This window comes from Microvirga flocculans ATCC BAA-817, assembly GCF_000518665.1.
GTDB lineage: Bacteria > Pseudomonadota > Alphaproteobacteria > Rhizobiales > Beijerinckiaceae > Microvirga > Microvirga flocculans.
This window is the reverse complement of record NZ_JAEA01000018.1, coordinates 1-57,671: the sequence shown is the minus strand read 5'-3', so window position 1 is coordinate 57,671 and position 57,671 is coordinate 1. Positions and strand designations below refer to the sequence as shown.

The window sequence follows — 57,671 nt, the reverse complement described above, 5'->3', positions numbered from 1 at the left end:
ACCGCGAACAGCCCCTCGTTCTGCCCGCCTCCCAGAAGCGGGCCGAAAAGCGGCACCTGGGCGAAGACGTTGTTGAGCCCATAGGCCGGCACGAAGGTGCCCGTGATGTCGAGGCGGTCGCGGGCATAGTCGATGAAGCCGCCGAGCGTGAAGCCGATCGAGCTGCCCCAAATGGCGGCGTCCTTGAAATCGAGCCGTCCCGCGGCGCGCGTAAACTCGAAGCGCGCCTTGGTGAACTGCACCTCGTTCACATCCACGCGAACCATCTGCGGATTGCCGGACCGGTCCTGTCCGGCCACCATCTGGGTCTGGGTGGGAATGATCCGGCGCAGGGCCGGCTCGTTGACCAGGGCGAAGGAATGCAGGATCACGTGCCCCGCCTGCGGTCCGTCACCGGTTCCCAGCTGAAGGATGAGATCGCCGCGCGACATCCGCCTGTAGAGATCGGTGAAGCGCAGGAGCGCGCCGGCATCCTCGACCTGGACGATCACCACCTGCCCGCCGCCGTCCGAGTCGGCCATGGTCCGCCCGATGATGTTGGACGCGCCGAGGCGGCCCTTCATGTCGAGCTGGCGGAGATTGTCCTTGCGGACCGAGGCCTTGACCGTCGCATTGGTGATCGCCTCGTCATTATAGCCCGTCAGGATGTTGAGGCTCAGGTCGAGGTCGAAATCCTTGCTGTCCTTCTGTGAGGCCCCGTTGCGCGCCGCCTGGGCGGTGCCCCCTCCTCCGCCTTTCACGAAGGGGCGCGCATCGCCCACATTGCCCCGGATCGTGACCTTGTAGACGCCGTTCACACGCTCGAGCTGGGCGCGCATATCGTCGCCAGGCGAGAGCTTGAAGGTCGCAAGATCCGCCTTCTCGAGGCTGCCCTCGCTCGTCAGGACCGCGCTGCCCTTGAGCTGGACGGATCCGCTGTCGAGCTGCAGGTCCCGGATCTCGATGGCGGGACCTTCCGCCATGCTGAAGCTGAGCTTGCCGGGCTTGCCTGCCGGCTTAACCCATCCGGGAATGAGCTGATCCACGCCTGCCTTGGCAAGATCCGCCTCGACGAGGATGAGAGAAGGGGCATTCTCGCCGAGCGGAAGGCTCGCCTTGAGGCCGACGGTGCCCGTCAGCTGCGACCCGAAGGACAATCCGCGACGGCTGCGCGCCGCCTCGTCGAGGGAGAACGCCACGCTGGCCTGCCCGCCCTGCCGATTCTTCTGCAGGTCGATGACGGCCTGACTTCCGGCGAGCTTGCCCTCACCTTTGACGGAAAGATCGCCGCGATCGTAGGAAATGCTGAGGTTGGCGCCTTCCAGGCGATCCTTGCCAAAGAACCGGTCGACCCCGAAATCCGTCACGGTCCCGGTGACCTTCAGGGGCAGATCGGCGAATTTGGGAATGTTGTTGACCGGTAGGCCGATGCCGACGCGCAGGTCCGTCTTTCCCTTCATGGTGGCGGGGTCGATGTTGAAGCCCGCGATCTCCTTGATGCGCGGTTCCAGCAGCAGGGCGCCGAGGCCATCGGCGCCTCCCGTCAGGCGAAAATCGATGCGGGCCGACGCTGTCGCATCCCAGTAATTGTCCAGGCCGAACGTGCCGTCGGAGGCTGTGAGCGAGCGGTTGTCCGCCATCTGGACGAGCCCTGCGGGAGCGCGGAGAAACACCTTCGTTCCCGTCACCCGGCCGGTCACATCCATGCCGGAAATGGGCGGAATGCCCGGATCGACCTGCAGAACGCCCTGGGAGATCGCGAAGTCGATCTTGAGGGACGAATCCGGTGTCGGACCGCCCGTGAGCGCCTTCTCGACATCCGCGCCGCTCATCGCCACCTTGAGGTCGATGGCGTCCAGAGTGCCCGCCTTCAGGCTGGACACGAGGTAGCGCCGGACCGGCGGCGCCACAGCCTCAGGCCAGATACGCAGAGCTGAACGGAGGCCGGTCTTTTCCGCGTGCACGTCGAGATGGAGCCCTTTCGGATCCGCATGCGCGGCGAGCAAGCCGGAGATCCGGGCGGACAGCTCCGGGCCCTTGAGCGTGAGGCTGTTGATGCGGACCCCGTCCTGACCCGAAAGATCGGCTGCGAACTCGCTCACCTGCAGGGGCCGGTCGCCCGAGGCCGCTCCGGACCAGGTGATATCGCGGCCTCCCAGGCTCAGGCGCCACGGATTGCCGGCGCTCGGCGTCAGAAGGCGTCCCTGAAGGCGGAATTGCGTATCGCCCCCCTTCACGTCGAGCGAATGGAGCTCAAGCGCCTTGCCGGCTTCGTGCCAACTGGCCTCGATGGAAGCCCGGTCGACAGGGAACGGTGACGTGTCCTTGTCCTCGATCTGGAACGTGCCCGCGTTGCTGTCGAGCCGCGTCTTCAGCTCGGTGACCCGGCCATCCGCATAGGCAATGTCGAAACGTCCCGAGAATTGAAGGTCCGTCGAGGCGGGCAGTTCGGAAAAACCGGTCAGCAGGAGGATGTCCTTGATCGGCGCCCCATCCGCCACGATGCTCGCCCGGTAGGCGTCCGGGCCCTCCACCGTGGCGTCCCCATTGAGCTGCCAGCTCCCCTGCGGCCCCTCGACCATCACGGCGAACTGACGGCCGCCGTTCTCAGACCAGTCGAAGGCGGCGTCCATGCGCTGGAACCGGGCACGCTCGCGCCCGTCGGCATCGATGAAGACTAGGCGCGCATTCGTCAGTTGGGCCTGGCCGAGGGAACTGAGAACGCTTCCAGGGCCGACGATCACGTCGAGCAGCGATCCCACCACTCCGGAGACGGGAGACGGCCCATCGGCATCCAGGGCCAGCGCGGCCGCGGCCTCCTTGGACGGGGCCGGAGGCACCGGGGGCGGCGGAGCGGGATCCCCCGCCTCGGTGCCCTGCACGGGCGAGAAGGCGAGCGAGCCATCCCGGTTGACGAGAACCCTCAACTGCAGGTCCCGGACCTCGACGGCCCTGGGCTGGAGGTTGGCCGTCAGCAGGGACGTGAAATCCACGCTTAGAATGGCATAGGGAGCCCGGAGCACGAGATCGCCGTCGGGAGCGCGGATATCGAGCCCGTTCGCCCGCAGAGCGGGAGAACCGTCATGGAGCTCGATGGCCGTATTGCGCATCGTCACGCTCCAGCCGGGTCCGATCCGGGCGGCCAGCGCTTCCGCAACCTTCTCCGGTAGGCGTCCCAAGCTCATCGGAGCCGCCGACAGGCGCAGGTACAGAAGCCCGGTGGCGACGGCCAGGAAGACGAGAAGCCCGAGCTTCACATAAAGAGTACCACGCAGAACACGCTTGAGCATGCTCCGCTTGGCCGGGACTCGCCGGGGCGACGTGGTACGCAATCGAAGCTTCATTCTTGTGACGTCAGGCAATCCGGTTCTTGCGCATGTGCGACAATCGGGGAATCAAAGAGAGACCTTAACCGTCTCGGGAGCCTCCCGCGACTGTCCCTCAGCAGTCGTGCACATGGGAGGCTTCCAATCAGGACAATCCGCCAAAAGGAAGGCGACCGACCATGCCTCTTACCAATGGAACCAAGGCCCCCGCTTTTTCCCTGCCCGCGACGGGTGGCCGGGAGATCAGTCTCGACAGCCTGAAAGGGCGCAAAGTCGTCCTGTATTTCTATCCCAAGGACGATACGAGCGGCTGCACCCTGGAGGCGCAAAGCTTCCAGGCTCTCAAAAAGGATTTCGACGCGGCCGACACGGAGATCGTGGGCGTGTCTCCCGACAGCCTGAAGAGTCACGACAAGTTCCGCGCCAAATACGGCCTGGACTTCCCCCTCGCGTCCGACGAGACCCAGTCCATGCTGGAAGCCTATGGCGTCTGGGTCGAGAAGAGCATGTATGGCCGCAAGTACATGGGCGTCGAGCGCACCACCGTTCTGATCGACCGCGACGGCACCGTTGCCCGGGTCTGGCCAAAGGTGAAGGTGCCGGGCCACGCGGAGGAAGTGCTCGCGGCGGCGAAAGCTCTTTAAGCCCTGAAACGAAAAGGCCGCTCACAAGGAGCGGCCTTTTTATTCTCAGTCGATATCCTCGACTTCTCCGCTGCCGCCATAGACGCGCTGGGCGAGCGAGGCTTCCATGAAGGGATCGAGGTCGCCGTCGAGAACGTCCTGCGGGCTGGTCGACTGGGCGCCCGTGCGCAGGTCCTTCACCATCTGGTAGGGCTGCAGCACGTAGGAGCGGATCTGGTGGCCCCAGGCGATGTCCGTCTTGGCAGCGGCCTCGGCGTTGGCCTTCTCCTCGCGTTTCTTCAGCTCCAGCTCATAGAGGCGGGCGCGCAGCATGTTCCAGGCCGTGGCCCGGTTCTTGTGCTGGGACCGCTCCTGCTGGCAGGCGACCACGATACCCGTCGGGATATGGGTGATGCGCACGGCCGAGTCGGTGGTGTTCACGTGCTGGCCGCCCGCTCCCGACGAGCGGAACGTATCGATCCGGCAGTCGGACTCCTTGATCTCGATGTTGATGCGGTCGTCCACCACCGGATAGACCCACACCGAGGCAAAGCTTGTATGGCGGCGGGCGTTCGAATCGTAAGGCGAGATGCGCACCAGACGGTGCACGCCGGACTCGGTCTTGAGCCAGCCATAGGCGTTGTGGCCCTTGATCAGGAGCGTGGCGCTCTTGATTCCGGCCTCTTCGCCGTCGGTGATTTCGAGAAGCTCGACCTTGTACTTCCGGCGTTCGGCCCAGCGGGCATACATGCGCTGGAGCATGTTGGCCCAGTCCTGGCTTTCCGTGCCGCCGGCGCCCGAATGCACTTCGACATAGGTGTCGTTGGCATCGGCCTCGCCCGAGAGCAGGGTCTCGACCTGGCGGCGGGCGGCCTCGGCCTGGAGGGTGCGGATCGTCTCTTCGCCTTCCTTGATCGTGGCCTCGTCGTCCTCGGCCTCGCCGAGTTCGATCAGCGTGATCGCATCCTCGAGCTCCTGCTCGAGGCGCTTCACGGCCGAGATCTGGTCCTCCAGGGAGGTCCGCTCGCGCATGATCTTCTGCGCGGCCTCAGCGTCGTTCCAGAGGTTTGGATCCTCGGCCTGGGCGTTCAGTTCGGCGAGGCGTCTCTGGGCAGTATCCCAGTCAAAGATGCCTCCTCAGCAGCCCGACTGACTGCTTGGTCTCTTCTACGAGGTGTTGAATTTCGGCGCGCATTGTTCCGATCGTTTCATGCCTAGGGATCGCGGCGTCTTAGAGCATCGGACCCCAAAGTGGAATGCACTTTCGGGTTCGTCCGATGCTCAGCGTGTCGAAGACTTGCGCCGCGGGGTGTCGAAGGGGTTTCTCCGCACTGTCGAAGACCGGCCCTGTGGCCCGGATCGGCCCCAAGGATCATCCGATTCTCGCGGTACGGAGGATGGTTCTTATATGATGGGCAGGACTATTTAATACAATCCGCCGGTGCCCACGCCCACGGCCTGCCGGGGAGCCCCGGGCGCACCCTGGTACTCGACCTGAGGCGCCTCCTCAGGCTCCGGGGCCACGTATTCCGGCGGCGCGGTGCCCGGCTTGAAGGCTTCGAGGATCGTGCCCCCGCCCTCGCCGCTCGCGCGGGTGCCGGTGGCGGCGTTGACGCGGATCAGCTTGATGCCCGGCGGCACGCGGAAGGGCGTCGCGGGCTTGTCCTTGAGCGCCATCTGCATGAAGTCGCGGAAAACCGGTGCGGCGTACTGGCCGGCCGTCGCGGCGTTTCCGAGCGATTTCGGCTGGTCGTAGCCCAGGAACACGCCGACCGCGAGGTCGGGCGAGAAGCCGACGAACCACACATCCTTCGCGTCGTTGGTGGTACCGGTCTTGCCGGCGAGCGGCTTTCCGACGGCCTTGACCGACTGAGCGGTGCCGCGCTGGACCACCCCTTCCAGGATCGAGGTCATCTGATAGGCGGTGAGCGGATCGAGCACCTGCTCCCTGCTGTCGGTGAGCTTGGGCGCGGGACCGCCGTCCCATTTCTGCGCATCGCAGCCGACGCACTTGCGGTCGTCGTGGCGGTAGAGCGTGCGGCCGTTGCGGTCCTGGATCTGGTCGATCAGGGTCGGCCTGATGCGGCGTCCGCCATTGACGAACATCGAATAGGCGGCCGTCATGCGCATCACCGTGGTCTCGCCCGCGCCGAGCGACATGGACAGCAGCGGCAGCATGTCGTCATAGACGCCGAAGCGGCGGGCATATTCGGCGATCGCCGGCATGCCGACCTCATTGGCGAGGCGCACGGTCATGAGGTTCTTGGAATGCTCGATGCCGTAGCGGAGCGTCCGGACGCCCGCCGACTTGCCGTCATAGTTCGACGGTGCCCAGGCGGCCTGGCCGGGTCCCATATCGAGCACGAAAGGGGCGTCCAGGATCTGCGACGAGGGCGTATAGCCGTTGTCGATCGCCGTCGCATAGACGATGGGCTTGAACGACGAGCCGGGCTGGCGCATGGCCTGGATGGCCCGGTTGAATTCACTCTGGTCGTAGGAGAAGCCTCCCACCATGGCGTGGACGCGGCCCGTGTTCGGATCCATGGCAACGATGGCCCCGGAGATTTCCGGGATCTGGCGAAGACGGAACTGCCCCGGCTTGTCGGCCAGCGGCTCCACATAGACCACGTCGCCGACGGAAAGAGCCTTTTCGACCGCCCGGCGGGTCCATTTCACGCCGTCGGCAGTGACGAGACCTGTCTCGCGATCCTTCGACACCTGGCCGGAGGCTTCGCGCTTGGGCTGCAGGCCGACCTTGGCGCGACCGGCCGCCACCTCCAGCACGACGGCGAGACGCCAGGGCTGAACGTCGCCCAGAACCGGAACCTCGGAGAGGGCCTGGCCCCACTCACGGCCCGCCAGCTCGATCTTCTGATGGGCGCCGCGCCAGCCGCGCGCCTCGTCGAAGCGCACGAGGCCGTCGACGAGCGCCTTGCGGGCCATGGCCTGCATCTTCGGATCGAGGGTCGAACGGATGAGCAGGCCGCCCTCGTAGAGCGTCTCCTCGCCGTAGCGCTCGGCGATGTCGCGGCGCACGCCCTCGGCGAAATAGCCCGAAGCGATGCTGTTCGGAGAAACGACGCGCGGCTTGACGTTGAGCGGCTCCTTCTTGGCCGCTTCCGCCGCCTCCTGCGAGATGTAGCCGTTGGCCGCCATGCGGTCGATCACCCAGTTCCGGCGCTCAATGGCGGCCTTGCGCTGACGGAAGGGGTGATAATTGTTGGGTCCCTTCGGCAGGGCGGCGATATAGGCGGCCTCGGCAATGGTCAGCTCGTGGATCGACTTGCCGAAGTAATCGAGGGCGGCGGCGGCGATGCCGTGCAGGTTGCGGCCCGGCGTCAGGGTGCCGAGGAAGATCTCGTTGAGGTAAAGCTCAAGAATCTTGTCCTTGGAGAAGGTCGATTCCATGCGCAGTGCGATCAGCGCCTCGCGGATCTTGCGCTCGTAGCTGCGCTCGTTGCCGACGAGGAAGTTCTTCGCGACCTGCTGCGTGATCGTGGACGCGCCCTGCTCGCGCGCGCCGCCCGAGCGAAGGTTGATCACGATGGCGCGCATGAGCCCTTCCGGGTCGATGCCCACATGCTTGTAGAAATTCTTGTCCTCCGCGGAGAGGAAAGCCCCGATCACGAGCTTGGGAACGGCCTGGATCGGCACGTAGAGACGGCGCTCGCGGGCGTATTCGGCGATTAGGCTGCCGTCCGCGGCGTGGATGCGCGTCATCACCGGGGGCTCGTAATTGGCGAGCTGGGCGTGATCCGGCAGATCCTTCGAGTAGAACCAGAACCCATAAGCCAGCCCCACGGCGCCGATCAGGAAGAAGATCGCCCCGACGCTGAAGAGGAAGCCGAAGAATCGTAGGACAAAGCGCATCCGAAGGTATTCCATGGCGGCGCCTTGGCGCCTGTTTATGCAGATCTTGAAACGCTGACCCTCGTTACCCGATGAATCGCGCCCCCGCTACGGGTATCCACACTCTCTCTATGGTAAAACTGCGGCAGCGCCCCGCCGGGCGAGCCGCGCGGCGAAGAATCGGTCCACGGCAACGGACATGGCGGAGACCATTTTCCCCCGCCAATCCTCGGACATCAACAGGTCCAAGTCCTTCTGGCTCGACAGATAGCCGAGCTCGACCAGGACCGAAGGCACGTCATGCGCCCGCAGCACCTGGAACCGCGCCTGGCGGTGCGGATTCTTGTTGAGGCGGGCGACCGAGTCGAACTCGCCCACCAGGCGGGTGGCGAAGTGATGGGAAAATCCCCGCGTTTCCCGAAGCGTCAGCTCCATCAGGATATCGGACACGTCGTCCGGCATGTCGGCCGAATCGATGCCGGCCACGGCGTCCGCCTTGTTTTCGCGGTCGGCGAGCCGGGCGGAATCGGCGTCGGAGGCCCGCTCGGCCCCGGTATAGACGGTCAGGCCGCGCACATCCTGCCCGCCGGCAATGGAATCCGCGTGAATGGAAATGAAAAGGTCGGCCTGGGCCGTCCGCGCGGCACGGACCCTGTCGCCCAGGGAGATGAACACGTCGTGATCGCGCGTCATCAGAACCTTGTAGCGTCCGCTCTCCTCGAGCTTCTGCCGCAGGCGCTGGGCGAAGGCCAGGACCAGGTCCTTCTCGACCACATTGCCTGATGAGGCGGCTCCCGGATCGATTCCGCCATGGCCGGGATCGATCATGATGATGGGGCGGGAATCCCTGGCCTCCTGCACCGGGAGCGGCGCCGGAACCTCCTTCGTCGCTCCGGAGCTTTCCGCCGCCGCACGGCGGAACTCCTCCCGCTCGGCGCGGGAAAGCTCGATGGTCAGGATCGTGGCCGCGCCCGTGGAGTCGAGAGCCGTGGTCATGCCGGACACGACGGCCGGCTGGGTCAGCTCCATCACCACCCGCGAGCGGCCCGGGGCGAAGAGACCGTAGCGGTAGGAGGCGATCAGTCCTTCCTTGCCGCGCCCGGCCTCCGGCGGAAGGTGGAAAGCCACTTCCGGCAGGTCGACGATAACCCGGTCCGGGCGCTCCATCACGGAAACCTGGGCCGCGACCGCCTTCGACAGCGTGACCTTGAAGCGGGTCTTGGCGCCCTCCGCCTCCACCGACACGGCAGCGGCGATGGCGGGCCCCGCGGCCTTCCCGCCTTCCCCGGCCGCCCATGCCCGCCCCGCCCCGAAGGCGACGGCGAGCGTCACGAGGCAGAGGCTGAAAAGGCGGTAAATCAGGGAAAAGGGCATCGCTGATCGCTGAGGGTTCGAGCGTCCTTCCTATACTGATAGACGGCGTTTGGTTAATGGAACCTCACGCCACAGGGCTCTTTGCTGAGACAGTGTTGCACCAAGGGCACAGTGATACAGCATCTTGCCAAATGCCCCATTCGATCTGTAATGATCATGGTCCCGTCCGGCATGGCCGAATCTGACGGCGGATCCGAGGAGACGGTTGTCTTGACCGATCCTCACGGAACCCGTCACCCTCGACAGGCTCTCGGACTGGACCATATGGCGATGCTTGTCGCCACTCGCCGATGGCCGGTTCCACCCGTCCCATCGATATCTACGAAAGGGCCGTGTCGAATGGTTGCACGCACGAAGTCAGTTCTGACCTTCGTTTCGGCACCGTTTGCCTCGCGCGTTCTGAATCGCGCACGCCCCTCATCAACCCTTTCCGGCTCCATGCCGGCCCAATTCAACCCAGAATGCGCCCCTTCGCGGCGCACGATGGCGATCGACAGCAATCCGAACGCAACTTCAGCCCGTCGCCTCCGTTTGCGGCGTGCCCCACCGCCCTCAATGCGGCCCCTGCCTCAGGTCTTGCCCTCGATCGCCATGTCGAGAGTTCAACATGGCAAACAAGATGCTCATCGATGCCTCCCACCCGGAAGAAACCCGGGTCGTGGTGGTGCGCGGCCAGAAGGTCGAAGAGTTCGACTTCGAATCCGCTAACCGTAAGCAGCTGCGCGGGAATATCTATCTCGCCAAGGTCACCCGGGTCGAACCGTCCCTCCAGGCGGCCTTCGTGGAATATGGCGGAAACCGTCACGGGTTCCTCGCCTTCAGCGAAATTCATCCCGATTACTACCAGATCCCGGTCGCCGACCGGCAGGCCCTGCTCGAAGCCGAGGCCGAAGCCCAGCGGGAGGAAGAGCATGAGGAGGAGCGCCGCCGCCATCGCCGCCGCCGTTCCTCGCCGCGCCGCGCCGAAAAGGACGAGACCGTCGTCTCGACCGAGGCCGAAGCCGGGCCCGAGGAGGGTGTAGAGGCAACGGCCGAGGGTGAGCCCGAAGCCGCAGTCCCTGCCGAAGGCGCGGAGGAAGCCGCCATCGCCGCCACCGAGGCGTCCGCCCATGTCGAGACGGCGCCTGCTGGGGAAGCTTCGGAAGAGGTGGAGGCCCGCTCCGCTGACAAGGAGACGGAATCGGGCGACGAGGAAGACGACGAAGGCGAGGACGAGGAATCCGAGGAGGAGCACGAGATCGTCGAGCAACTCGGCGGCGGCGATGCCCTGGAGGATGTCCCCCAGCGTCCGCGCGTGCAGCGTAAGCAGTACAAGATTCAGGAAGTCATCAAGCGCCGCCAGATCCTCCTGGTCCAGGTCGTCAAGGAGGAGCGCGGCAACAAGGGCGCTGCGCTGACCACCTATCTGTCGCTCGCCGGGCGCTACTCGGTGCTCATGCCCAACACGGGCCGGGGCGGCGGCATCTCGCGCAAGATCACCAATGCAGCCGACCGCAAGCGCCTGAAGGAAATCGCCCAGGAGCTGGAGGTGCCCGAGGGAATGGGCATCATCTTGCGCACCGCCGGCGCCTCGCGCACGAAGCCCGAGATCAAGCGCGACTATGAATACCTGATGCGCCTTTGGGAGAGCGTGCGCGAGTTGACGCTCAAATCCGCGGCCCCTGCCCTGGTCTATGAGGAAGGCTCCCTGATCAAGCGCGCCATCCGCGACCTCTACAACAAGGACATCGACGACATTCTCGTGTCGGGCGACGAAGGCTACCGGGAGGCCAAGGACTTCATGCGCATGCTCATGCCGAGCCATGCCAAGCTGGTCCAGCCCTATCGCGAGCCGCAGCCCCTCTTCGCGAAATACGGGGTCGAGGCCCAGCTCGACGCCATGTTCTCGAACGTGGTCACCCTGAAATCGGGCGGCTATCTCGTCATCAATCCGACGGAAGCCCTCGTTTCCATCGATGTGAACTCGGGGCGCTCGACCCGTGAGCACAACATCGAGGACACCGCGCTGCGCACGAACCTGGAAGCGGCGGAGGAAATCGCCCGCCAGCTGCGCCTGCGCGATCTTGCCGGCCTCATCGTGATCGACTTCATCGACATGGAGGAGAAGCGGAACAACCGCGCCGTCGAGAAGAAGCTGAACGAGTGCCTGAAGAACGACCGTGCGCGCATCCAGGTGGGCCGCATCTCGCCCTTCGGCCTGCTGGAGATGTCGCGCCAGCGCATCCGCACCGGCGTGCTGGAATCTTCCTCGATCCCCTGCCCGCACTGCGCCGGCACCGGCTTCGTCCGCTCGACGCCGTCGGTCGCGCTGCAAGTGCTGCGCTCGATCGAGGAAACGCTCATCAAGAACGCGGGCTACAACCTCATCGTCCGGACGCGGATGGAGGCGGCGTTCTACATCCTGAACCAGAAGCGCGTGCACCTGCAGGAGCTCGAAAGCCGCTTCGGCGTCTCGATCTCCATCGTCGCGGACGATACCCTGCACGGCACCACCACCTACGCCATCGACCGGGGCGAGCCCGCCCTCCGTCTGGAGCATAAGGCCGCCGCGACCGGCATCCAGATCGACGCCATTGCTCCCATGGACGAGACCGTCGAGGAGATCGAGGACGAGACCGAGGAGGAAGGCGGCGAGGAAGCCGCGGCTGCCGGAGAAGAGCGCGGCGAGCAGGGTGAAGGCGGCCGTCGCCGTCGTCGCCGTCGTCGCCGTCGTGGCCGCGACCGTGAAGCTCCGGCCGGAGCAGAAGCGGGAGAGGAAGGCATCGAGTCCGGTGAAGCCGAGGAGACGGCCGGGACCGAGGAGGAAGAGGCCGCGGCCGAGACTTCCGGCGAAGAGATCTCCGCCGAATCCGCCGAAGGCGAAGAAGCCCGTGGGCGCCGCCGCCGTCGCGGCCGCCGCGGCGGACGTGGGCGCGGACGCGACGAGACGGCCGAAGAATTCGCCATGGAGGAAGGCTTTGTCGCCCCTCAGGAGGCCGAGGCCGCCCCGGTGGAGGAGGCTAAGCCAGAGGCGGAAGCCCCGAAGCCCGCGGCTGAGGAAGAGCACATTGTCGCTCCTGCCCAGCCCGTGGCCCAGGAAGAGCCTGCCGCTACTGCCCCCGTCGTTCCCGAGCCGGAGCCGGTCGCCGTCGTGCTGACCCCGCCGGACCCGGAGCGCCCGAAGCGCGCGGGCTGGTGGTCAAAGGCCAAGTCGGTCCTGAGCGGATCGTAAAATTAAAAGCAAAAGCCCGGCGTAAAAGCCGGGCTTTTTGTTTGTCGTCCGTCATTCCGGGGCGAGCATAGCGAGAGTCCGGAATCCATAAGCGACAGCGCCCCGCAGAAGAAAAGCGGGATGGTTCCGCCCGTCCCCTACCTCAAGCCGTCGTGGTTCTGGATCCCCGCCTGCGCGGGTATGACATCAGGGTGACCGGACGTCCTATCTCAACCAGCCCTTCAGCCGCGCTACCGTCTCCCGGCAATCGTTCTCCGAACCGGCGAAGGACAGGCGCAGGTAGTGCGAGCCCTCGATGGGGTCGAAATCGAGCCCTGGCGTCGCCGCCACGCCCGCCTCTTCCAGCATGCGTTTGGAGAAACCGATGGAATCGTTCGTGAAGCGGGCGATGTCGGCATAGATGTAGAAGGCCCCGTCCACCGGATGCATCTCCGCGATCCCGATCTTCGGGAGCTCTTCCAGCAGATAGGCCCGGTTGCGCGCGTAGGCGGCTTTCACTGCCTCGAGCTCCTCCGTGGCGTCGAAAGCGGCAAGGGCAGCCACCTGGGAGAGATAGGGCGGCGAGATGTAGAGGTTCTGCGCCAGCCGCTCGATGGGCCGCACGAGCCGCTCCGGCACCACGATCCAGCCGATGCGCCAGCCGGTCATGCAATAATATTTCGAAAACGAATTGATCACCACCGCATCGTCATCCGAGGCGAGCGCCGTGGAGGCCGCCTCGCCATAGGTGAGCCCGTGATAGATCTCGTCCGAGACGAACCACAGCCCCAGGCGGCGGCAGGTCTCCCCCAGCTCGCCGAGCGCCTTACGGCCGATCATCGTGCCGGACGGGTTGGCCGGGCTCATGGCGAGGATGCCGTGCAGGGGCTTTTCCGCATGGGCCTTCTCGATGGCCCGGGCGGTCATGATCCAGCCATCGGCCTTGGTGAGCGGGATCGTCACAGGCTCGATGCCGAGCGCCTCCAGGATGTTGCGGTAGGCCGGATAGCCCGGCGCCGTGATCGCCACCCGCTGGCCCGGATCGAAGAGGCTCAGGAAGGCCAGGACGAAACCGGCCGAGGAGCCCGTCGTCACCACGACCCTCTCCGGCGCGATGCTCACGCCGTAGGTATCCTTGTAATGCCGCGCGATCCGCTCGCGCAGGGCCGACATCCCCAAGGCTTCCGTGTAGCCGATGCGCCCAAGGTCGAGGGCGGCCTTGGCGGCCTCCCGGGCGGCGCGCGGCGCGGGGGCGGAGGGCTGCCCCACCTCCATGTGAATGACGCTGTCGCCCCGCCTTTCCTTGGCGGCGGCCGCGCTCAGCACGTCCATGGCCAGGAAGGAAGCGACGCGCTCCATGCGGCGCGCAACGAGGGGCTGGTGCAGGTCGGCGGATGATTTGGTCATGGAGAAGGCTCGTATCCCGTTGCGGGTGCGCCCTCAAGACGGTTCTTGAAGACGGTTGTTGGCCCGGCAGCGTCATTGCCTACAAATCCGTGATTTGACGCCGTGCGTCCTAAGCCGCTAACTCGCACGGACGGACGAGTCTCAACTCCGCCTCGAACCGCTGTTATGGGCCTGACTCGTCTCAAGGTTTTCCGCAAAGGACCGGATATGCGCTCTTCGTTTCTCAAGTTCGGCCAGGCTGTGGCTCTCCTCGGCACCTTGGCCATCGCTCCCGCCGCGATGGCGCAGGGCGCAGTCTTCACCGAGCAGCAGAAACAGGCCATCGGCGAGATCGTGAAGGACTACCTGCTGAAGAACCCGGAGGTTCTGACCGAAGTCATCGCCGAGCTCGAGAAGCGGCAGGCGGAGGCGCAGCAGGTGGCGCAGGCGAGCGCCGTGAAGGAAACCCAGCAGTCCCTCCTGAACGCCTCGCATTCCTACGTGGTCGGCAACCCCTCGGGCGACGTCACGCTCGTGGAGTTCTTCGACTACAATTGCGGCTACTGCAAAAAGGCCCTGTCGGACGTTCAGACGCTCCTGAAGAACGATCCCAAGCTGCGTGTCGTCCTGAAGGACTTTCCCGTGCTCGGACCCGATTCCGTCGAGGCGAGCCGCGTGGCCCTCGCCGTCAAGAACCAGCTCCAGGGCCCGAAGCTCTTCGATTACCACGTGAAGGTCATGGACACCCGCGGCCGCGTGAACGGCGAGCGGGCCATGGCGGTGGCCAAGGACATGGGCCTCGACATGGCCCGCCTCCAGAAGGACCTGGAGAGCCCCGAAATCCGCAATGCACTCCAGGAGAACATGGCGCTCGGCGACCGGCTGAACCTTTCGGGAACGCCCGCCTTCATCGTCGGCGAGACCGTCATTCCCGGAGCCGTGGGCCTCGAGCCCCTGAAGCAGCTCGTGGACAATGTCCGCGCCTGCGGCAAGGCGAACTGCGGTTAGAACGGGGGCGCTTTCCGCCTCGGGAAGCCGGCCGGGTCCCGATCCAAGGGGAAGCTATTGTTAAGCCTCCCGCATAAGGAAAACCGGCCTTCCTGACGCTACGAAATGCCAGCCAAGCTTGGGAAAGCTTGGTTTTCCCCTTTCCCCGTGCTCGCCTTTTGGCTAAGAGGGCCTTTCGGCTCCGCCTTCGGAGCTTCAAGGAACGCTCCTTTCGCCAATGACCACCGTCTTCGTCCTCAACGGACCCAACCTCAACCTGCTCGGCCGCAGAGAGCCTCAGATCTATGGCAGCGCCACGCTGCAGGATATCGAGAAGCTCGTGCGCGAGAAGGCGGAGACCCTGGGGACGGCGGTCACGTTCCGCCAGTCGAACCATGAGGGACATCTGGTCGACTGGATCCAGGAAGCGGGAGTCCAGGGCGCGGGCATCGTCATCAATGCCGGCGCCTATACGCACACCTCGATCGCGCTCCGCGACGCCATCTCCGGCAGCGGCGCCCCGACGGTCGAGATTCATCTTTCGAATGTTCATGCTCGCGAGGGCTTTCGCCATCGCTCGCTCATTGCGCCCGTCTCCGTCGGCGTGATCTGCGGTTTCGGGCCCATGAGCTATCTGCTCGGCCTGGAAGCGGTTCACCGGGTGATGGTCGAGCGGGCCCGTCAGGCGAAGCCGTCCCAGCACTAGTTCCTCAGACAATAGAGGTAAGCCCCATGGCCAAGGAAAACCCTTTCGATCCCGATCTCGTCCGGGAGCTGGCGAACCTGATCGCCGATACGAATCTCAGCGAGATCGAAGTGGAGAAGGGCGACCTGCGCATCCGCGTGGCGCGCACGCTCCAGGCGGCAGCCGTGACGGTGGCGGCTCCTGCGGCCCTCGCCCCGGCTCCTGTCGTCGCGCCTCCTCCGTCCGTGTCCGAGGCCCCCGCGGCTGCCAAGGCAGGCCCGCATCCGGGCGCCGTGCTCTCGCCCATGGTCGGAACCGCCTATCGCAAGCCCTCGCCTGACGCGAAGCCCTTCGTCGAGGTCGGTTCCAAAGTCCAAGCCGGCGACAAGGTCCTTCTGGTCGAGGCCATGAAGACCTTCAACGAGATCGTCGCCCCGCGCGCCGGCACCGTGACCGCCATCTATGTCGAAGACGGAACTCCCGTTGAATACGGTGAACCCCTCCTCGTCATCGAGTAAGGCGCTTTCATGTTCGATAAGATCCTCATTGCCAACCGAGGCGAGATCGCCCTGCGCATCCTGCGCGCGGCGAAGGAGCTCGGGATCGCCACCGTCGCGGTGCATTCCACCGCCGACGCGGACGCCATGCATGTGCGCCTCGCCGACGAGAGCGTCTGCATCGGCCCGCCCGCGGCCCGCGACAGCTATCTCAACATCCCCGCCCTGATCGCGGCCTGCGAGATCACCGGCGCGGACGCCATCCATCCCGGCTACGGCTTCCTCTCCGAGAACGCCCGTTTCGCCGAAGTGCTGGAGCATCACCGCATCGCCTTCATCGGTCCCAAGGCGGAACACATCCGCATCATGGGCGACAAGATCGAGGCCAAGCGCACCGCCAAGCGCCTCGGCATCCCCTGCGTGCCCGGCTCCGAGGGCGGCATCAGCGATGAGACCGAGGCGAAGAAGGTCGCCAAGAGCATCGGCTACCCCGTCATCATCAAGGCGGCGGCCGGCGGCGGCGGGCGCGGCATGAAGGTGGCACGCAACGAGGACGATCTCGTCCATGCGCTCCAGACCGCCAAGACCGAGGCAAAGGCCGCCTTCGGCGACGATGCGGTCTACATCGAGAAGTATCTGGAGAAGCCGCGCCACATCGAGATCCAGGTTCTCGGCGACGGCAAGGGCAACGCTATCCATCTGGGCGAGCGCGACTGCTCTCTCCAGCGCCGCCACCAGAAGGTGTGGGAGGAAGGCCCCTCGCCCGCTCTTAATGTCGAGATGCGCGAGCGCATCGGCGGGATCGTGGCGAAGGCCATGCAGGAGCTGCAATATGCGGGCGCCGGCACCGTCGAATTCCTCTACGAGGATGGCGAGTTCTACTTCATCGAGATGAACACCCGTATCCAGGTGGAGCACCCGGTGACCGAGATGATCACCGGCATCGACCTGGTGAACGAGCAGATCCGGATCGCGGCGGGCCATCCGCTCTCGGTGAAGCAGGAAGACGTCAAGATCGAAGGCCATGCCATCGAATGCCGCGTGAATGCCGAGCATCCCTCGACCTTCCGTCCCTCGCCCGGCACGATCAGCTACTTCCATCCGCCGGGCGGACTCGGCGTACGCGTCGATTCGGCGGCCTATCAGGGCTACCGCATCCCACCGCATTACGATTCCCTGGTGGGCAAGCTCATCGTCCATGGCCGCACCCGCAACGAGTGCCTCATGCGCCTGCGCCGCGCGCTGGACGAGTTCGTGGTCGACGGCATCGACACGACGCTCCCGCTCTTCCGCACCCTTGTTCGCAACCCGGACATTCAGAACGGACAGTACGACATCCACTGGCTGGAGAACTTCCTGAAAACCGGCGGCCTGGGCGAAGAGCAGGCTTAAGGACCAGCGGTCCGGGCAGTGTTTTCACAGGCACTGCCCGCGCCTTCCCAGAAGTAGCGCGCCGCGTAAAGTTATGTAACATCATGTACGGCACATTTCGATGAAGCCGTGGTGATGATGACAGCCGAGAAGCAAGCCTCTTCGAACGAAGGTCTTCGAGCCTTCCTGATGAAACACGGCCTGGATCTTGGCGGCACGATCGGCGGTAGCCTGATCTGGGAGGCGCCGATCAGGATCTTCCACTCGTCCCACGTGGTCGAAGCGGAAATCGGGTCTTACTCCTATGTCTCGCCCCGAACGGAGATCCACCACGCCACGATCGGGCGCTATTGCTCCATCGGCGACAATGTGAGCCTGCGCGGGAGCGCGCATCCCAAGGAATGGCTCTCCTCCCATCCGTTTCCCTATACCAATCTCTATCCCGACACCCGCAAATACGAGCCGCCCCTCACCTTTGAGGGCTACGGCAGGAGAACCCATGTCGGCCACGATGTGTGGATCGGCTCCCGAGCCATCGTCCTTCCCGGGGTCACGATCGGGACCGGTGCGATCATCGGTGCCGGCGCGGTCGTGACAAAGGACGTGCCGGCCTATGCCGTCGCCGCGGGCAATCCCGCACGGGTGGTCAAGCACCGTTTCGATGCGCCCCTGATCGAGCGGCTCCTGCAAAGCGAATGGTGGAACTACGACCTGCCCCGCTATCTCGAGCAGCATCAAGACGTTCCACTCGACAATCCCGAGCGGATGCTCGATTTTCTGGCCCGGAACGGCTCCGACATTCCGCGCATCGAAGCCAAGCGGAAGAGCTATCTGCGGGAGAAGAACAAGATCGTCATCCGCACCATCCAGGCGCCTGGGACCTGAGCCGTCATCGCTGCGTTGTTTCGTCAAGGGCAAGCCTGCCGTTGGACGGCCCACTCGTTCCTTGGTACAAATCCGCATGAGCCATGCGTCTGATGAGGCGATCGACATCACGCCGGAAATCCTGCTGAAAGCCTATGCGGCAGGCATCTTTCCCATGGCGGAGGATGCGGACGATCCGTCGCTGTTCTGGGTCGAGCCGCGCGAGAGGGGAATCATCCCCCTCGACGGTTTCCATATTTCCAAGCGCCTCGCCCGCACCGTCCGCTCGGATCTCTTCGAGGTGCGCGTGGATCGGGATTTCGATGGCGTGATCGCAGGCTGCGCCGCGCCGGGCGTAGACCGGGAGAAAACCTGGATCAGCCGACGGATCCGGGAACTCTACGGCGAGCTGTTCGATGCCGGGTACTGCCATACGGTGGAGGTCTACCGGGACAACCGCCTCGTCGGCGGTCTCTACGGCGTGCGGCTCAACGGCGCCTTCTTCGGCGAGAGCATGTTTCACACCGAGCGCGACGCCTCGAAGGTGGCACTGGTCCATCTCGTGGCGCGCCTGCGCCGGGGCGGTTTCTCCCTGCTCGATACGCAGTTCGTGACCTCGCATCTGGCCCAGTTCGGCGCCATCGAGGTTCCCCGGCGGACCTACAAGCAGATGCTGCGTAAAGCCATGGACCACTCCGCCGATTGGGACGCGTGGCCGCGGGGCAGGATCGTCAGCGGCGAGGAGGCCCTCGCCGCCCTTGGATAGCGCAACGCGGGCAATCGGCCCCCTCGTCCGGGACCGCTCTCGGATCAACGGTCCGTATTGATGATCGGCGGAGACGCCGGCCGCCGGCCCGCCGGCTGGCGCTGCGGCTGGCGTAAAGGCGCGGTCTCGACCTCCGGCGGTCGCGGCGCGGTCTCACCGGTGGGAGCCATGATGCCTCCCGGCTGGGCGGCATCGCCCGGCGCACGGGCCGTATCCTCGATCGGCGGCAGCTCTTCCGGCATTTCCTTCGGTTCGGCGATCACCTCCGTGCCGCCTTTGCAGTCGACGAGCCAGATATCGTAGACCGGGTGTTCGAGGCCATGCAGGCCCGGGCTCGCGGCGAAGAGCCAGCCCGAGAAGACCCGCTTGCTCTTTCCGTCCTGGCCGGGCTCATCCACCTCGATGAAGGCAGTGGTGTTCGGCGTTTCCGTCGGCGGCTTGGTGAAGCACACCCGCGGCGTCATCTGCAGCGCGCCGAACTGCACGGTCTCGTCGATGCCGACCTCGAAGGACACGATTCGCCCGGTGATCTTGTCCAGCCCGGAGAAGACGGCCGTCGGATTCTTGATCCGGTCCGCCTGGGCTGTGCCCGTTGCACCGACGATCGATGCGAGCACCCATGCCGCCCGTGCCCATCCACTCTTCATGATACCTGATCCACGCCTTCACGCCCGGCCGATCACGGCCGTTATCTTGGTGGGACACGCGTTAACATGCCAACCGTGTTGGAAAAAGGGCGATGAGCAGGAAAGCTTGGCGAATGACCCTACGATAGGATAAAATTACATTTTCTAATCGGGGATTCCTGCATGCATTTGCTTCGTCGCTCTCTTCTGGTAATCCTGTTGCTTGCCTTGCCGCTGCAAGCCCAGTGCGGTGAGTTGGCACGGCGTGCCTTCGTTGGAATCAGCATGGCTTCCGTGCCCGAAACCATGCGTGCAGGCGGCCTCGTTCCCTCAGGAGAAGGCCTGCTCATCGAGCGCGTGATTCCCGGCTCCACGGCCCAGAAGGCCGGGTTACAGGCCAGGGACATTCTGCTCAAGCTCGATCAGGCTCCGGTTCGCTCGTCATCCGATGTGGTGGGCGCCGTCCGCAAGAAACGCGCCGGCGACAGCGTGAACCTCTCGCTCGTTCGCGATGGCAAGGTATTCGAACAGCAGGTTTCCCTCATCGGCTTCCCGCCCGAATCGTCCCAGGATTTCGAAACGCTCTACGAGGCCGTTGAATCCGAGGGAGCCCTGCGCCGCACGATCATCACCAAGCCGAAGGGTGCCGAGCGCCGCCCCGCCATTCTCTTCGTCGGCGGCATCGGCTGCTACAGCATGGATTATCCCTTCAACGAGAAGACGCCCTATCGCCAGATCCTCGCCGACCTTACCCGCCAGGGCTTTGCCACCATGCGCGTGGAAAAGACCGGCATGGGCGACAGCATGGGCGAGCCGTGCATGATGGCGAATCTCGACACGGAAGTGGCCGGCTACGTGGCAGGCCTCAAGGACCTGAAAGCCAAGCCTTACGTGGATCCGGATAAGGTATTCATCGTCGGCCACAGCATCGGCGGCATCGTCGGTCCGCTGGTTGCGGAGAAGATTCCGGTGCGCGGTCTCGCCGTGGCGGAAACCGTCGGCAGCACCTGGTTCGAATATGAGCTGATCAATCGCCGCCGCCAGCTCAAACTGGAAGGCATGCCGCTTGCGAAGATCGGCGCGCAGATGCAGCTCAAGCAATGGTGCATGCACCATCTTCTCATCGAGAAGACGCCGCGCGCGCAAGTTCTGGAGAAGCGGCCGGCCTGCGCAGAGGAAATGAAGATCCCGTCCTCCGATGCCTATCTGCAGCAGATCGCCGCCATCGATTACGCGGATCTCTGGACGCGCCTGAAGCCCGAGACTCTCTTGATCTACGGCCGCGCGGATTTCATCACGAGCGCCGAAGAGCATCAGGAGATCCTTGCGGCGATCAACGCTGTCCGTCCAGGCGCCGCAACTTACGTGGAAATTCCCGACATGGATCACGCGTTCTACCGCATGAAGAATCAGGCCGAGAGCTTCCACATGCGCAGGGATGACCAGGAGGGAGAGACACATCCCGATGTTTCGCGCATCATCGGCGAGTGGCTGAAGGCGAAGGCCGGTTGAGTCATATCTTCCAATGACCTGTTTTCGGAGACTGCGCGATGAATATCCCTCCTCACGTTTCATCCGATATGATCCGGGAACGGTTTGGATTCTTGGGCGTGGCCGAGACGGTCGCTTTGGCCGGTCGCGGCATCCTGATTCTCGACCCCTCCTCGACCTTGATTTCCGGGGACGCGCATCTGGATGAAGGCATCGTTCTCTGGCCCAGCATCATCATCCAGAACCTGGGCGGGCGGATCGACATCGGGCGCGGAACGGAATTGTTTTCCGGTACGCGCATCGTCGCGGCAGGCGGCGCCGTGACCATCGGGGCGGAAACCGACATCGGCGAGGAAGGCGGCTTCACCATCAAGGCGGGAAGCGGGGACACGATCGACATCGGGGACGGCGCCCGCCTTCTGGGCGGCGGATCGCTCAGCCTGACGAATCGAATCGGTCGCGGCGCGCAGATCCTCGGCCCCATCCGGTGCCAGAACTGCACCTTGGGCGACGGCGGCACCTACCGCGATCCGGTGCCGGACCAGCGCGGCGGCGTTCTCAAGGGATCAGGGGCGGCGCGCCATGTGGAGGTGCCCCAAGGCCACGTCATCCAGGCCTTCGGCCTGTTCACCGACGCCGTGATGCGCCGGCAATCGTATTTTCACCCGAAGGGTTGAGGCCCTCTCAGGACCAGCCGTTCTCGAGGGGATTGGGCGCAGGCTCCTCCATGGGATCGCCCTCTTTCACGCGGCGCTCGAAATGAGCGGAGGAGCAGGCATGGGATCAGAGGAGTCCCCGGTCCGACCAATAGGCTGGGCCGTTCTCGATACGGCCGGAATAATAGCCGAAATCGGGGTGGCCGTAGGGCAGGCCACATTCGACGCAGTCGCGCGCTTGGGCTTTCTTGAGCATGGAGGGTCAGGAGGCCGCTTCAGGCCTCATTCCCCCGGAGTCCACGGCACGTAATCGCCCGTTGCGGCGGGACGCTGGCCGGTCGCGAGCTGCGAGCCCTGCGGACGATAGGCCATCGCCGTGCCGGTCATGTTCGGCACATGGGGCTTTTCCCAGGAGCGCGGCTGATAGGCTTCCTCGCTCGGGGGCACATCGCCGTTATGACTCATCCAGGCGCGCCAGCCGGGCGGAACGCGGGAGGCGTCGGCCTCGCCGTTATAGATGACCCAGCGGCGCTCGGCGCCCACGTTGGAGTCGATCGGGGTCGGCTGCGTATAGCGGTAATAGCGGTTGCCGAACTCGTCCTGCCCCACGAACTGCCCCTTGCGCCAGGTGAAGAATCGCGTGCCGAGGGTCTGTCCGTTCCACCAGGTGAAGAACTGGGTCCAAAACTGTTTCATCGCTGCTGCCGCCGCCGAAGGGGTTTGAAATCGCGCGGAATATGGCTTTTGCCGGCCTCGAAGTCCAGCCTTCCGAGCAGCGAAAAGCCTCGCCTGATTCTCAGGCCCCCTACCCTAACGTCATTGACGGAATTTCCCGCATTCGGGCCATTTCGGCTTTCGGGGAGCCTTCGAACCCCTGTTCAGGCCTCTACGAAAGGTTGATGCGCCGGCACCACAGCGACGAAGCGTTAAGCATGTCCGGCACTGCGTTCCTGAGCCGGCGAAGCTTGGCCGCAACAGAATCCCGGAACGGATTCTCAGAGGAGTCTCCGAGGGTTAGCCGGGCGGGTCGCCGTTATCCACAATTCACACAGCTACACACAAGATGTAGTTTGGAACCCTGAGCCGCGACACAAGTTCTTGACGTGAGGCTCGCAACGCGACTAGCTTGAAGAGGTACCGACCAGAGACCGGCGGCCGACCTGAAAAGGCCGGTTGGACCTCCCCAGAGTAAGCGTTCAGAGTCCCGTGGCAACGCCGTTGCCGCGCGACCTGTGACGCCTGGAGCATCGGATTGACCCCAGGGATGGTTTCCGTTCTTGGGCGCGATGCTCCGGAGGCAGCCGTAACTCGGGCGTGTTGCGTGGCGATCCCGCAAGAGGATCGTTGGGGCGTCGAACAATAAATATGGGCTGATGAGCTGCGGGGCAAATCGCGGCCATGGGGACTTTTTGTCCCTTTACTTAGGAATGTGACTATGCGGATCGAGCGGCGTTATACCAAATCAGGCCAATCGCCTTATTCCTCCCTCGCCTTCCGGCTCGCCACGAGCGAGATCCGCAATCCGGATGGCTCTATCGTCTTCAAGCTCGAGAATATCGAAGTGCCTGAGACATGGAGCCAGGTGGCCTCCGACGTCCTGGCCCAGAAGTATTTCCGCAAGGCCGGCGTTCCGGCCCGCCTGAAGAAGGTGGAGGAGAACGACGTTCCCTCCTGGCTGTGGCGCTCCGTGCCCGACGAGGCGGCGCTGGCCAAGCTGCCGGAAGAGAGCCGCTACGGCTCCGAGATTTCCTCCAAGCAGGTCTTCGACCGGCTCGCCGGCTGCTGGACCTACTGGGGCTGGAAGGGCGGCTATTTCTCCTCCGAGGAGGACGCCCAGGCCTTCTATGACGAGCTGCGCTACATGCTCGCCAACCAGATGGTCGCGCCGAACTCCCCGCAATGGTTCAACACCGGCCTGCACTGGGCTTACGGCATCGACGGTCCCGGCCAGGGCCACTATTACGTGGACTACAAGACCGGCAAGCTGACCAAGTCCAAGTCGTCCTACGAGCATCCGCAGCCGCATGCCTGCTTCATCCAGGGCGTCGAGGACGACCTGGTGAACGAGGGCGGCATCATGGACCTCTGGGTCCGCGAGGCGCGCCTGTTCAAGTACGGCTCGGGCACCGGCTCGAACTTCTCCAACCTGCGCGGCGAGGGCGAGAAGCTCTCCGGCGGCGGCCGCTCGTCCGGCCTCATGAGCTTCCTCAAGATCGGCGACCGCGCCGCGGGCGCGATCAAGTCGGGCGGCACCACCCGCCGCGCCGCGAAGATGGTCGTGGTCGATGTCGATCACCCGGATATCGAGGCCTATATCGACTGGAAGGTGAAGGAGGAGCAGAAGGTCGCGGCGCTCGTCGCCGGCTCCAAGCTCGCCTCCAAGCACCTCAAGGCGATCATGAAGGCCTGCGTGAACTGCGAGGCCCCCGGCGACGCCTGCTTCGACCCGGAGAAGAACCCGGCTCTGAAGAAAGAGATCAAGATGGCCCGCCGGGTCCAGATCCCGGACAACTACATCAAGCGCGTCATCCAGTTCGCGCGCCAGGGCTACACGGAGATCGACTTCCCCGTCTACGACACGGACTGGGATTCGGAAGCCTATCTCACGGTCTCCGGCCAGAACTCCAACAACTCCGTCTCGCTCACCGACGACTTCCTGCGCGCCGTCGAGAACGATGCCGACTGGCACCTCACGGCCCGCAAGGACGGCAAGGTGCTGAAGACCCTGAAGGCCCGCGACCTGTGGGAGCAGATCGGCTACGCCGCTTGGGCCTCGGCCGATCCGGGCCTGCACTTCAACACCACCATGAACGACTGGCACACCAGCCCCGCCGGTGGCCGCATCCGGGCGTCGAACCCCTGCTCGGAATACATGTTCCTGGACGACACGGCCTGCAACCTGGCCTCGGCCAACCTGCTGCAGTTCTACGACCGCGAGACGAAGGCCTTCGACGCTGAGTCCTTCGAGCATGCCTGCCGCCTCTGGACCGTGGTGCTCGAAATCTCGGTGCTGATGGCGCAGTTCCCGTCCAAGGAGATCGCGCAGCTCTCCTACGAGTACCGCACGCTGGGCCTGGGCTTCGCCAATATCGGCGGCCTGCTCATGACCATGGGCCTCCCCTACGATTCCGCGGAAGGCCGCGCGCTCTGCGGCGCGATCACCGCGATCATGACCGGCGTGTCCTATGCCACCTCCGCCGAGATGGCGGGTGAGCTCGGGCCGTTCCCGAACTACAAGGCCAACGCGAAGTCCATGCTGCGCGTGATCCGCAACCATCGCCGCGCGGCGCATGGCGAGGCCACGGGCTATGAGGGCCTCTCCGTCAACCCGGTGCCGCTCGATCACGCCTCCTGCCCCGACGCGAACCTGATCGCCCATGCGAAATCCGCCTGGGACAAGGCGCTCCAGCTCGGCGAGAAGAACGGCTACCGCAACGCGCAGGCCACCGTGATCGCGCCCACCGGCACGATCGGCCTCGTGATGGATTGCGACACCACCGGCATCGAGCCCGACTTCGCCCTGGTGAAGTTCAAGAAGCTCGCCGGCGGCGGCTACTTCAAGATCATCAACCGGGCCGTGCCCGACGCGCTGCGGGCCTTGGGGTATCGCGAGTCGGAGATCGCCGAGATCGAGGCCTACGCGGTCGGCCACGGCTCCATGAAGCAGGCTCCGGCCATCAATCCTTCGACGCTCGCGGCGAAGGGCTTCACGGAGGAGAAGATCGAGGCCGTCGAGAAGGGCCTCAAGTCCGCCTTCGACATCAAGTTCGTCTTCAACCGCTGGACGCTGGGCGAGGACTTCCTCACCGGCACGCTGAAAGTGCCGACCGAGAAGCTCAACGACCCGTCCTTCGACCTGCTCTCTTTCCTGGGCTTCTCGAAGGCCGATATCGAGGCCGCGAACATCCATATCTGCGGCGCGATGACCCTCGAAGGCGCGCCGCACCTGAAGGTCGAGCACTACGCGGTGTTCGATTGCGCCAATCCGTGCGGCAAGATCGGCAAGCGCTACCTCTCGGTCGAGAGCCACATCCGCATGATGGCGGCGTCGCAGCCCTTCATCTCGGGCGCGATCTCCAAGACCATCAACATGCCCAACGACGCCACCGTCGAGGATTGCAAGAACGCCTACATGCTCTCCTGGAAGCTGGCGCTGAAGGCGAACGCCCTCTACCGCGACGGCTCCAAGCTCTCGCAGCCGCTCAACTCCGCCCTCATCGCCGATGAGGAGGAGGACGCGGAAGAGGCTGCGGAGCACGTGGCCGCCCTCCCCGCCGCGGCGAAGGCCGCGCATGTGTCGGAGAAGATCGTCGAGAAGATCGTCGAGCGCGTGGTCGCCATGCGCGAGCGCGAGAAGATGCCCGACCGCCGCAAGGGCTACACCCAGAAGGCCGTCGTCGGCGGACACAAGGTGTATCTGCGCACGGGCGAATACGACGACGGCCGCCTCGGCGAGATCTTCATCGACATGCACAAGGAAGGCGCCGCCTTCCGTGCGATGATGAACAACTTCGCCATCGCGATCTCGCTCGGCCTGCAATACGGCGTGCCGCTGGAGGAATACGTGGAGGCCTTCACCTTCACGCGCTTCGAGCCCGCGGGCTTCGTCCAGGGCAACGAGCGCATCAAGAGCGCGACCTCGATCCTCGACTACGTGTTCCGCGAGCTCGCCATCTCCTATCTCGGACGCAACGACCTCGCCCATGTGGACCCGTCGGAGCTCGGCCCCACCACCATCGGCCAGGGCGAAGCCCAGTCGAAGGCCCCGGAAGCCGCGCCCGCCACGGCCATCGTCTCCCGCGGCTTCACCCGCGGTAACGTGGACCGGCTCATGCTGATCCCCGGCGGCGGCGCCGGCAGCGCCGGAGGCGTGACCCAGCGCACCGGCACGGCGACCGTGGGCGCGAACGCCCTCAAGAGCGAACTCGCCCATCCCGCCCCGCAGGATGTCGTCGTCGGCGAAGCCGAAATGGCAAAACTCGCCTTTTCAGCCCCCGCCGCCCCGTCCCTCGCCGACAAGCGCGCCGAGGCCAAGATGAAGGGCTATGTGGGCGAAGCCTGCCCCGAATGCGCGAACTTCACTCTGGTGCGGAACGGGACGTGCTTGAAGTGCGATACGTGTGGAAGCACGACGGGGTGCTCGTAAGCCACAACTTGTGAATCTATAAAGTTGCCAAACGAACCACTTGTAGTTCAAATCCAGATAAAACGGTCGGGCTTGTGCCCGGCCTTTCTCTGGGATGGCAATGAATAACTTTCAGAATCATCGTTCAGAACAGGAAGTTTTTGAAGAGCTTGGGCAAGTATGTACTGGTCCAGGCTTCGCCCATGCAGTCGCCTTCTTTTGCTTCAGGGACAATACGATCCCTATGGGAGACGAGCTAACGACCGAGGATGTCTTAGCTAGTTACACTCCAGACCGCCTAATTCGAACCGAAATAAATACCCTGATCGGTTTGATGCTTAAAGAGCCTCTCAACCTACAACTAAAAGATCCTCAGACTATTCAAAATCAACTAGAAAGAGCTGATGCTCTTTTAAAAGAACTACATAGTTGCTTAAATGCACCCCTATTTAACAGTCTAAAAACGCTCTCTGAAGCCTCTGAAAGAGGAAGTGAAGACCCATTCGCAAATGCTGCGGCCTTACGGGAACCTATCTTCTATGGAGGTGAGTCAGCATATGATTTTCAATACCGCGATCTTGCACCAATAAAGTACAAGAACGATGAGGAATGGCTTAAAAGAAACAAGGGCTTCACAATCGAAGAAGCCACCTCTGTGTTTAGAGCCATAGCGGATTTACAAAGTGAAAAACTCTTAAATCGCCTCAACTCAATAAGAAGCGAGCAGCCAGAAAAGTGGTCTATGCTCCCCGCGTATAGCTACGACATAGCTGAAATATGTAGATCATGCCAACACGATACAAAGACAGTTGCAGCTGTCCTTGATGCCTTCGCATTTCCGTCAGAAACACGAAATGCAACATTTAAGAGCCTTAGCGACTTCAATGCAGCCAACGCATATCCTGTAATCAAGCATGACAACCTCTATTACGTCTTTCAGACCTACACCCTCTTCGAAGCCTTATACGAAACACCTTTCTTTTGGATGTTAAAAGACAAGGACTATAAAGCTATTGCTGTAAAAAATAGAGGCCTATTTACAGAAACCTTCTGCTATGACCGCCTAAAAGATGTATTCGGTTCTAATAACGTTTTTCAAAATGTTATTCTGCGAAGCTCAAAGGGCAAGGACATCACTGATATCGATGTGCTTGTGAGGTTTGCGCATATCGGCATAATAGTACAAGCTAAGTCGAAACGTCTGAGCATAGAAGCCAGAAAGGGAAACGACGGCATACTCAGGGATGACTTCAAGAAAGGAATTCAAGCGGCCTACAACCAAGGCATGATCTGTGCGCAAGAGATCATGTATGGAAAATGCCATTTCTACGATCAAAACAACCAGAAAATAGAAATAGCTGACACCTTCGATAAGATTTTCTTGATAGGCGTACTTTGCGATCATTACCCCGCGCTCACCTTCCAGTGCAACAAACTACTCGAATATTCATCAAGCGATGCAATACCAGCGCCATTTATTACTGATATATTCAATTTAGAATTAGCAACTGAGTTTCTAAATACGCCACTATACTTCATTGATTACATCAATAAACGAACAAAATACTACGAAAAAATAAGTATATCTCATGAATTTACAGCGCTTTCTTATCATCTTAAGCACAATCTTTGGCTGGAAGATGGATTTGATCATATATATCTTGCAGATGACATCACAAGCGATTTGGACGTAGCAGTCTTTTCGCGCAGATTAGGGATAGGAGGCGCACGCACTCCGGACGGAATCCTCACAAAATTTGCAGATAAAACTATTGGTAAGCTTATAAAAAGCATTGAGACTCTCAAAAATCGCGCTCCAATCAACCTAGGGCTACTTCTACTATCATTAAATGAGGAATGTCTTAGCGACATCAATACAGCTATCGAGCAGCTTGCATCTCTGAGCCGAAAAGATGGCAGAGTTCACGATGCAACATTCTGGTTTGAGAACCCTTCGCTCGGACTGACAGTTCATATCAATGATGACGAAATAAATGATGCTGCTGCACGTCTTAACGCACATTGTGAAATGAGGAAGTATCTCCAAAAAGCTTCAGGCTGGTACGGTTTATGTCTCTCCTCTCATGACTACGCTGTGCGTATGGGCGTCGAGCTGAATTATCCATGGACTTTAGATCCAGAGGTAGAAGAGCGGTATAAGAATGTTCCTAAGGCAGCACCAGGACGCTCGTTACGGGAAGCCATGAAAGCAAAGCATAAGAAGATCGGACGCAATGCCCCATGCATATGCGGTAGCGGATTGAAGTACAAAAAATGCTGTCTCCCTAAACGCTAGTTGAGTGCGGTCAAGCATAGTTTACGCGCTGCTGCATCTAGACTGCATCGCTATCGTGTCGCCTTTTTGAAGTTTTCCTTTGAAACTTATTATAACAAAAGCGACATCACTCATTTACCCAGGCAAAACAGCCTTGAACGAAGAACCCTCCCCCTCCCAACAGATCGACGCGCATATCCAGCATCTGAACGACTGGCGCGGCGCGACACTGGCGCGGGTTCGGGCGCTCATCCGGCAGGCATTGCCTGATGTCGTCGAGGCGGTGAAGTGGCGTGGGGTTCCGGTGTGGGAGCATGCGGGGATCATCTGCACGGGCGAGACCTACAAGGCCGTCGTGAAGCTGACCTTCGTCAAGGGCGCTTCGCTGGAGGATCCGGCGGGGCTCTTCAATGCCAGCCTGGAGGGCAACACGCGCCGCGCCATCGATCTCCATGAGGGCGCGGCGCTCGACGAGGAGGCGTTCAAGGCGCTCGTCCGCGCCGCCGCGGCCCTGAATGCGGTCTCGTCCGCCGGGCGGAAGAAACCTGTTTCGGCCCGCCCCGGCGCGTGAGCGCCCGCGTCTCCTGCCGGAACAATCCCGGCTGCTCCGTCAGGCGATGGCGCGGGCCGGGGCCTGGTCGTCGCGCATGCCCTGCTGCGCGTTTTGGGCCTCCGCAATGAAGGCCGCGATGGCGTCCCGGGGCATGGGCTTGGCGATGAGATAGCCTTGAGCCTGGGAGGCCCCCGCCTGGCGCAGGGCGGCAAGCTGCTCTTCCGTTTCGACGCCCTCGGCCGTCGTGCTCATCTTCAGGTCGTTCGCGAGGCTGATCGTCGCCTTGATGATGGCGCGGCTGTCGGGCGAATCCATCATGGCGCGCACGAAGGACTGGTCGATCTTGATCTTGTCGAAGGGAAAGCTGCTCAAGTAGCTCATGGAGGCATAGCCGGTGCCGAAATCGTCGAGCGCGATCGAGACCCCGAGCGCCTTGAGCCGCCGGAGCGTCGCGGTGGCCTCCTCCGTGAGCCTGACGGATTCCGTGATCTCCAGGATCAGGCGGCGGGCCGGCAGGCCGGAGGCGTCCAGGGCCTGCCGGACGCTGGCGAAGACGTCCCGGCTCCTGAACTGCACGGGCGAGAGGTTGACCGCGACCGCCAGCGGCAGCGGCCAGGTCATGGCGGTCCTGCAGGCCTCCTCGAGGATCCAGTCGCCGATGGGGCCGATGAGGCCGGATTCCTCCGCCGCCGTGATGAACTGCAGGGGCAGGATCATCCCCTTCGTGGGATGCTTCCAGCGCACCAGGGCCTCGCAGCCCCACATCCGGTTCGTCGCGATATCGAGGATCGGCTGGTAGAACAGCTCGAGCTCCCTGTTTTCATGGGCGCTGCGCAAGGCCCCTTCGAGGGCGCGGCGCTCCGCGCGGGGATCCTTGAGGTTCGCGTCGTAGAGCCGGTAGCCGCTGTCGGAATCCGACTTCGCCGCATAGAGGGCGATGTCGGCGGCCTTCATGAGGTCGGCCGAGGTCCTGCCGTCCGAGGACGCAATCGCGACGCCCATGGACGGCAGGACGTCGATCTCCGTGTTTCCGGCCGTGCAGGGTCTCTTCATGGCGGCCTGGATGGCCCCGACGAGGTCCAGCACCTGCTGCCGCCCCCGCACCGGCCGTTGAATGATGGCGAATTCGTCGCCGCCGATGCGGGCGATGAAGTCGCTCTTCCTGAGTCGCTCGCGCAGCCGCCGCGCCACGGCCTGAAGGACTTCGTCCCCCACGCCGTGCCCGTGGTTGTCGTTGATGTCCTTGAAGCGGTTGAGGTCGATGAAATGCAGGGCGAAGTCGGTGCCGGACCGCTGGGAGGCCAGGAAGGTCCGCTTCAGCTCCTCGACGAAGAACAGCCTGTTGGGAAGCTTCGTCAGGATGTCGTGGCGCGACAGGTAGCTCTCGCTGGCGGCCCTGAGAATGCCCGTCCGGACATGCCGCAGGCCGAGCAGGCTCGCCGTGTTGATGGCGATGTCCATGATATAGGCGACGAAGCCGATCAGCCGCGCCTCGAGGCGCCGCCCGGCCATGAGTTCCGCAACGGTCCGGCTGGCGGCGACGCCGCAGGGATAATTGGCGAGAGGATGAAGGGCGACCAGCCGCTCGGCCCTGTCGATCCAGCTGACATCCCGGATGAGCGTCGGGATGTTCCTGGCGATCATCCGCTGCAGAGGGGTATTGGGCCGCCAGAGCCGCCGCCCCAGCACCCGCTCGGCGGCGGGAGCGTGCGCCAGGATCATGCCGTCGCGCCGGTAGAGCGCGATCGCCAGCGAGCCTGGCTTGAGGTGCTCCTTGTAGGTGGTCTCGATGTGGCCGAGATCGACGGTCGCCACGATGATGCCGAGGAAGTTGCCGTCGGTGTCCTTGATCTTCCGCGCGAGCGAGAGAACCTTCTTGCCCGTCGCCCGGATCTTCACCGGCTCGCCGACATACAAGATGAGCGCCGCATCCGTCGCGAGCGCCCGGTAATAGGTCGTGTCCGTCAGGTAGATCGGATGGGACACCGGATGCGGGTTGGACGATCCGACGATCCGCCCCCGGGTATTGATGAGATCGATGCGGGCGATGTGGGACAGGGAATGGGTCGCGCCGACAAGGACGGCCTTCGTCGTCTGCGACGCGGCATAACTGTCGAACTCCTCCGCCCGGAGGCAGTTTTGCGGGATCCGGCCGACCACGTCGCGCAGAACGTTCTCGATGGACTGGAAGGCCGCATCCGTCTGCTCCTGGAGAGCCAGGGCGAGGTTCGCCAGATCGCCTTCGGCCTTCGCAAGGTCGTCGTTATAGCCGCGCGCGAAGAGGAAAGCGGCGCCGATGATTCCGGCAGCTGCCGTAAAGATGCTGAGAGCAATGATCAGATAATCTGGCACGACGGCTTTCGGCTCGACTTACGAGAGGCAATCCCCGCCAGAGTTCATGTGTATTCGTCGTTATTCCGTTAATTCCGGCAGGAATTCAGTCACGCGAAAGTAAAAAAGACCGAGCCTCCAGCCCGCGCCGGAGCGGCATGGGCAAATCCTCTCGCCCCGCGCCCCGATCTTCACAAGACCGCCGCGACGTTGCAGACATAAGGCAACGGAGTTTTCGAGGTTGAGAGCGTGACCATCATGGAACGGCAGCCGGCGCCCGATGCGGCGACCTCGCGATGGAGGACGAGAAGCCGCTTCCGGATGGCCGTTCTTCTCGCCTTCACGGTCATCGGGTTCTATCTCTGCTACCTGCTCACGGCGCCTTTCCTGCCCGCGCTCACCTGGGCCCTGGCCCTGGCGATCCTGTTCATGCCGGCGCATCGGTGGATCGAGGGCAAGGTCCGGCATCCGGCCCTCGCGGCCACGATCTCCGTTCTCGTCGTCGGCACGATCGTCGTGGTGCCCACGCTCTTCGTCGGCACCCGGCTGGTGCAGGAGGCCGGCAAAGGCGTCGTGACCGTGCAGGAGAAGATCCAGTCCGGTGAATGGCTGCGCGCCATCGAGGCGCACCCGACCACGGCGGCGGTCGCCCGCTGGATCGACGAGGCGGACCTGCCGGAGGCCCTGACGAGCGCCGCCTCGCGGCTGACCGATGCGAGCGCGCGGCTGATCCGTGAATGGATCTCCTATGCGCTGACCCTGCTCCTCACCTTCTACATGCTCTTCTACTTCCTGCGCGACCGCGGCGCGGCGCTGGATCTCTTACGGGACATGTCGCCCCTGCCCGAGGCGGAGATGCAGCGGCTCTTCGCCCGCGTGGCCGATACGGTCTATGCCACGGTCTACGGCACCGTCGCCGTCGCCCTCGTGCAGGGCGCACTGGGCGGGCTGATGTTCTGGCTGCTCGACCTGCAGGCGCCCCTGCTGTGGGGCATCGTCATGGGTCTCCTGGCCATCGTGCCGGTGCTCGGAGCCTTCATCGTCTGGGTGCCCGTCGCCGCCTTCCTCGCCCTCGACGGCCAGTGGGGCCAAGCCGTCATCCTGACGGCCTGGGGCGCCATCATCGTCGGCGGCATCGACAACCTGCTCTATCCCATGCTCGTGGGCGACCGGTTGAGGCTCCACACCGTCCCGGCCTTCATCGCGATCATCGGAGGCCTGATCCTGTTCGGAGCATCGGGTCTCATCCTCGGCCCACTGGCCGTCGCGATCACCCTGTTCCTGTTCGAGACCTGGAAGAAGCGCCTGGGCGAGCGGCAGGATTAGGAGGTGGCAAGCACCTGCACCCGCGCTCGAAGGGCAGATCGGCGAGCTCTTCGAGGCTCATGCGCCGGAGAGCCGGATGGGCCAGGGGGTCGCTCTCCCATGCCTCGTCCTCGCGCCCGTCGCCTCCACGGGCGTCGCCATGCAGAAGATTCTTGAGGGTGCATATCAGGTTCAGCATGGCTAAAGCCTGAACCCCTCACCACGCAAATGAAATGGCGCTTTTCTGCAATTGGCTATAGAAAAGCTGCATGCGCAACCTGAACCGCTTCCATCTGAACGGCCTGCGCGCCCTGGAGGCTGCAGGGCGCCTGGGAAGCCTTCGCGCCGCCGCCGAGGAGCTCGGCGTCACCGTCGGAGCCGTCAGCCAGCAGATCCTCAAGGCCGAAGAGCAATTCGGCCGCTCCCTGTTCGAGCGGCACCCGAAGGGCTTGAAACCCACCGCCTTCGGGCAGGACGTCCTGCGCTATCTCAGTTCGGGCTTCGCCGAAATCTCAGCCGGGCTGGCCCTGGCCGACAGGCGGCGCGAGGGCGTGCTGACCGTGTCGGTGGCGCCGGTCTTCGCCAGCAAGTGGCTGGTGTGGCGCCTTCAGCGCTTCCGCGAGCGGCATCCGGATATCCGCATCCGCATCGATGCCGATGTTTCCCTCGTGGATCCGGGCCATGAGGATGTGGATGTCTGCATCCGGGTCGGCCGCGGCGGCTGGCCGAACGTGAAGGCCGAACGGCTCCTCGGCCAGTGCGTCTTTCCCGTTTGCAGTCCGCTTTTGGGCGAGCGCCTGCGCCATCCCCACGATCTCGCCGCCGTGCCGATCGTCCGGGAGCCGACGCCCATGTTCGGCTGGAACACATGGCTTGGCCCGAACGGGCTCGACGAGTCCATTCTCGGGGACGGGCCCGTCTTCTCGGATGCATCCCTGTGCCTGGATGCGGCGATGGCCGGCCAGGGGGTCTTCCTCGGCTGGGAGACCCTGGCCGGCGACGCCATCGCCCTAGGCCGTCTCGTTGCGCCCTTCCCCGACCGCTACGATACGGGCATTTCCTACTGGTTCGTGACCGCACGCTCCACGCCGGAGACGCGCGCGGTGAACGCCTTTCGCGACTGGCTGAAATCCGAACTCGCCTCGCATGCAGCAACGCAGTGACCTGCGCATCTGCCCGGCGATGGGAGCTCGTGCGGCAAGGGCATTATCCGGAATTTAACCAAAGCGGCGCTTAATCGAACTCTAAAGTTGTTGCGTAGAGTTCGCCATGTTGCACAGGTCCTATCCGGCAGGCCGCCGCGCCGCGCGTCGCCCCAAGCGCCATTTCCTCCTGACGGCAGCACTCGTGGCGATCTCGATGAGCCCGCTTGCCTATTTCGCGGATATCGGCGGAATCTCCGGCACGCCCTCTGCCGTTCAGGGCGAAATCGCACGCCAGGCCTCTGCAGGGGCGTCCCTCCGGACGGCATCGGCCTACGACCTGTCCCTGGTCGATCCGAACCCGACCTTGCGGCCCGAGGCGCTCGCCTTCGCCCGGAACACGCCGCTCACGGCCGCGCTCAAGCCGCGCGCCGCCGCACGCACGGCACCTGCCGAGCCGTCGGCGGCCGCTGTCGCGCAAACGCCTGTCGAGCCTTCTCCGCCTGTCGCTGTGGCCGAGGCGGCTCAGCCCGTGCCGCTGCCTGTCCCCCGCCCGGCCGAATTCCGCAACCTGCGGACGTCTCCGGCTCCGCAAGTGGCGCGGGCGTCGAGCGTTCCCGCAACGCCCCGCGCGGCGGCCATCGCCAGCCCGCAGGCGGATAACCGCACCTTCATCGAAAAACTCTTCGGCGTGCGGCCCGCCACACCGCCCGAAGCTGCGCTCAGCTATGCCGCGCTCGAGAACGGCACGGGCAGCATCTCGCCCAACATCCGCGTGAGCCCCGTTCCGACCGAGGCCGGCGCAGGCACGGCCGTCTATGACATCGTCGCGCAGACGGTCACCTTGCCCAACGGCGAAAGGCTCGAGGCGCATTCCGGTCTCGGCGACATGATGGACAATCCCCGTTACGTGAATGTCCGCATGAAGGGCGCGACCCCGCCGGGCACCTACGTCATCACCGAACGCGAGGCACTGTTCCATGGTGTGCGCGCCCTGCGCCTCACGCCGGTGGGCGGCAGCGCCGCCATCTATGGCCGCGACGGCATCCTGGCTCATACCTATCTGCTCGGCCCGCGCGGGGATTCGAACGGCTGCGTCTCCTTCAGGAACTACGACCGCTTCCTGCAGGCCTATCTCAGAGGCGAGATCAAGCGCCTGATCGTCACCGCAGGACGGGGACAGGATCTCGTGCCGCCTCTAGCCAGCAATCGCAGCCCGTCCCGCCGCTCCGCCAATGCCGGCTGAGACGAGCCATAACCCGAAAGACCTTATCCGCCCGGCCTTGCTACGCCGAATTTTGATGGGAAATCGGATCCACTTCCTGGAACAATGCCCTAGCTCATGATCCGCATAGGTCTGAGGAGGACGGCATGGCGGGGGCTGCTGGACGGGCGATAGGATGCGCAACGGCTGCGCGCAGCCCGCTCCGCGTCTTGCTTCCCATGCTTCTCCTCGCCCTGCCCATCAGCGCCGCCTATGGGCAAGGTACCGGTTATCTCATCCCTTCGCCGGGGAAGGAGAACGTTCAGGCCAAGCCCAGATATGAATGCGGCACGCCGGGCGCGCCCATCGTCACCCTCGATACCCAGAGCAAGTACAAGCAGTCCGACGCGCAGCGCGCCACGATCGACGAGGAGGCCGAGGAGGCTTATTCGGAAGCGGTCGAGCCGCTGCGCGACTATGGACGCAACCTCGCGAAGATTGCGAACGCCTATGTGAAGTCGAGCCCAAGAAACACCGCCGCGGCCGCCTGCGCGCTCGTCTGGCTCGATGCCTGGGCCTCGGCGAACGCCATGACCGACATGCGCTCGAAACAGGCGCTTTTCAATCTGGGGCAGGCCCTGGGTGGCTTCGCGCTCGCCTATCTTCAGATCCGCAACGCGCCCGGCCTGGCGGATGAGCCGAAGAAGCGCGTCGAGTCATGGCTGAAGACTCTCGGGCGGAACGTCGTTGAGGCGAAGGAAGGAGCTCAAGGAGTCTCGGGGCGCAACAATCACCGCTACTGGGCGGGTCTCGCCGCCACCGCCGCCGGTATCGCGTCCGGCGACAGGACTCTGACCGATTGGGGGATCGCCAGCGCACGGATAGGGCTCGCGCAGATCACGCCGGAAGGCACGCTGCCGCTTGAACTCAAGCGCGGCAAGCGCGCCCGCGACTATCACATCTACGCTGCCGAACCGTTGGTCGCCACAGCCGAACTCGCTCGCAGCCGGGGCCTCAATCTCTATGCCGAACAGAGCGGCGCCCTCTCCCGCCTCGTGAACCGGGTGGTGCTGTCTCTCGACGATCCATCGTTCTTCGATCAGGCCGCCGGCACCAGGCAGGAACCTTATCCCGGCGATGGCACCATTCCCGGCAATCGCATCGCCTGGCTCGAGATCTACCAGAGCCGCTTTCCCTCATCCGGGATCGAGGCCGTGCTCGCCCCCAGGCGCCCCGTTGCCTCAAGCGCCATCGGTGGAAACACGACCCTGCTGTTCCACGGTAGGGATTGACACTCCGTCAGCCGGGCGCCTCGCCTTCAGGCGCGCGCATCCTTCATGGCGACCTCGCTCTGCAATTCCTGCAGGTTCTCGGCATTAGGGCAGTACTCGGCATAATGCGCGCCCGCGCGGCCATGGTCGAGATCGTCGCGGCAGCGAACGGCGGCAGTGCATCCCGAGCAGGTGAGACTCATGTCCCGCATGAGCGCCGCATGGATTTCGCGGACCTTGTCCGGATCGAGGGACAGCGCATTCATGAGCCGCGGCAGCTCCGCGGCAGCCTCGGGACCCTGGGCCACGAGCACGGGCAGGATCTCCACCGGAACGCCGATATCCCGAGCCAGGGCCTCTCGCTGGGCCTGATCCAGCGATTCGAGTTCGAAAGCCCGCGCCCAGCTCGCCTGCCACTGTCTGAGGGTTTCTCCCAAAGTCATGATCGCCTCCGATTTTTGCGATCACTGTAGCCCGCGGGACATCGGGCGCTTTGATCCAGCGCAAAACCGTAAAAGCCGCGTGCCTCGAAAGGACACATGCGGACCGGCCTGGAATTCACGGGAGCCCTTCGCAATCCGTTGGATTTTTTCCCATCCCGCTGTTAAGTACATTCCCTAACGGAATGGGGGCATTCATGGCGACGGCAATAGAAGTTGATCCAACGAACAATTACGCGATCGACGGGATCCTGTTCGGCACCAGATGGACGACGACCGCGCTGACCTACAGCTTTGCAACGCTCCCATCGCAGCTGTTGGACTACTCGCCGGTCAACGCTATCAACCCCGACGATTTCTCCGCTCTCGACTCCACGCAGCAGCTCTATGTCGAGCGCGCGCTGGAAATGTGGACCGCCGTTTCGGGCCTCACCTTCACGGAGGCCGCCTCGCCGGAGGACGCGGACATCCGGATCTATTGGTACCGGTCCCCGGAAAACCCTACGGCCAGGGTCGTCGACTTCCCTTCGTCCGAGCCCGAGGCCGGCGATATTCAGCTCGGCGGATCCGTCGCCGATTCAAACTCCTGGGAGCCGGGCTCCTATGCCTATCTCACGATCCTGCACGAGATCGGCCACGCCCTCGGCCTGAAGCATCCGCACAATGAAATCGGCATCTTTCCCGAGGTCGATCCCGCCGTGGATTCCATCGAGCTCTCTGTGATGAGCTATAGCAGCTATCCCGGACGGGGCTCGGAAGGCGGCTACACCCTCGCGGAGGGCAGCTACCCGACGGCCCCCATGCTCCACGACATCGCAGCGCTGCAATATCTCTACGGCCCCAACTGGAGCTATAAAAGCGACGACACCACCTACACCTTCGATCCAAGCGCCGATGTCCTCTTCGACACTCTTTGGGATGGCGGCGGCAACGACACCTACAATTTCGAGAACTACGCCACCAATCTTACGATCAACCTGCTCCCGGGACAGTGGAGCGACGTGGGTAGGCAATACGCTCTTCTGGACGGCTTTGAAGGGATCTATGCCCGCGGCAACATCGCCAATGCCTATCTCTATCAGAACGATCCGCGTTCCCTGATCGAAAACGCCAGAGGCGGCAGCGGGCATGATACGCTCATCGGCAACCATGCCGCGAACCGTCTCTCCGGCAATGCTGGCAACGATACTCTCTCCGGCGGCGCAGGTGCGGACACGCTCGAGGGCGGCGCAGGCTTCAACTGGGCCTCGTATGCTAACGCCACAGCAGGCGTGAATGCGAGCCTGATCGCCAGCGCCGGTAACACAGGCGAGGCTTCGGGCGACGTCTATGCCAGCATCCAGGGCCTGCAGGGCTCGGCCTACGGCGACAGACTCACCGGCGATACGGGAGGCAACGGCCTGCAGGGCCTGGGCGGCAACGACACGCTGTACGGCGGCGATGGCAACGACCGGATCTCAGGCGATGCCGGAAACGATTACGTTTCCGGAGGCTGGGGCAACGACAGGATCCTGGGAGGGTCCGGCAGCGACAGGCTCTATGGCTACACGGGCAGCGATACCCTCGATGGAGAGTCGGGCAACGACCTGATGTCCGGCAGCTCCGGCAACGATACGGTGCGTGGCGGTTCGGGCAACGACAGCGTCGATGGAGGCTCGGGCAACGACTGGGTCTATGGCGATACTGGCGCGGATCGGGTCAACGGCAGTTCCGGAAACGACAGGCTCAGCGGCGGAGCGGGCAACGATGCGCTCCATGGCGGCACGGGCAGGGATGCTTTCGTGTTCGACAGCGCACTGGGCACCGCCCGCACGAACCGCAAGATCAACTTCGACACGATCAAGGATTTCAACGTCGCCGACGACAGCCTCTGGCTCGACAACGCGATCTTCTCCAAGCTCGGAAAGACGGGCTCCCTCTCAAAGCCCGCCCAGCTGAACAAGGCCTTCTTCACAGTGGGCGAGCACGCAGAGGATCGGAACGACTATCTGATCTACAACAAGCGGACGGGCATCCTCTCCTACGATGCGGACGGATCCAGCGCCGGCAAGGCCGTCGAGATCGCGCTGCTCAAGAAAGGCCTCGCCCTCAGCTACAGGGATTTCTTTGTCGTCTGAGCCAATGGGCCGCGCCGCCCGTTGCGGCGGCCCCCGCCTTCCGGCATATCCTCCGGGTGCAAGCGAAAAGGCGAGAGGTCCGATGACATGGAGCCTGAGATCGTCAGGGTGATCTGCATCGGCGGCGCGGCCGTCGACCGCAAGTACCGCGCAATGGAGCCGATCCAGCCGGGAACCTCCAATCCGGTGAGTTCCGGCCGCTCCTTCGGCGGTGTCGCCCGCAATGTGGGCGAGAACATCGCGCGGCTCGGCGCCGGGGCAGCTCTCATCTCCATCGTCGGGAACGACGAGAACGGCCATGCCATGCTGGACGACCTGAAACGGCTCGGCATCGGCACAAATGGCATGGCGATTTCTGAGAGGCAGGCCACGGCGGAATACGTCGCCGTCCTGCAGCCGGACGGGGAGCTTGCCCTCGGTCTAGCCAATATGGCGGTCTTCGATGAGCTGACCCCTGCCCTGCTGCGCCGGTCCGAGGCCGAGTTCGCATCGTCCTGGCTCTTCGCGGATTGCAATCTGCCCTCCGAGACGCTGCATGCGCTGGTCGATCTTGCGCGCGGGCGCTCGCTCATGCTGGCGGTCGATGCCGTATCGACCCCGAAGGTGACGCGGCTGCCGCGGGACCTCACGGGCATCGGCCTCTTCTTCCTCAACCTCGATGAGGCCCGCGCCTTTCTGGAGGCTCCGGACACTGCGCCGGACGCGGCGGCCCGCGCCCTCCTCGCCCAGGGAGCCGAGCGGATCGTCCTGACCCTCGGAGCGAACGGGCTGCTCGTCGCGGACCGCACCGGGATCGCCAGGATCGGCGCCACGCAGGCCCGGATCGTGGATGCGACCGGCGCAGGGGATTCCCTGATCGCCGCGACCCTCGTCGCCATGCTGAGAGGGCGCCCACTCGATGAAGCCGCACGGCTCGGCACCGTGGCGGCGGCCCTGACCGTTGAGAGCCCATCCAGCGTCCGGCCGGACCTTTCCCTCGCCTTGCTTGAAACCCTCTTGCCGCTTAGAGCTGGTCCGGTCCGCGAACGGGAGCCATCATGAAGCACGACATCGCCAGCCGCTTTCTCGACATCGCTCCCGAGGTGCAGGAGGCCCTTCGCCAGGGTGGAGCGGTGGTGGCGCTTGAATCCACCATCATCACCCACGGCATGCCTCATCCCCAGAACGTCGCCACGGCCCGCGAGGTCGAAGCGGTCGTGCGCGGGAACGGCGCCGTTCCCGCCACGATCGCGATCATCGAGGGGCGCATCAAGATCGGGCTCTCCGATGCGGAACTCGACTGGCTCGGCACCGCCACAGACGTGATGAAGCTGAGCCGCGCCGATCTGCCCTACGCGGTCGCCGCAGGACGCCATGGCGCGACGACGGTCGCGGCCACCATGATCTGCGCGCATCTCGCCGGCATCCGCGTGTTCGCGACCGGCGGCATTGGCGGCGTCCATCAGGGCGTCGAAAGCACCATGGACATCTCGGCCGATCTCGACGAGCTGGCCCGCACGCCCGTGGCCGTGATCTGTGCAGGTGCGAAAGCCATCCTCGACCTGCCGCGCACGCTCGAATATCTCGAGACCCGCGGCGTGCCCGTGGTCGGTTACGGAACGGACCGCTTTCCGGCGTTCTGGAGCCGCGCGAGCGACCTGCCCGTTCCCCTCCGTCTCGACAGCCCCGAGGCGATGGCCGACCTAATCCGTACCAAGGAATCCCTGGGCCTCGGCGGCGGCGTTCTGGTGGCCAATCCGGTTCCCGCCGCCGACGAGATCCCCGCCGACGAGATGAGAACCTTCATCGACGCAGCCGTGGCCGAGGCGAAGGCTCGCGGCGTCGCGGGAAAGGCCGTTACGCCCTTCCTTCTGTCCACTCTCGTCGAACGGACGAACGGCCGGAGCCTCGCCACCAACATCGCGCTCGTGAAGAACAACGCCGCGCTCGCCGCGCGCCTGGCCGTCTCGCTCGCCCGTCCTGAAGCTTGAGGATCAGCCGTTCGCCTCGCTCCATGCCGCCATCGCCTCAAAAACGATGGCGTGACGTCGGGCGAGGGCATCGATGTCGCTGGAATAGCCTCCACCGATGACGGCGACGAGCGGGATGCGGCGGCTTCGCGCCTGTTCGATCACGTAACCGTCCCGCCGGCGCAAGCCCTCATCGGACAGAGCGAGCCGCCCCAGCTTGTCATCCCGGTGAGGATCGACCCCGGCATTGAAGAAGACGATATCCGGCTCCAGCGCATCGAGCAGGCGGGGAAGATGCGCCTGAAGCATCTGGAGATAGGCGTCGTCCTCCATCCGATCCGGCAGGCCGATATCGAGATCGCCCGGGATCTTGCGCACGGGATAGTTTTTCTCCGCATGCATGGAGAAGGTGAAGAGATCCGGCTCATCCCCGAGGCAATCGGCTGTCCCGTCGCCCTGGTGCACGTCGAGATCGACGACAAGCGCTCGCTGGATCGTCCTGTCGGCCCTCAGGGCCTTGGCGGCGATGGCGACATCGTTGAAGACGCAAAAGCCTGCGCCGGTTTCCCGCTGGCCGTGATGGCTGCCCCCTGCCGTCGTGCCCGCAAGGCCGTGCTGCAGGGCAAGCCTCGACGCAAGCAGCGTTCCGGCTGCGGATACGCGGGCGCGGCGAACCACGCTTTCGCCGATTGGCAAGCCGATCCGCCTCTCGATCTCGCGCGGAACCGAGCAGGCGAAAACCTGATCCACGTAAGTCCGGTCATGCGCAAGCGCGATCAGGTCGGCGGAGGCTTCGTCGGGAACGACGAAGCCGCTGGGAACGAGGCCCATTTCCGCAACCGTTTCCGCGAGGCGGCCGTATTTGCGCATGGGGAAGCGATGGTCTTCGGGCAGGCTCGCTTCATAGGCGGAATGAGAGATGATCGGTACCTGCTTCATGGCCTGGAACCCTTGCGGACCAGCGTCACCTAGCGTCCTGCGGCAATCGCCTTCTCGGCCAGCCGGATCGCCGATTCCCGGGAGCGGGCCCCGCAGATGAACCCGCTCGGATGACAGAAGACGCCGTCCTCGATTCCGGCTGCCTTGGAGAATTCCTCCTCCTGCAAGCCACGCCAGGATTCGGGCAGGGACAATCTTTGCCCGAAGGAGCCGGGCTCGGGCGGGATGGTCCGGCAATACCAGGACGTCCGGTCCTCATTCGGATAGATGACGAAAAGAAGGTCGCGCAGATCGTCTTCGAAGACCGCTTTCTCCCAGGGCAGCTTCCGGTCGAGAACGACCACCCGGGAATCCCGCGCTTGCCGTGCGGCAGCCTGGACCAGCGACAGGGCCTTCGCTTCCGCATGGGCCTGCCGGCAGGCCCGAAGCAGGATGCCTCTCGCGAAATCGGCCGCCTCGAGAAAGGCTTCGTCATAGGATTGCGTGCAGTCCCAGGTCGGATTGAAAGCCTCGATCAGCAGTGCGAGATGTCCCTGGCTCGCCGACGCGATGCCGTTATCGGCCTGATCGATGGCCAGAATGAAACTCGTATCCACGTCCTGCCAGACGACATCGCGCATATCCTCGCCGATCCCCGGAACGAGGCGGGAAAGCGCAGCTCGCCCGTAATCGCGCCAGATCAGGCCGACCGAGCTGTAGGGCGTTCCATCGGACCGCCGAGGCAGGTCGCGCATGTGATGGTCGTAGCGCCCCCTGGCGGCATCATAGATTCCCCCGACATCGAAAACGATGTCCGCTTTATCGATCAGCGCCGCATCGCGTGTCCGCACCAGGCTGAAAGCGCCCAGGGCCTCGCGCAGCACAGAGAAGGCGAAGACATCGTCGGCATGGAACGTGCCGCTATGGGTTACAACCTTCATTCCTCACTCCCCGGCCGCGGGCCGGTACTATATGTAAAATCAATGGCCATGATCTGCGATAACAGAGCTATCCGTATAGGATAAGCCCCATCATGCAACATCGCTCGTGCCGAAAAAGCCTATAGCCCCCATGAACCTCCGGAGCGCTTGACCTTACCATCGTGGAAAGGTCTAGAACCCTCGGGACCCTGTGAAACGAGGATCCCGACCATGCACGAATTTCACGTTCCCGGCATGACCTGCGGCGGCTGCCTGCGCGCCGTCACCCGCGCCATCCAGGCGCTCGACCCGAAGGCTCAGATCGAAGGCGATCTCGAAAACCGGCGCATCAAGGTGACGTCGGAGAAGGAAATGTCTTCGATCCTGGCGGCCCTGAGCAACGGAGGCTACCCCGCCGAAGTTCTCCCCCTGCAGAGCGCATGAGCATCCGACGATTTCTTGCAACCCTCAAAGGAAAGTGATGATGAAAATCCATTCTATCGCCCTCGCCGCCCTCCTGGCCGCTCTTCCCTCCCTTGCCTTGGCGCAGGGCGCTCATGGGGGCCATTCCGGCCACTCCGCCCCTGCCCAGGCGGCCGACACTCCCGCGACGCAGGCTTACCGGCAGGCGAACGACAAGATGCATCGGGACATGGCCATCACGTTCAGCGGCGATGCCGATATCGACTTCGTCCGGGGCATGATTCCCCATCACCAGGGCGCCATCGACATGGCGAAGGTCGCCCTTCAATACGCCAAGGACGAGCAGGTCCGTAAATGGGCGACCGATGTGATCCGCGAGCAGGAGCGGGAAATCGCCGAGATGCAGGCCTGGCTGAAGAAAAGGGGCGCCCTTTAAAAAAAGGACAAGTTCCTGCGATAAGCGGGTGAGAACCCCCGATCTCGTGCTACAGGGCTCCGGCTGCGCACGCAGCGCCCCTGCCACGAACAAGCCGGTGAAGCGTTAGTGGATATCCCTGCGGGCGAATGGAAAGGACGAACCATGTTCACGCTTACGATCAGCGACAAGGCGATTGCCATCACCAACGCGAATGAGGCCGAAGCCCGCGAAATCCTCATGAGCGACGAGTTCAAGGAGGATCTGCAGGTCCTGGAGAGCGAAGGCGCTCCCCTGTGGGATGGCTTCGCCTCCCTCAGCGTCAGGCCGGCCACGGAAGAGGAAAAGGCCGAATTCGAGCTGGCCGACTTCGACGACGAGGAGGACGATGATGAGGAGGAAGGCCCCTACATCATGTTCCTGGTCGACGTGACGGACCCCGATGAGCTTGACGAGGACTGAGCGGAAACCCGCCGAGCAGCTTTCCGGCCCACAGAACGACACGCCAGCCCGGACCCGTCCGGGCTGGTTCGTTTTGAAAGCCGGAACGGCCTTGACCTTGCCATCGTTGGAAGGCCCAGAAACCGGGGGATTTCGGATGCACGAGATAAGGAATTCGTCGTGACCCTCAAAACGATCCATCGCCGGGCGCTGCTGTCGGCGCTCATCGCCTCCCCCTTCGCGGTTTCCTCATTCCCTGCCTTGGCGGCTCCCTCATGGCCGAAGATGGTTGTGACGAAGGATCCGAATTGCGGCTGCTGCAGCGCTTGGATCGACCATGTCCGTGCAGCGGGTTTTACGGTCGACGTCGTCGAAAAGTCCGAGGTCGCGCGGCTGAAGGTCCGTCTCGGCGTTCCTCAGGCCCTGGCCTCCTGCCACACCGCCGAGATCGGGGGCTATGTGATCGAGGGCCATGTCCCGGCAGGCGCGATCAAGCGGCTTCTGGCCGAAAAGCCAGACGGCAGGGGCCTCGCCGTGGCGGGGATGCCGATCGGCTCACCGGGAATGGAGGTCGAGGGAGCGGAACCCGACATCTACGACGTCGTGCTCTTCGGTCCTGCCGGGCAGCGCCCCTATGCCCGCTTCAAAGGCCCACTGGAAGCCTGACGGCCGACTCTCTAATCGGACCGGAAAACGGCTTCCTGGATCTGCCGGGGATCGGGCCTGCGGTTCGACTGGAACCGCAGGACGCGATAGCCGCAGGATTTCAAGATCCTGTCCCGCTGCGCATCCTTCCTCGCATCGTGGGAACGGTCGTCGAGTTCCACGACCGCCAGCACCTCCTTGTCCCGCATGATCACCCAATCGACCCGGGTGTTCGAAATCTTCCTGAAGGCCGCCCAGAAGGCGCGACTGCCTTCCTTTGCATCGGGCCGCACGAGCGCCAGGATGGGAACCTGCGGCCATATCTGGCAGTCCGGGCAGGCGGCGAGGAGGCGGCGGTAAAACTCCCATTCGTTCTCTGTCATGATCGTATGGCGGCGATACCGCAGCTTGCGCGTCCAGAGGAGGACGAGAACGAACAGGATGCCGAGACCGGCGACGCCCGCCAGCCACGACCAAGGAAGTTGATCCAACGCCATATGCCCTGCTCTCCCGATGCCGCATCGTTGCCCGGATGAAACCGGAACGTGCTGTGCTGCGTCTTCTTATTGTCGAGTTAAGAATGACGGGAGAGGACAATGGAACTCAGCCGCCGAACCTTCCTGCTGGGCGCCTCCGCCGCCATGGGCACGGCCCTGCCGGCAGGCCGCAGCCTCGCCCAGTCCCTGCGGGATACCTCCGCTTACCATCGGGTCTACGCGCCCGTCGACGACGATCTCTACCCGATCCCGGGCGTCGAGCTATCCAGAATCAACCCGGCCTATCTGCGGCGGGTCGTGCCTTATGAAACCGCCGAAGCGCCGGGCACCATCGTCGTCGACCCGCAGAGCCGCTATCTCTATCTCGTCATGCGCGACGGCATGGCCGTGCGCTATGGCGTGGGTGTCGGCCGGTCGGGCTTCAGCTGGTCGGGGAGTGCGACCGTCAAGGACAAGCAGGAATGGCCCGACTGGTATCCGCCCAAGGAGATGTTCGGGCGTCAGCCCGAGCTCATGGAGCAGATGGGCGAACTTCCCGGGGGACCCGGCATGCCGGGCGGCCCGGGCAACCCTCTCGGCGCGCGTGCGCTTTACCTCTGGCAGGGCAACAGGGACACGCTCTACCGCATCCACGGCACCTTCGAGCCCTGGACCATCGGCACGCATGTTTCGTCCGGCTGCATCCGTATGATCAACCAGGATGTGATCGACCTCTACAACCACACGCCGACAGGCACGAAGGTGGTCGTTCTGTCCTCGCCGAACGGCCGCCCGAGGCGAAATCAGACCGCTTCCCGCACCTGATTAAGCAAAAAGGCACGCCTCGCGCCTATTTTTGCCATGGTTAACGGCCACACGTCACTCGGGGACGCGGGAACTCAGGAACCATGGCGGGAAATTTCGCCCGATCCGTGCGATCGGCTTGCGGATGGAAAGGAATCCTTGCGCAGGAAGGCATGCACCTGTGTTGCCGCAAGCGGCTTTCCTCCCTGGCGCTCGGATCGCTGACCGCGGCTTCCTCGCTTCTGCTCGCGGCCTCCCCTGTTCAGAATGCCTCCGCCTTGGGCGAGACCCGCACCCTTAGCTTCTTCCATACCCACACCCAGGAGAGCCTGACCGTCACGTTCCGGCGGAACGGCAGTTTCGACGAGCAGGCCCTGAAGCAGCTGAACTGGTTCCTGCGCGACTGGCGTGTCGACAAACCGGCTCAGATGGATCCCCGCCTCTTCGACATTCTCTGGGAAGTGTATCGCGAGTCCGGCTCCTCCGAGCCCATCAACATCATCTCGGCCTATCGCTCGCCGGAGACCAATTCCGCCCTGCGCCGCCGGTCGAGCGGAGTGGCCGAGAACAGCCAGCACATGCTCGGAAAGGCCATGGATATCCGCCTGCCCGATGTGGAGACGGGCCGTTTGCGCGCCATCGCCATGAAAAAGCAATATGGCGGCGTCGGCTATTATCCCTCCTCCGCCTTCGTCCATGTGGATACGGGCAATGTGCGGGCCTGGCCGCGCATGACGCAGCAGCAGCTGGCGCAACTGTTCCCGGACGGCAAAACCCTCCACCTGCCCTCGAACGGCAAGCCTCTTCCCGGTTACGAGCAGGCCAAGGCCGAGATTCTGTCGCGCAACGCGGCTCTTGCCGTACAGGCCTCCGCCGGAGGCGGGCCGTCCATCGGAGGCGTTCTCGCCAATCTTCTCGGCCGCAAGAACGAAGCGCCGGCGCCGCAAGCGGATACGCCGAAGCCGGGACCGGGGACAATGGTGGCCTCGGCCGATCCCGAGTCCATGGCGGCCGTGCTTCCTCCGGCGCCGCTTCCGCCCCAGCGGCCGAAGGAAATCAGGGTCGCGAATGCCATCGTGCCGGATCAGGGCTCGGAGGCCGTGCGCGCCGTCGTCTCGGCTCCCGCTCCGACGATCATTTCCAAGCCGGAGCCTATCCTGGGTTATGACGAGAAGGCCGCCGTGAAGGCGCTGTTCGATCCCAGAACGGCTTTCCTCGACCTCGGCTTCAAGTCCCGCCCCCGGAACGAGCTGAGCGTCACGCGCTTCTCCGGTCCGGCGGTGAAGCCGCTTCCCATCATCGGACAGGGCCAGGCCGAACTCTGAAGACTATCCGCTTGCAGCGTCGTTCAGACACCGAACAGCGCGATCAGGCTCACCATCGCCACCAGCACGAGAAGTCCTGCCGCGGCGGCCGCTCTGCGGACCGCCTTGCTTTCGGGCTTGCCGGGAATGGGAGCTTTGGACGGGGCAGGTTCCGCGTCCCGCGGAGGAGCCGTGCGCGTCTTCATCCGGGCGGCGCGGTCCGGGAAGGGAATGATCTCGGCGCTTCTCCGGGGAAGAGGACGAGGCTTCGCATGCGAGGCGATCAGGCTGTCGTCGAGGTCCACCGGAATCCCGGTCTCCTCCAGATGGATCACGATCAGAGCGATGTCCTCCGCGCTCATGGCATCGACGGGAAGATGGGCCAGAAGATCCTGATTGGTCAGACGCCCCTGCTCGCGTCCCAGGGCAATCAATCGGTCCAGGATATTGCTGTCGAGCGCCTGCTGCATGAGGACACAACCCTGTTATGGCTGCTGGGCGAAAGGCCGCCTCAGGAAACTTCGCCGAGCTAACGCGACAATTGCCCGAGGCGTTGCACCGGCAGCGCACATCGCATGCAATTTTGCCATCCCTTGCGGTCTTGAGAATGGATCGGGAGGACGATTTTCAACCCGCCTAATTCTTCGTAGCGCCCGAGGCCTCCCGAAGCGCCTCCTTTTCCCGCCGGACCTGATCGGACAATTGCTCGGCGATCGCGACGAGCTTGCCTGCCGTCGGCTCCTTGCCGTGGATTTCCACATGACCGGCGAGCCCCACGGTCAGGAGAGACTCGAATATCGCATCGGCCGGGATGCCCTTGCGGATGAGGTCGATGGCGAGCTTCTGCCATTGATCGGACAACTGCTCGCGAAGCGCGGAAGTATCATTGCTCATGGCCGGACCATACAGGATCCGGCAGCGCTTGTCCCGCATGCCGAAGCGGTGATGCGGGCTGAACCGTGACGGGGAATGCCTGCTGAAGGTCGGGGAGAAAATGGCGCGGGCGACGGGGCTCGAACCCGCGACCTCCGGCGTGACAGGCCGGCACTCTAACCGACTGAGCTACGCCCGCGCATCGTCTCGCATCGCCCGCTCGCGATGAGCGTTTCTTGCGATGGAGGCGCGCTCGTACCGGCGATTGAACGAGCTGTCAAATGGTGTTTGGATTATCCCCAGTCCTGGCGCACCGCGAAGGGCAGCCTCGCCTCGGCTCAGTCCCGCGTGCTGATGGAGAAGACCTCGTAACCGGCTCCGTTGAGAACACGGACGGCCTCGATCTCGGGATCGCGCGACTGGGGCCGTCGCGCCAACGAGAAGACCTTCAGCGCCCGCTCCTTGGCCTTCTCAAGGGAATCGGTGCGGACCAGGATCCGGCGGATGATCCCTCCTCCTTCCTCTTCCGAGGCGATGGTCTCGATGCGATAGACTTCAACCACGTTTCTCAAAGCTCCATGATCAGGTTCGGATACGCTGGAGCTTTTCGAACCGCTTGATCAGGCGGTCCCGCCTCAGCTTCGACAGACGGTCGATCCAGAAGATCCCGTCGAGCTGGTCGATCTCGTGCTGGAGGCAGACGGCCATCAGGCCCTCCGCCGCCTCCTCGCGATCCATACCATCGAGATCCCTGTATTTCACCCGCACCCGCGCGGAACGCTCAAGCTCGTCCGTCACGCCGGGCATGGAGACGCTGCCCTCCACATGCCGGATCATCTCGGGCGAGGCCCAGACGATCTCCGGATTGATGGAGATATGGGGCTCGGGGTCCGTTTCCAGCTGGATGACCACGAGCCGTCGCAGAACTCCTACATGCGGAGCCGTGATGCCGATGCCCGGCGCCGTGCGCATCGTCTCCGTCAGGTCCCGGGCCAAGGTCCGAATTTCCTCGTCGATGGCGAGGATCGGCTCCGCCTTCAGGCGCAGGCGGGGATCGGGAAAACGGATGATTGGACGGATGGTCACGGCTGTCCTTCGGGAACGGGAAAGGCAGGGATCGGCGGTGAAGCTACTTGTAGCGGCCGCCGCGCTGCAGGACCTCGATCTTGTAGCCATCGGGATCCTGCACGAAGAAGAACCGCGCCGGAGGCTTGCCCTCGAGCTTGAGCTCCTTCAACGGCGTCAGGTTGAGCCCGAGGCGTTCGAGCCGGGCATGTTCCGCAGCGAGATCGTCCACGGAAAGCGCCAGATGACCATATCCGTCGCCCAGATCGTAAGGTTCGGTCCGGCCGTGATTGATCGTCAGCTCCAGTTCGAACTCGCTTTCCGCATTGCTCAGATAGACGAGCGTGAAGCTCTCGAAGGCGAAGCGCTCGGCTACCTTGAGGCCGAAGGCCTTCTCGTAGAACGCGAGGGACCGCTTCTCGTCGAGCACCCGGATCATGGAGTGGATGGCCTTGGCCATGAAATCGCACCTTCTCGGTTGGTCGCCCCGCCATGACAGGACGAATAACGGTTCATCGAAGAAGGGGAGATAGCAGCCCGGAGCATCGAGCGCAAAAGCGGGCGCCGGGATTGCGTGGAAAGAGTCTCGAACCCGAAACGTGAAACACCGGCCGCGAGGGCGCTGTCCCGCTCCATGCCTTCCATCTCGGGACGAATGAAAGTCGGGCACCGCGCCTATCCTCCAACAAAAAGCCTTCCCGGGGGAAAGCCCGGGAAGGCAAGTTCGGGAGGAAGAACACTGACTGCGAACCGGGAGGTTGCGTGCGTGCGGCGCTCGACCGCACGAACAACAGGAACCTGCCTCCAGTGAGAGCCCGGATCGTGGCGCAATCAAGGAAAATTGATGCCTGCCAAGGTTCGAAAACGACAAATATCAAGGAACTCCGCACGGAGTGGCGTTTTGATGATGTACGGAGGCACCATTCCCCGCAACCCCTTGTCGCCTCCGCACACTTGACAGCCCCGTTCGGCCTATCTGGAACGGGGCTTTTTCATTGCTCAATCGGACGATGCATAGGCTCAGCGCTCGAAGAGATCGGCGATGGCGCGAACGCGATTGCGGACGTAATCGGGAAGTCCTGCGCTGATGGACTGACCGGAGTTGAACGAACTCCTGCCCATCAGCACCTGGGCCGGAATGAGGTTGCGCAGTACGGGGACGTTCTCGAATTCCTTCTTCCGCTCCAACACATCGGTTTCCACCGCAAGCGCCATGAAGACCGTCGCGACGGTCCTGTTCGGATCGGCCGGATGCGGCTGCAGCACAGCCAGCAGTTTTCCGAACTGCATCACCTGGTTTACGTTGAAGATCGTCTGCTCCAGAACACCGGTCACAGGCGCCTCGAACCCGGTGAGGCGCGAGAGCCCGGCCTGATCGATCTCTTCCGGCGGAAGAAGCCTGACCTCGGTCTGGAAGTCCATGAACTCGGAGATTTTCTTGCCGCCCTCCTCCAGCTTGTTGGCAAGACGGATGCCGACAGGAAGCTTGCCTTCCAGGGGATAGCAGGACTCGATGCAGAGGCTTCCCGGAGCCTCGCACCAGCGCCTGTTCGGGTGGCGGTTATGGGCGCTTTGCGGATCCACCTGCGGAGCCGCCTGATCGGCGGTGATGCGGCGGTGCTTGATCGACGGATCGATCTTCTCCAGCGTTTCGAGGCTCGCCAGCCGGGTGAGATCGACCGCGCTCGGCGCCTTGCCGATCAGGAAGCGCGCCTCCACCACATACATGTGGAGCTTCTCCGTGTAGGATTTCGCAATCCCGTGCACGGAAACCCTGATGGTCGGCTCGACATAACCGGGAAACAGGCTCAGGAACTGCTTCTGCGCAGGCCGCTCGCGCCCCCAATCCTCGAAGCGGATCAGGCCTGTGCCTGCATCGGACAGCTTGGCGTCCCGTCGGTCGCTGAAGACGATGGTCCTGGGCTTCAGCTGCGCCGGAGGAACGGATGTGACGTACGGCACTTCCTCGATCCGGAATTCCTGAGCCGACAAGCCGCCGCCAGGCGCGAAGAGCGCGACAAGAACCGGCAGCGCCAGCCCGAAGAATGCTTTCGATGTCATCAATAAACCTGTCCGTTACGCCAGAAATAGTCGGGATCGACACGCCGGGGCCTGCGGGGAGCGTCATCCTCCCACCACCATTGCGGGCCGCGTCCGGGCTCCGCCTGGCGGTGTGAGTATGGAGCGCCGCGGGATGGGCCTTCGATCCATCCGGGTCCCTGTGCGTAGGGGCCATCCTCGCCATAGCCCGCTCCGCCCTCTTCCCCGTCGCTCCAGGGATCGGGGTTGCGGAAGGCGTAGACTTCGGATTGCGGCACGAGACGGTACTGCGTCTCTGTCAGCCGCCCGTACCAATCGATGCGGAAATACTCCTTGAAGCCCCTGCCCTGGCCGTCCGTCAGCCGGTCGCCCGTGTTCAGATCGATAGGCATGGCGACGAGCTGCCTGGCAGCCTGCGGCGACGGCGGGTTGAGCGGCGCTTTCGGAGCGTGGTGTTCCCAGGCCGCCTGGAGAATGGCTTCGAAGATGGGAGCGGCAACCTTCCCTCCGGTCTGCCCGCCACCCAGCGTCCGTCGCTTGCCGTCGGCATTGTCGTGCCCCACCCAGACGGCAATGGTGACGTCATTGGTGAAACCGACGAACCAGGCATCGTTCTCGTTGTCCGAGGTTCCCGTCTTGCCGGCGACATAGGGAGCCAACGCTTTCAGGGAACGGGCCGTGCCGCGCTCCAGAACGCCCTGGAGCATGCTCTTCAGCTGATAGAAGGCCGCCGCATCGGCGGAGCCCAGACGCACCAGCGAGGCGCTCTTGCGGTTGTAGAGCACGCGCCCGTTCTCCTCCACGGACTCGATGGCGTGAGGCACGGGCATGGCGCCCTCGTTGGCAATGGCAGCGTAAAAGGCGGCCATGTCGAGAATGCGCACGGGCTGCGCGCCGAGCACGAATGGATAATACGGCGTGCACTCCAGATAGAGCTGCGCCTCGAGGGCGAGTTCGCAGACCCGCTTCAGGCTCTGCTCGGGCGTCGCCTCGATGCCTCCGTCGAGCAGGCGCGCCGTGACCAGATTCTTGGAGTTCTCCAACGCCCGCCGAAGGGTCATGATGCCCGAGCGCCCACCGTCGAAGTTCTTCGGGCTCCAGTAATCCCCTGGCTTCGCATTCGCGCCGACGCCCACGGGCGGCAGCGTCACGGGCGCATCCCAGACGAGGGTGTTGGGTTGAAGTCCCTTCGACAGGGCAGCGAGATAGGTGAGCGGCTTGAAGGCGGAGCCAGGCTGGCGATGGGTCTGCGTCGCCCGGTTGAGCTGGCTCAAGGGATAGGAGAAGCCGCCCGCCATCGCGAGGATGCGGCCCGTCCTGTTCTCGAGCACGACGGCGCCGCCCTGCACCGTGGGCGGCGTCCGCAGATCGGCGCGAACCGCTCCCTTGCCTTTCTGCTCCACGAGCCGGACCCGCACCACGTCGTAGAGCTTGAGCTCGCGGCGGGCCGCCTCCCAGGCGTTCAGCGGCAGGACGCGCCCATCCGCGAGACCGACCCGCACGACATTCGCGCCGGTCTTCCTGTCGCGTCCCTTCTCGATCACGACGGCAGCGGGCCATTGCACGTCATAGAGCGGCAATCGCGCCGCATCCAGGGCCCGCTTCCAGGCCGGACCGGCCGCTGCCGCCGGCTCCTTCGCGCCGCCGAGCGCCTTGACGGCCTCCGCAAGATTGACCTCAGCACCCTGAAACCGCTGCCGCCCGACGCTCATCTCGTAGCGGGCCAGCCCCTCCTGCAAGGAGGCCTCGGTTTCCCGCTGCAGCGCCGCGTTGAGAGTGGTGCGCACGGTATAGGCGCCGGAGGTCAGGCTCTCGACATCGGCCAGGGTGCGGGCGTCCCGGCTGACGTGATCGACGAAGTAGAAACCGCTCGTCCGCCGCAGTCGCTCGAAAGGCACGCGGGACGGCAGGGCGGCGATCTCCTGCTGCACCTGCTCCGGCCTCAGGAAGTGATCCTCCTGCATGCGGCTGAGCACATAGGCCATCCGCTCCTGGGCGCGCTCGGGCTTCGTGTCGGGGTTGTAATAGTTCGGACCCTTGGCAAGCCCCGCCAGCAGAGCCCCCTCGGACACGGACAGCGCCTTGGCGCTCTTTCCGAAATAGCTTCGCGCGGCCATCTCGACGCCCCAGGACGAGCGACCGAGATAGATAGAGTTGAGATAGATCTCCAGGATCTCCGCCTTGCTCAGCACGCGCTCGATGCGCGACGCCACGATGATCTCCCGCATCTTGCGATCGTAGGTGACGTCGTCGCCGACGAGCAGGTTCTTCGCCACCTGCTGGGTGATCGTGGAGCCGCCGGCCGGTCGACCGGGATTGGCGAGATTGCCGACGAAGGCGCGAACGACGCCGCGCTCGTCCACGCCCCGGTGCTGATAGAAGCGCTTGTCCTCAGCCGAGACGAAGGCCTGCTGCACGCTTCTGGGAATGTCCGACAGGGGAACCCACATGCGCCGGTGATCGGGCTCGTATACTTCAGCGAAGCGCTGGCCGTTTCCATCCAGGACGACGCTGACGCCGGGCAGCTTGAGTCCCTTCAGCGTCCCGGCATCCGGCAGACCCGCGACCGCGGCGTTGTAATAGGAAATCACCTCGCCGAGATCGACCGGCGAGGGATCGACCTTCTCGTCCTTGCAGAACAGGCGATAGCTGGCATGCAGGTCGTTGAAGCTCAATCCCTGCAGAACCTTCAGATCGCCCGTGACCGCCAGGGGATCGTCCATGGCGGTCGCGATGAGATCGTCGAGATTGATGTCCTCGATGTCGAAGGCGCGCCGCATGTGGGTGCAGCCGCTCTTGAGAATCTGCGTCACCTCCGCCCGGTCGCGCAAGGGATCGAAGCTCGTCCTGACGGTGTCCGGATCGACGAGCACCTGGCTCAAGGTCAGAGCCGTCGCGAAAATCTTGACGAGGATTGCGCTCATTCCTTCGCCGTCATCGATTCATCTCCTCACGAGCTTGGCCAGGACTGAACGGCACGTTCAGCCTTGCGCCGTTTCGGATCCTGCACGGATCTTCCTGAACGTAATCCTTCCATGGCGGCGATTGTGCCAACTGTCACAGAATAATGGAGATGGGACAGACGACCCTTCCTCCCAGGTCCATTCGCCTTATGTCACGGCAATGTGTCTCACCCTCGTCCGACGAACGGCATCTTGGTGGCCATCACCGTCATGGTCAGAACATTCGCGTCGAGCGGCAGGCCCGCCATGTAGACCACGGCATCCGCCACATGCTTCGGATCGATCCTCGGTTCCGGCGCCAGCGTCCCGTCGGGTTGCAGCACGCCCTCCGCCATGCGGGCCGTCATGTCCGTGGCGGCATTGCCGATATCGATCTGTCCGCAGGCGATGTCATAGGCCCGCCCATCGAGCGCGGTCGCCTTCGTGAGCCCGAGAACGGCGTGCTTCGTGGCCGTGTAAGGCGCAGACAGCGGACGCGGGGCATAAGCCGAGATGGAACCGTTATTGATGATCCGTCCGCCTCTGGGATGTTGATCCCTCATGATGCGGAAGGCTTCCTGCGTGCAGAGGAAGACTCCCGTGAGATTGGTGTCCACGACGGCGCGCCATTGTTCGAGAGAAATGTCCTCCAAGGGAATCGCAGGCGAGCTCACGCCGGCATTGTTCACGAGAAGATCGAGCCGTCCGAAGGCCTGCGTCGTGGCCGTGAAAAGCGCAGCCACGGAAGCAGGGTCGGTCACGTCGGTCGGCACCACGAGGGGTTTAGAAGCGTCGCCTGCGATCTCCCGCGCGGCAGCGTCCAGCGCCTGCCTGCGGCGCCCCGCCATGACGACGGCGTAGCCCGCCCTCAGAAGCCCGGCACAGATCGCCTTGCCGATCCCGGTCCCCGCTCCGGTCACAATTGCAACCTTAGAACTCTCAGCCATGGCGCTCCCTGTGCGTGCTGCCTTTTCAACAGATGCATCCGGGCACCCCGGCCGCAAGGCTGAAAGTCATACGGACTCACATCTTTCGGACGCGAAAGCGTTGCATTTTCCGAACGATGGCCGCTCCCGCCGCCATGACTCTTCGGCGATCGAGGGAACTGGCCAAGCTTTCCGGCGTTCGCATGGTGCTAATCGGAAAGGAGTCCGTCATGCGCCATCGTGTCCTACGCTCGGCCGCCCTCTTGTCTCTTCTCGCCCTTCCCCTCGCCGCCTGTCAGACCGGCACCGAGGCCGGAGCCACCGCGGGCGCCGCAGGCGGCGCCGTCACGGGAGCCATCGTCGGCGGCCCCGTGGGAGCCGTTGTCGGCGGCGTTGCAGGCGCGGCGGTCGGCGGCGTTCTCACCGCCGAGGAAAGCACCCGCGTCCGCTCCTATGTGGTCGCTCAGCGCCGCCCATCGATGCGCGTCACGGAGGAAGTGATCGTCGGCCAGCCCCTGCCGCCACGCGTCAGGCTCTACTCCGTTCCGCCGACCGTGGGACTTCGCAATCCCTACAGCTACACCATCGTGAACGATCAGACGGTCCTGGTCGATCCGCAGACACGCACCGTCATCCAGGTCATCGAGTAATCTTCGATTCTCCCAAAACAGAAAAGGCGGCTCGCAAGGGCCGCCTTTTCTGTCATGCCGCAGTCCCCGGGCAGGATCAATCGTCCATGTCCAGGTGGCTGAGCAGGATTTCGCGTTTACCGGCGTGGTTTGCGGGTCCGACGATGCCCTCGTTCTCCATGCGCTCCATGAGCGAGGCGGCGCGGTTGTAGCCGATCTGCAGGCGGCGCTGGATGTAGCTCGTCGAGGCCTTCTTGTCGCGCAGCACCACCGCCACCGCCTGGTCGTACAAATCCCCGCCCGGCGCCCCGAACTCGCCTTGGTCGAACACCGCTGTGTCGGGGGCGGCCCCGCCCTCGTCCTCCTCCGCCGTCACCGCCTCGAGGTACTGCGGACGGCCCTGGCGCTTGAGATGCGCCACCACCTTCTCCACCTCCTCGTCCGAGCAGAACGGCCCGTGCACGCGCGTGATCCGCCCGCCCCCGGCCATGTAGAGCATGTCGCCCTGGCCCAAGAGCTGCTCGGCGCCCATTTCCCCTAAGATCGTGCGGCTGTCGATCTTCGACGTCACCTGGAACGAGATCCGCGTCGGGAAGTTCGCCTTGATCGTGCCGGTGATCACGTCCACCGACGGGCGCTGGGTCGCCAGGATCACATGGATGCCGGCCGCGCGCGCCATCTGCGCCAGGCGCTGGATCGCGCCCTCGATCTCCTTGCCCGCCACCATCATCAGGTCGGCCATCTCGTCGACGATCACCACGATGTAGGGCAGCGGATCGAGGTCCATCACCTCGTCCTCGTAGATCGCCTCGCCGGTCTCGCGGTCGAACCCGGTCTGGACCGTGCGCGTGATCGTCTCGCCGCGCGCCTTGGCCTCCGAGACCCGGGCGTTGAAGCCGTCGATGTTGCGCACCCCGAGCTTCGACATCTTGCGGTAGCGGTCCTCCATCTCGCGCACCGCCCATTTGAGGGCCACCACCGCCTTCTTCGGGTCGGTGACCACCGGGGTCAGCAGGTGCGGGATGCCGTCATAGACCGACAGTTCCAGCATCTTCGGGTCGACCATGATCAGGCGGCATTCCGCCGGGGTCAGGCGGTAGACCAAGGACAGGATCATGGTGTTGATCGCCACCGACTTGCCCGAGCCGGTGGTGCCGGCCACCAGCAGGTGCGGCATACGCGCCAGATCCGCGATCACCGGCTCGCCGCCGATGGTCTTGCCGAGGCACAGGGCGAGCTTCTGCTTGGTGCTCTCGAAATCCTGGGAGGCGAGCAGCTCGCGCAGATACACCGTCTCGCGCTTGTGGTTGGGCAGCTCGATGCCGATGGCGTTGCGCCCCTGCACCACCGCCACGCGCGCCGACACCGCGCTCATCGAACGCGCAATGTCGTCCGCCAGCGAGATCACCCGCGACGACTTCGTCCCAGGCGCAGGCTCCAGCTCATACAACGTCACAACAGGGCCGGG

The 57,671-nt window shown here is 63.9% G+C and carries 49 protein-coding genes and 1 tRNA gene (1 of these 50 running past the window's edge); 27 read left to right on the top strand and 23 right to left on the bottom strand.

Features of this window, described 5'->3' with window-relative positions; all coding sequences use genetic code 11:
* On the bottom strand, positions 1–3,269 hold the 5' portion of the coding sequence (locus L879_RS0117270; protein ID WP_051435397.1) for a YhdP family protein. The gene continues 151 nt to the left of window position 1, outside the view; only the first 3,269 of its 3,420 coding nucleotides appear in the window; it begins with the start codon at positions 3,267–3,269; its stop codon lies beyond the left edge, outside the window.
* Between the two features lie 215 nt (positions 3,270–3,484).
* Here L879_RS0117270 and L879_RS0117265 point away from each other — a divergent pair, with 215 nt between their 5' ends.
* A complete protein-coding gene (locus tag L879_RS0117265; protein ID WP_027317204.1) occupies positions 3,485–3,949 on the top strand; it encodes a peroxiredoxin in 465 nt (154 codons plus the stop codon).
* 45 nt (positions 3,950–3,994) lie between these two features.
* Here L879_RS0117265 and prfB read toward each other — a convergent pair.
* The 3 genes from prfB to L879_RS0117250 form a co-directional block, all read right to left on the bottom strand.
* A protein-coding gene (gene prfB / locus L879_RS0117260; RefSeq protein ID WP_154664247.1) for a peptide chain release factor 2 occupies positions 3,995–5,123 on the bottom strand; the annotation gives its coding sequence in 2 pieces (ribosomal slippage) (positions 3,995–5,053 and positions 5,055–5,123; 1,128 coding nt in all).
* 230 nt (positions 5,124–5,353) lie between these two features.
* Entirely contained in the window at positions 5,354–7,798 is a 2,445-nt protein-coding gene (locus L879_RS22125; protein ID WP_035460044.1) for a penicillin-binding protein 1A, read from the bottom strand.
* 108 nt (positions 7,799–7,906) lie between these two features.
* Positions 7,907–9,151 (bottom strand): N-acetylmuramoyl-L-alanine amidase, encoded by a 1,245-nt coding sequence (locus L879_RS0117250; protein WP_027317202.1) that lies wholly within the window; start codon positions 9,149–9,151, stop codon positions 7,907–7,909.
* A gap of 607 nt (positions 9,152–9,758) precedes the next feature.
* Between L879_RS0117250 and L879_RS0117245 the strand changes: the two genes are divergently transcribed.
* On the top strand, positions 9,759–12,362 hold the full coding sequence (locus tag L879_RS0117245) for an Rne/Rng family ribonuclease (RefSeq protein WP_027317201.1): 2,604 nt from the start codon (positions 9,759–9,761) through the stop codon (positions 12,360–12,362).
* A 204-nt stretch (positions 12,363–12,566) separates the two neighbouring features.
* Here the strand turns inward: L879_RS0117245 and L879_RS0117240 are convergent, their stop codons facing one another.
* Entirely contained in the window at positions 12,567–13,748 is a 1,182-nt protein-coding gene (locus L879_RS0117240; RefSeq protein ID WP_051435396.1) for a pyridoxal phosphate-dependent aminotransferase, read from the bottom strand.
* Positions 13,749–13,955: 207 nt separating this feature from the next.
* On the opposite strand from L879_RS0117240, the gene L879_RS0117235 reads away from it, so the two are divergent.
* The 6 genes from L879_RS0117235 (at position 13,956) to aat (ending at position 18,897) form a co-directional block, all read left to right on the top strand.
* A complete protein-coding gene (locus tag L879_RS0117235; RefSeq protein ID WP_027317199.1) occupies positions 13,956–14,735 on the top strand; it encodes a DsbA family protein in 780 nt (259 codons plus the stop codon).
* 217 nt (positions 14,736–14,952) lie between these two features.
* Positions 14,953–15,420 (top strand): type II 3-dehydroquinate dehydratase, encoded by a 468-nt coding sequence (gene aroQ, locus L879_RS0117230; RefSeq protein WP_027317198.1) that lies wholly within the window; start codon positions 14,953–14,955, stop codon positions 15,418–15,420.
* Between the two features lie 26 nt (positions 15,421–15,446).
* Positions 15,447–15,917 carry an acetyl-CoA carboxylase biotin carboxyl carrier protein gene (gene accB, locus L879_RS0117225; RefSeq protein ID WP_027317197.1) on the top strand — a complete coding sequence of 157 codons (471 nt, stop codon included), beginning with the start codon at positions 15,447–15,449 and terminating at the stop codon, positions 15,915–15,917.
* Positions 15,918–15,926: 9 nt separating this feature from the next.
* Complete coding sequence (accC, locus tag L879_RS0117220; RefSeq protein ID WP_027317196.1) at positions 15,927–17,288, top strand: acetyl-CoA carboxylase biotin carboxylase subunit; 1,362 nt, start codon at positions 15,927–15,929, stop codon at positions 17,286–17,288.
* Between the two features lie 168 nt (positions 17,289–17,456).
* Entirely contained in the window at positions 17,457–18,152 is a 696-nt protein-coding gene (locus L879_RS24515) for a CatB-related O-acetyltransferase (protein WP_210278774.1), read from the top strand.
* Between the two features lie 76 nt (positions 18,153–18,228).
* On the top strand, positions 18,229–18,897 hold the full coding sequence (aat, locus tag L879_RS0117210; RefSeq protein ID WP_027317195.1) for a leucyl/phenylalanyl-tRNA--protein transferase: 669 nt from the start codon (positions 18,229–18,231) through the stop codon (positions 18,895–18,897).
* A 44-nt stretch (positions 18,898–18,941) separates the two neighbouring features.
* On the opposite strand, the gene L879_RS0117205 is transcribed toward aat, so the two are convergent.
* Positions 18,942–19,544, bottom strand: coding sequence for a DUF2155 domain-containing protein (locus tag L879_RS0117205; protein WP_027317194.1), 603 nt, complete (start codon positions 19,542–19,544; stop codon positions 18,942–18,944).
* A gap of 162 nt (positions 19,545–19,706) precedes the next feature.
* Here L879_RS0117205 and L879_RS0117200 point away from each other — a divergent pair, with 162 nt between their 5' ends.
* Both L879_RS0117200 and L879_RS0117195 read left to right on the top strand, forming a co-directional pair.
* Complete coding sequence (locus tag L879_RS0117200; protein WP_084021123.1) at positions 19,707–21,035, top strand: alpha/beta hydrolase family protein; 1,329 nt, start codon at positions 19,707–19,709, stop codon at positions 21,033–21,035.
* A gap of 98 nt (positions 21,036–21,133) precedes the next feature.
* Entirely contained in the window at positions 21,134–21,691 is a 558-nt protein-coding gene (locus L879_RS0117195) for a hypothetical protein (RefSeq protein WP_245265259.1), read from the top strand.
* Between the two features lie 106 nt (positions 21,692–21,797).
* Here L879_RS0117195 and L879_RS24625 read toward each other — a convergent pair whose 3' ends face one another.
* The gene (locus L879_RS24625) at positions 21,798–21,926 is read right to left on the bottom strand and encodes a hypothetical protein (RefSeq protein WP_368086328.1); all 129 of its coding nucleotides are present in this window, start codon (positions 21,924–21,926) and stop codon (positions 21,798–21,800) included.
* Positions 21,927–21,952: 26 nt separating this feature from the next.
* Positions 21,953–22,366: an NADH:ubiquinone oxidoreductase subunit NDUFA12 gene (locus L879_RS0117185; RefSeq protein WP_027317191.1), complete on the bottom strand. Its 414-nt coding sequence runs from the start codon at positions 22,364–22,366 to the stop codon at positions 21,953–21,955.
* Positions 22,367–23,105: 739 nt separating this feature from the next.
* Here L879_RS0117185 and L879_RS0117180 point away from each other — a divergent pair.
* The 3 genes from L879_RS0117180 to L879_RS0117165 all read left to right on the top strand — a co-directional run bounded on the left by L879_RS0117180 (position 23,106) and on the right by L879_RS0117165 (position 29,641).
* Positions 23,106–26,816 (top strand): vitamin B12-dependent ribonucleotide reductase, encoded by a 3,711-nt coding sequence (locus L879_RS0117180; RefSeq protein ID WP_027317190.1) that lies wholly within the window; start codon positions 23,106–23,108, stop codon positions 26,814–26,816.
* Between the two features lie 100 nt (positions 26,817–26,916).
* Positions 26,917–29,091, top strand: coding sequence for a YecA family protein (locus L879_RS23365; protein WP_161634679.1), 2,175 nt, complete (start codon positions 26,917–26,919; stop codon positions 29,089–29,091).
* A 91-nt stretch (positions 29,092–29,182) separates the two neighbouring features.
* Positions 29,183–29,641, top strand: a complete 459-nt coding sequence (locus L879_RS0117165) for a DUF1801 domain-containing protein (RefSeq protein WP_027317188.1) — start codon at positions 29,183–29,185, stop codon at positions 29,639–29,641.
* Positions 29,642–29,680: 39 nt separating this feature from the next.
* Here the strand turns inward: L879_RS0117165 and L879_RS22960 are convergent, their stop codons facing one another.
* A complete protein-coding gene (locus tag L879_RS22960; RefSeq protein WP_051435394.1) occupies positions 29,681–31,975 on the bottom strand; it encodes a putative bifunctional diguanylate cyclase/phosphodiesterase in 2,295 nt (764 codons plus the stop codon).
* A gap of 300 nt (positions 31,976–32,275) precedes the next feature.
* Here L879_RS22960 and L879_RS0117155 point away from each other — a divergent pair, with 300 nt between their 5' ends.
* The 4 genes from L879_RS0117155 (at position 32,276) to L879_RS22955 (ending at position 36,897) form a co-directional block, all read left to right on the top strand.
* Positions 32,276–33,280 carry an AI-2E family transporter gene (locus L879_RS0117155; RefSeq protein ID WP_245265258.1) on the top strand — a complete coding sequence of 335 codons (1,005 nt, stop codon included), beginning with the start codon at positions 32,276–32,278 and terminating at the stop codon, positions 33,278–33,280.
* A gap of 248 nt (positions 33,281–33,528) precedes the next feature.
* Positions 33,529–34,422, top strand: coding sequence for a LysR substrate-binding domain-containing protein (locus tag L879_RS0117145; protein ID WP_027317186.1), 894 nt, complete (start codon positions 33,529–33,531; stop codon positions 34,420–34,422).
* A 106-nt stretch (positions 34,423–34,528) separates the two neighbouring features.
* Entirely contained in the window at positions 34,529–35,647 is a 1,119-nt protein-coding gene (locus L879_RS22105) for a tlde1 domain-containing protein (RefSeq protein WP_051435393.1), read from the top strand.
* A 125-nt stretch (positions 35,648–35,772) separates the two neighbouring features.
* Positions 35,773–36,897, top strand: a complete 1,125-nt coding sequence (locus L879_RS22955; RefSeq protein ID WP_084021119.1) for an alginate lyase family protein — start codon at positions 35,773–35,775, stop codon at positions 36,895–36,897.
* 26 nt (positions 36,898–36,923) lie between these two features.
* Here L879_RS22955 and L879_RS22950 read toward each other — a convergent pair whose 3' ends face one another.
* A complete protein-coding gene (locus L879_RS22950) occupies positions 36,924–37,319 on the bottom strand; it encodes a DUF6455 family protein (RefSeq protein WP_051435391.1) in 396 nt (131 codons plus the stop codon).
* 194 nt (positions 37,320–37,513) lie between these two features.
* On the opposite strand from L879_RS22950, the gene L879_RS22090 reads away from it, so the two are divergent.
* The 3 genes from L879_RS22090 (at position 37,514) to L879_RS0117115 (ending at position 41,403) form a co-directional block, all read left to right on the top strand.
* Positions 37,514–39,433 (top strand): M10 family metallopeptidase, encoded by a 1,920-nt coding sequence (locus L879_RS22090; protein ID WP_051435390.1) that lies wholly within the window; start codon positions 37,514–37,516, stop codon positions 39,431–39,433.
* A gap of 87 nt (positions 39,434–39,520) precedes the next feature.
* Positions 39,521–40,474, top strand: coding sequence for a carbohydrate kinase family protein (locus L879_RS22085; RefSeq protein WP_051435389.1), 954 nt, complete (start codon positions 39,521–39,523; stop codon positions 40,472–40,474).
* Complete coding sequence (locus L879_RS0117115) at positions 40,471–41,403, top strand: pseudouridine-5'-phosphate glycosidase (protein WP_027317185.1); 933 nt, start codon at positions 40,471–40,473, stop codon at positions 41,401–41,403. Before L879_RS22085 ends, L879_RS0117115 begins: the two co-directional genes overlap by 4 nt.
* Positions 41,404–41,406: 3 nt before the next feature.
* Here the strand turns inward: L879_RS0117115 and L879_RS0117110 are convergent, their stop codons facing one another.
* Both L879_RS0117110 and L879_RS22080 read right to left on the bottom strand, forming a co-directional pair.
* Positions 41,407–42,321 carry a histone deacetylase family protein gene (locus L879_RS0117110; protein ID WP_027317184.1) on the bottom strand — a complete coding sequence of 305 codons (915 nt, stop codon included), beginning with the start codon at positions 42,319–42,321 and terminating at the stop codon, positions 41,407–41,409.
* 29 nt (positions 42,322–42,350) lie between these two features.
* A complete protein-coding gene (locus L879_RS22080; RefSeq protein ID WP_035460015.1) occupies positions 42,351–43,241 on the bottom strand; it encodes an MYG1 family protein in 891 nt (296 codons plus the stop codon).
* Positions 43,242–43,451: 210 nt separating this feature from the next.
* Between L879_RS22080 and L879_RS0117100 the strand changes: the two genes are divergently transcribed.
* From L879_RS0117100 to L879_RS0117085, 4 genes are all read left to right on the top strand, one after another.
* Positions 43,452–43,664 carry a heavy-metal-associated domain-containing protein gene (locus L879_RS0117100; RefSeq protein WP_027317183.1) on the top strand — a complete coding sequence of 71 codons (213 nt, stop codon included), beginning with the start codon at positions 43,452–43,454 and terminating at the stop codon, positions 43,662–43,664.
* 40 nt (positions 43,665–43,704) lie between these two features.
* Positions 43,705–44,079 (top strand): CopM family metallochaperone, encoded by a 375-nt coding sequence (copM, locus tag L879_RS0117095; protein ID WP_027317182.1) that lies wholly within the window; start codon positions 43,705–43,707, stop codon positions 44,077–44,079.
* Between the two features lie 144 nt (positions 44,080–44,223).
* Entirely contained in the window at positions 44,224–44,520 is a 297-nt protein-coding gene (locus tag L879_RS0117090; protein WP_027317181.1) for a hypothetical protein, read from the top strand.
* Between the two features lie 264 nt (positions 44,521–44,784).
* Entirely contained in the window at positions 44,785–45,165 is a 381-nt protein-coding gene (locus tag L879_RS0117085; protein WP_084021129.1) for a DUF411 domain-containing protein, read from the top strand.
* 11 nt (positions 45,166–45,176) lie between these two features.
* Here the strand turns inward: L879_RS0117085 and L879_RS22945 are convergent, their stop codons facing one another.
* Positions 45,177–45,635, bottom strand: coding sequence for a DUF2726 domain-containing protein (locus L879_RS22945; protein ID WP_161634678.1), 459 nt, complete (start codon positions 45,633–45,635; stop codon positions 45,177–45,179).
* 105 nt (positions 45,636–45,740) lie between these two features.
* Between L879_RS22945 and L879_RS0117075 the strand changes: the two genes are divergently transcribed.
* Entirely contained in the window at positions 45,741–46,445 is a 705-nt protein-coding gene (locus L879_RS0117075) for a L,D-transpeptidase (RefSeq protein WP_027317179.1), read from the top strand.
* A 152-nt stretch (positions 46,446–46,597) separates the two neighbouring features.
* Positions 46,598–47,749, top strand: coding sequence for a peptidoglycan L,D-endopeptidase MepK (mepK, locus tag L879_RS22070; protein WP_051435387.1), 1,152 nt, complete (start codon positions 46,598–46,600; stop codon positions 47,747–47,749).
* Between the two features lie 23 nt (positions 47,750–47,772).
* On the opposite strand, the gene L879_RS0117065 is transcribed toward mepK, so the two are convergent.
* The 9 genes from L879_RS0117065 to L879_RS0117025 all read right to left on the bottom strand — a co-directional run bounded on the left by L879_RS0117065 (position 47,773) and on the right by L879_RS0117025 (position 55,595).
* On the bottom strand, positions 47,773–48,198 hold the full coding sequence (locus tag L879_RS0117065) for an RNA polymerase sigma factor region1.1 domain-containing protein (RefSeq protein WP_027317178.1): 426 nt from the start codon (positions 48,196–48,198) through the stop codon (positions 47,773–47,775).
* Between the two features lie 166 nt (positions 48,199–48,364).
* Positions 48,365–48,622, bottom strand: coding sequence for a hypothetical protein (locus L879_RS0117060; RefSeq protein ID WP_154664246.1), 258 nt, complete (start codon positions 48,620–48,622; stop codon positions 48,365–48,367).
* 101 nt (positions 48,623–48,723) lie between these two features.
* A tRNA-Asp gene (locus L879_RS0117055) sits at positions 48,724–48,800 on the bottom strand.
* Positions 48,801–48,939: 139 nt separating this feature from the next.
* Positions 48,940–49,164: a hypothetical protein gene (locus tag L879_RS0117050; RefSeq protein ID WP_027317176.1), complete on the bottom strand. Its 225-nt coding sequence runs from the start codon at positions 49,162–49,164 to the stop codon at positions 48,940–48,942.
* A gap of 19 nt (positions 49,165–49,183) precedes the next feature.
* Entirely contained in the window at positions 49,184–49,687 is a 504-nt protein-coding gene (locus L879_RS0117045; protein ID WP_027317175.1) for a peptide deformylase, read from the bottom strand.
* A gap of 43 nt (positions 49,688–49,730) precedes the next feature.
* Positions 49,731–50,126 carry a VOC family protein gene (locus L879_RS0117040; RefSeq protein WP_027317174.1) on the bottom strand — a complete coding sequence of 132 codons (396 nt, stop codon included), beginning with the start codon at positions 50,124–50,126 and terminating at the stop codon, positions 49,731–49,733.
* A 560-nt stretch (positions 50,127–50,686) separates the two neighbouring features.
* Positions 50,687–51,727, bottom strand: a complete 1,041-nt coding sequence (locus L879_RS0117035; protein WP_027317173.1) for a hypothetical protein — start codon at positions 51,725–51,727, stop codon at positions 50,687–50,689.
* Positions 51,727–54,630: a penicillin-binding protein 1A gene (locus L879_RS0117030; protein ID WP_027317172.1), complete on the bottom strand. Its 2,904-nt coding sequence runs from the start codon at positions 54,628–54,630 to the stop codon at positions 51,727–51,729. The genes L879_RS0117035 and L879_RS0117030 overlap by 1 nt, the downstream gene beginning before the upstream one ends.
* Positions 54,631–54,836: 206 nt before the next feature.
* Entirely contained in the window at positions 54,837–55,595 is a 759-nt protein-coding gene (locus L879_RS0117025; protein ID WP_027317171.1) for an SDR family oxidoreductase, read from the bottom strand.
* Between the two features lie 209 nt (positions 55,596–55,804).
* On the opposite strand from L879_RS0117025, the gene L879_RS0117020 reads away from it, so the two are divergent.
* A complete protein-coding gene (locus L879_RS0117020) occupies positions 55,805–56,224 on the top strand; it encodes a DUF1236 domain-containing protein (RefSeq protein ID WP_027317170.1) in 420 nt (139 codons plus the stop codon).
* A gap of 76 nt (positions 56,225–56,300) precedes the next feature.
* Here the strand turns inward: L879_RS0117020 and L879_RS22065 are convergent.
* Positions 56,301–57,671 (bottom strand): DNA translocase FtsK (locus L879_RS22065; RefSeq protein WP_035460013.1); only part of this gene is annotated, 1,371 nt, incomplete at its 5' end.

Coding starts and splice junctions, on each gene's coding strand:
- L879_RS0117245 (WP_027317201.1), top strand. CDS start 9,759: ATGGCAAACAAGATGCTCATCGATGCCTCCCACCCGGAAGAAACCCGG.
- L879_RS0117145 (WP_027317186.1), top strand. CDS start 33,529: ATGCGCAACCTGAACCGCTTCCATCTGAACGGCCTGCGCGCCCTGGAG.
- L879_RS0117250 (WP_027317202.1), bottom strand. CDS start 9,151: ATGCCCTTTTCCCTGATTTACCGCCTTTTCAGCCTCTGCCTCGTGACG.
- L879_RS22105 (WP_051435393.1), top strand. CDS start 34,529: ATGTTGCACAGGTCCTATCCGGCAGGCCGCCGCGCCGCGCGTCGCCCC.
- L879_RS0117205 (WP_027317194.1), bottom strand. CDS start 19,544: ATGAAGAGTGGATGGGCACGGGCGGCATGGGTGCTCGCATCGATCGTC.
- L879_RS0117185 (WP_027317191.1), bottom strand. CDS start 22,366: ATGAAACAGTTTTGGACCCAGTTCTTCACCTGGTGGAACGGACAGACC.
- accB (WP_027317197.1), top strand. CDS start 15,447: ATGGCCAAGGAAAACCCTTTCGATCCCGATCTCGTCCGGGAGCTGGCG.
- L879_RS0117155 (WP_245265258.1), top strand. CDS start 32,276: ATGGCCGTTCTTCTCGCCTTCACGGTCATCGGGTTCTATCTCTGCTAC.
- L879_RS0117235 (WP_027317199.1), top strand. CDS start 13,956: ATGCGCTCTTCGTTTCTCAAGTTCGGCCAGGCTGTGGCTCTCCTCGGC.
- L879_RS0117090 (WP_027317181.1), top strand. CDS start 44,224: ATGTTCACGCTTACGATCAGCGACAAGGCGATTGCCATCACCAACGCG.
- L879_RS0117100 (WP_027317183.1), top strand. CDS start 43,452: ATGCACGAATTTCACGTTCCCGGCATGACCTGCGGCGGCTGCCTGCGC.
- L879_RS23365 (WP_161634679.1), top strand. CDS start 26,917: ATGAATAACTTTCAGAATCATCGTTCAGAACAGGAAGTTTTTGAAGAG.
- L879_RS0117075 (WP_027317179.1), top strand. CDS start 45,741: ATGGAACTCAGCCGCCGAACCTTCCTGCTGGGCGCCTCCGCCGCCATG.
- L879_RS22955 (WP_084021119.1), top strand. CDS start 35,773: ATGGCGGGGGCTGCTGGACGGGCGATAGGATGCGCAACGGCTGCGCGC.
- L879_RS0117020 (WP_027317170.1), top strand. CDS start 55,805: ATGCGCCATCGTGTCCTACGCTCGGCCGCCCTCTTGTCTCTTCTCGCC.
- aroQ (WP_027317198.1), top strand. CDS start 14,953: ATGACCACCGTCTTCGTCCTCAACGGACCCAACCTCAACCTGCTCGGC.
- L879_RS22950 (WP_051435391.1), bottom strand. CDS start 37,319: ATGACTTTGGGAGAAACCCTCAGACAGTGGCAGGCGAGCTGGGCGCGG.
- L879_RS0117030 (WP_027317172.1), bottom strand. CDS start 54,630: ATGAGCGCAATCCTCGTCAAGATTTTCGCGACGGCTCTGACCTTGAGC.
- L879_RS24515 (WP_210278774.1), top strand. CDS start 17,457: ATGAAACACGGCCTGGATCTTGGCGGCACGATCGGCGGTAGCCTGATC.
- L879_RS22085 (WP_051435389.1), top strand. CDS start 39,521: ATGGAGCCTGAGATCGTCAGGGTGATCTGCATCGGCGGCGCGGCCGTC.
- L879_RS0117115 (WP_027317185.1), top strand. CDS start 40,471: ATGAAGCACGACATCGCCAGCCGCTTTCTCGACATCGCTCCCGAGGTG.
- L879_RS0117065 (WP_027317178.1), bottom strand. CDS start 48,198: ATGCAGCAGGCGCTCGACAGCAATATCCTGGACCGATTGATTGCCCTG.
- mepK (WP_051435387.1), top strand. CDS start 46,598: ATGCACCTGTGTTGCCGCAAGCGGCTTTCCTCCCTGGCGCTCGGATCG.
- L879_RS22090 (WP_051435390.1), top strand. CDS start 37,514: ATGGCGACGGCAATAGAAGTTGATCCAACGAACAATTACGCGATCGAC.
- L879_RS0117110 (WP_027317184.1), bottom strand. CDS start 42,321: ATGAAGCAGGTACCGATCATCTCTCATTCCGCCTATGAAGCGAGCCTG.
- L879_RS0117265 (WP_027317204.1), top strand. CDS start 3,485: ATGCCTCTTACCAATGGAACCAAGGCCCCCGCTTTTTCCCTGCCCGCG.
- L879_RS0117040 (WP_027317174.1), bottom strand. CDS start 50,126: ATGGCCAAGGCCATCCACTCCATGATCCGGGTGCTCGACGAGAAGCGG.
- L879_RS22080 (WP_035460015.1), bottom strand. CDS start 43,241: ATGAAGGTTGTAACCCATAGCGGCACGTTCCATGCCGACGATGTCTTC.
- L879_RS22125 (WP_035460044.1), bottom strand. CDS start 7,798: ATGCGCTTTGTCCTACGATTCTTCGGCTTCCTCTTCAGCGTCGGGGCG.
- L879_RS0117035 (WP_027317173.1), bottom strand. CDS start 51,727: ATGACATCGAAAGCATTCTTCGGGCTGGCGCTGCCGGTTCTTGTCGCG.
- L879_RS0117025 (WP_027317171.1), bottom strand. CDS start 55,595: ATGGCTGAGAGTTCTAAGGTTGCAATTGTGACCGGAGCGGGGACCGGG.
- L879_RS24625 (WP_368086328.1), bottom strand. CDS start 21,926: ATGCTCAAGAAAGCCCAAGCGCGCGACTGCGTCGAATGTGGCCTGCCC.
- aat (WP_027317195.1), top strand. CDS start 18,229: ATGAGCCATGCGTCTGATGAGGCGATCGACATCACGCCGGAAATCCTG.
- L879_RS0117240 (WP_051435396.1), bottom strand. CDS start 13,748: ATGACCAAATCATCCGCCGACCTGCACCAGCCCCTCGTTGCGCGCCGC.
- copM (WP_027317182.1), top strand. CDS start 43,705: ATGAAAATCCATTCTATCGCCCTCGCCGCCCTCCTGGCCGCTCTTCCC.
- L879_RS0117200 (WP_084021123.1), top strand. CDS start 19,707: ATGCATTTGCTTCGTCGCTCTCTTCTGGTAATCCTGTTGCTTGCCTTG.
- L879_RS0117085 (WP_084021129.1), top strand. CDS start 44,785: ATGGTTGTGACGAAGGATCCGAATTGCGGCTGCTGCAGCGCTTGGATC.
- accC (WP_027317196.1), top strand. CDS start 15,927: ATGTTCGATAAGATCCTCATTGCCAACCGAGGCGAGATCGCCCTGCGC.
- L879_RS0117180 (WP_027317190.1), top strand. CDS start 23,106: ATGCGGATCGAGCGGCGTTATACCAAATCAGGCCAATCGCCTTATTCC.
- L879_RS0117060 (WP_154664246.1), bottom strand. CDS start 48,622: ATGAGCAATGATACTTCCGCGCTTCGCGAGCAGTTGTCCGATCAATGG.